Raw genomic sequence first — 56877 nt, 5'->3', positions numbered from 1 at the left:
CACGCGTACTGTCGAGGCGTTGCGCGCCGCGGACGCGGGCGACATCGCGGTGGTCGTCGGCGGCACCATCCCGCAGGGCGACGTACCCAAGCTGCTGGAGGCCGGCGCCGCCGCGGTGTTCCCGACCGGCACGCCGCTGGACGTGCTGGTCGACGAGGTTCGCAAGTTGACATCCGAGCGGGTAGGGGACTGATATGCGGCTGGGCGTGATGATCGGCGCCGAGCGCGGCGACATGGCCCGCAAGGTCAAGAAGCTTCTCGACGACATCGAATGGGCGGAGTCCGCCGGTCTGGACACCGCGTGGATGCCGCAGGTGCCCAACGACTTCGACTGCCTGACCATGGTCAGCTTGATGGGGGCGCGCACCAACCGGATCGAACTGGGTACGGCCGTGGTGCCGCTGCAAACGCAGCACCCAATCGCGTTGGCCCGGCAGGCGTTGTCCATTCACGCCGGGACCGGCAACCGGCTGGCGCTGGGCGTCGGCCCGTCACATCACTGGATCGTCCGCGACATGCTCGGCATCGCCTACGAGAAGCCGGCGGCCTACACCCGCGACTACCTCGAGGTGCTCAACAGGGCACTTGCGGGCCCCGGCGACGTCGACGTGGAGAACGCCAGCTTCACCGTGCACAACCCGACCGTGCTCGGCGCCGAAGCGCCGATGCCGGTGCTCGTCGCGGCCCTCGGGCCGGTGATGCTGCAGATCGCAGGCGAACTCGCCGACGGCACGGTGTTGTGGATGGCAGACGAGCGGGCGATCGGGGAGCACATCGCGCCGCGAATCACCAAGGCCGCCGACAACGCGGGGCGGCCGGCGCCGCGGATTGTCGCGGGCATCCCGGTGTGTTTGTGCGCCAACTCCGAGATCGACGCCGCCAAAGACCGCGCGAATCGCATTCTGGCCGAGGCGGAGACGTCGCCGAACTACCAGCGCCTGCTCGACCGCGGCGACGCCCGTAACGTCGGTGACCTCTGCGCGGCGGGTGACGAGGAGGCGATCCTGCGGCGGTTCCGTCAGTTCGCCGACGCCGGTGTCACCGACCTGTCCGTCCGTCTGTTGCCGATCGGCGAGACGCGCGACGAACTGATCGCGTCGAAGTACCGCACGCGAGAGGTGATTTCGCAGCTCGCCGCGGAGGTGCGGTGACCCCAGGGCCGTTGGCGGGCATCCGCATCATCGAGGTCGGCGTCATGCTTGCCGGCCCCTACGCGACGATGCTGCTCGCCGACCTCGGCGCCGAGGTGATCAAGGTCGAGCCGCCGGGCGGCGAGATCTCCCGCCAGGTCAGCGACAGCTACTTCGCCAGCCTCAACCGCAACAAGCAGAGCGTCGTCCTGGACCTGCGGTCGGAGGCCGGTCAGCGGCGGCTGGGTGAGTTGGTCGCCGATTCACATGCGCTGCTGGTGAACATGAAACCGTCGGCCATCAAACGGCTGGGCCTGACGTATGACTCGCTGCGCCGGTTCAACGAGCGGATCGTCTGTGTGGCGATGACCGGCTTCGGCCTCGAGGGCGGCGACGATCCCGCGTTCGATTACGTCATCCAAGCCGCGACGGGCGTCGCGGCGATGACCGGCGACCCCGACGGGCCGCCCACGCTGCCGGGCTATTCGTCGGCCGACAACTCCACCGGTCTGGCCGCCGCGCTGGGGCTGGTGGCCCAGATCGTGTCGGGCCGCGGTGGCCAGGTCGACGTGTCGCTGCGCGACGTGATGTTCTCGCAGCTGAACTACCGTGCATCGGCTTACCTGAACGACGGCGCCGCACCGCTGCGTTACCCGTACGGCGCGCACTCGTATTACGTGCCGGCGCAACTGTTCTCGACGGCCGACGGATTCCTGGCGCTGTTCGTCACCCATGACGCGTTCTGGCGGGCGTTCGCCGCCGAGGCCAAGATCGAGGGCTTCCCGACGATGGCCGAGCGGGCGGCCAGGCGCGACGAGGTGCTGGCCGTGGTGGCCGAGGCGTTGGCCACCGACACCGCTGTGAGTTGGGAGTCGCGGTTGCGTCCGCTCGGGATACCCGTGGCCGCGGTGCGGACGCTGCCAGAAGCCCTCGAGGCGACGCCGGAGGTGGTGGTGCGGGCGGGCGATTTCCGGCTGGTGGCCAGCCCGATCCGCATCACCGGGTACGAACCGCAATACCGCCCGCCGCCGGGCATCGACGAGCACGGCGCCTCGTCTCAATCGTCTCAATCGTCGTAGGTGACGCTGATCGACTCCGTGTCCGGAACCGCCTGGCAGGTCAGGATGTATCCGTCGTCGAGCTCGTCCTGTTCGAGGGCGTCGTTGACCCGCATGGTGGCCTTGCCCTCGAGGATCCGGCCCATGCAGGTTCCGCAGTTGCCCGCTTCGCAGGAGAACGGCGGAGACAACCCCGCCCGCCGCGCGCTTTCCAGAAGCGTCTCGTTGGCCATTCGGGCTACCGACACCTTCTTGCGGTCCTGCACGATCGTCACCTGTCCGGCGTCGTCGGCCGGGGACGCGTGCGGTGCCGGTTCTGCAGTCATCGGTGCCTCTCCTGGCATATCGATTCTGATAGAAAGAGAATATCATTCTCTTTAAGTGATACGCTATTCTCTACTGCATCGGGATCTGTGTGCGACCCTACGACGGCGAGTGAGGGCAGCTGTGAGTGAGGCGATCGCGCTCGCCTTCGAGGAGCGTGAGTACACGCTGCCCCAACTCGACGCACTGGCCGGCGGCATGGCGGCCGTCCTTGAGCAGCGTGGGGTGCGTCGGGGTGACCGGGTGGCGCTGATGTCGTCGAACCGACCGGAGTTCGTCGTCGCGCTGCGGGCGATCTGGCAGTCCGGTGCGTCCGCGGTCCTGCTGAGCCCGGCCTGGAAGCGGGCCGAGGTCGAACATGCGCTCGCGCTCACCGACCCGGCCCACGCCGTCGGCGATCACCCGGTTTTGGCCGATGTCATGCCGATGCTGGAGTTGGACGAACCGGTCTCGCCGGGACCGCGCCGCGTCGCCGCCTCCGACCCAGCCCGTGATGCCGTGTTCGTGTTCAGTTCCGGTACCACCGGCATGCCCAAGGCGGTCCGCCACACCCACGGTTCGCTGGCCGTGGCGGTGCGGCACTGGCGTGATGCGTTGCAGCTGACCGCGGCCGACCGCATGCAGATCATGACGCCTCCGTCGCACATCCTCGGGCTGCTCAACATCGTGATGGCGCTGGAGACCGGTGCCTGGATCCGGCTGCACCGACGGTTCGACATCGACCAGATGCTGCGCCACATCGAACGCGACCGGATCACCATCGAAATGGCGGTCGCGCCAATTGCGTTGGCGCTGGCCTCGCACCCCGACCTCGAAAGCCACGACCTGTCCTCACTGCGGTACGTGATGTGGTGTGCCACCCCGGTGACCGAGAGCGTCGCGGAGACCGTCACGCGCAGGGCGGGTGTGAACTGGGTGACCGCGTACGGCGCCAGTGAATTGCCCGTGATCTCGTGTAACGAGATCGAGAGCGCGAGGTTGGACACCGTCGGCCGGCCGGTGGCCGGGGTGGAGGTGCGCATCGTGTCGCTGGACACCGGCGAGCCGGTGGGCCCGGGGCAGCTCGGGGAGATCCAGGTTCGCTCGGGTTCGGCGATGGCCGGATATCTGCCGGATTCGGCGACCGTTGAGGCGTTCTCGGATGGGTGGTATCGCACGGGTGATGTCGGGCACCTCGACGCGCAGGGCTGGTTGCGCATCACCGACCGGTCCAAGGAGATGATCAAGGTGCGCGGCTTTCAGGTCGCGCCGGCCGAGATCGAGGCCGTCCTGCACGGCCATCCTGCGGTGGAGGACTGTGCCGTGTTCGGTGTCCCCGACGCGTCCGACGGCGAGCGGGTGATCGCCGCCGTCAAGACCGCCGCGGCCGTCGATGCCGCCGACCTGATCGCATTGGTGGGGGAGCGGCTCGCGTCCTACAAGCGCCCGAGTCACGTGGCTTTCGTATCGGAGATACCCCGTCTGCCATCCGGAAAGGTGTTGCGCCGAGTGTTGAAGGAGCGTCAGTGGACGTCCGTCTGACAAGTGAACAGCGGCAGTTGCGGGACGCCGCGGCCAAGCTGGCCGACGATCTCGGGCCGGGCTCGGTCGCAGACCTCGAGGATGCGGGCCGGATCGCCAAACTCGAGAAGGCTGTGGCCGCCACCGGCTTTCGCACCTTGCGATCCGACGGCGCCTCCGGCGTCGAGGTGGCCATCGTCGCCGAGGAGTTCGCCCGCGGGCTGGTCGACGTGCCTTTCGTCGGCCCGATCCTGGCCGACGACCTGCGACGCGCTCTCGGTCGCGAACCGTCGGCGGCTGACGCGGACCCGCCGTCGGTCGACCTGACCAACAGCGTTGCCGGAGTTGTCGAGTCGCCACCCGAACTCGGTGAGCTCTCCGAGGCCGACGTGGGCAGGTGGCGCGCGCTGGCCCTCGCGGTCAGCTGCGCCGACCTCGTCGGCGCGGCGCGCGGCACGCACACACTGGCCTGTGAGTACGCCAAGGTCCGTGAGCAGTACGGCGCGACCATCGGGTCCTATCAGGCCGTCGGGCACCTGCTCGCCGAGAGCCTCGCGTTGCTCGAGGGTTCGACCAGTGTGTTACGCCACGCCGCATGGGCCGTCGACGAGCTGCCGGCCGCCGAAGCCATCGAGGCCGGGCGGGTGGCCAAGATCTACTGTGCGCGTGCGGCATTGACTGTGTGCGAAACCTCGATCCAGGTGCACGGCGGTATCGGGAACACCTGGGAATGCCTGGCGCACGTGTATCTGCGTCGGGTGCTGACGGCCACCGAGTTGTGGCCGGTGAAGCTGGAGGAGCTGACCATTGGACTTTCGTGATTCCCCCGAGGAAGCGGCCTTTCGCGACCGGTTGCGCGGCTGGCTGACCGAGCAACGGGGCAAGTTTCCCACTTCGGGTGACGAGTACTGGGCTGCGCAAGGCGCCTGGCATCGGGCGCTGTATCAGGCGGGGTTCTTCGGCACGTCGTGGCCCGCGAAGTACGGCGGCCAGGACCTTCCCCCGGTCTACGACGTCATCGTCGACGAGGAGATCGCCAAGGCGGGCGCGCCGGCCAGGCCCAGCCTCGGCTATCTGGTCGTCGGACTGTCCCACCACGGCGATGAGGAACTGCGACAACGGTTTCTGCCCGGCATGATCAACGGCACCGAACGCTGGTGCCAGGGGTTCTCCGAGCCGGGAGCGGGCTCAGACCTGGCGTCGCTGAGCACCACCGCCACCCGGTGTGAGCACGATCCAGACACGTACGTCATCCATGGACACAAGATCTGGACCAGCTACTCCGACGTGGCGGACTGGTGTCTGGTGCTGGCGCGAACGGACAAGGACGTGCCCAAGCACAAGGGCATCTCGGCGTTCATCGTCTCGATGCATCAGCCCGGTATCGAACAGCGACCGTTGAAGATGATCAGCGGTGTCACCAAGGAGTTCGGCCAGGTGCTGTTCGACGGGGCGAGGGTGCCCGCACAGAACATGGTCGGCGCACCGGGTGACGGCTGGAAGTTGGCAATGACGGTGGTCAGCCACGAGCGCGAACCGTCGACGCTGGGGTTCTCGGCTCGGTACGGGAAGCTGGTGCGTCAGTTGGCGTCTCGGTCACAAGACACCCCGACCGAGGAACTGGCGTGGGCCTGGGTGCAGACCGAGATGCTGCGCCTGCACGTGCGCAGGCGGCTCTCCGAACAACTCGACGGCATCACCCACGGCCCGCAGGGGTCGCTCGACAAGCTGTTGATGACCTGGGTGGAGCAGTCGGTCGGCCATGCCGCACTCGCGACCGTCGGCACCGGCGACCCCGAACTGTTCGGCGCCTACATGTACAGCCGCGCGCAGAGTGTGATGGGCGGTACCTCACAGATTCAGAAGAACATCATCGCGTCTCGAATTTTGGGATTGGGAGTGTGATGAGCGCTCGCGCGAATTACGAAGGGAACTGATTTGTACGACATGCCAGCGGAAATCGACGTCCAGGCGGACGGCGCCTTGCGCATCATCACGCTGAACCGGCCGGACGCGCTCAACGCGGTCAACGACGACCTGCACACCGGGCTGTCGAAAATCTGGGCGCAACTGGCCGAAGACCAGCAGGCGCGTGCGGCGGTCATCACCGGCGCCGGCCGGGCGTTCTCGGCGGGCGGTGACTTCTCGTATCTGGAGAATCTGCGCCAGGACGCCGACCTGCGCGACAAAAGCCTGCGCCATGGCCGCGACATCGTGTTGGGCATGGTCCGCTGCCGCATCCCGGTGGTGGCTGCGGTCAACGGCCCGGCCGTCGGGCTGGGCTGCAGCCTCGTCGCGCTGTCAGACATCGTGTACATGAAAAGTGATGCCTACCTTGCTGATCCGCATGTGCAGGTCGGGTTGGTCGCCGCCGACGGTGGGCCGCTGGTGTGGCCGCTGCAGATGAGTCTGCTGCACACCAAGGAGTTCGCGTTGACCGGCGCCCGTATCCCGGCGCAGCGGGCCGCCGAGCTTGGGCTGGCCAACCACGTCGTCGAGGATCCGCTGGCCGAGGCGATCGCCTGTGCGAAGAAGATGGCCGAACTGCCACGGCAGGCCGTCGAGAGCACCAAGCGTCTGCTCAACATTCACCTCGAGCGTGCCGTGATGGCCGTGCTCGACTACGCCAACACCGCCGAGCAGCAGTCGTTTCAGACCGACGACTTCCGCGAGATCGTCGCCCGCCTCAACAAGAAGAAGTAGCCCGCGCGAACTACTTGGGCGGGAAGCGCAGTGCTCCGTCGAGGCGAATGATCTCGCCGTTGAGATAGTCGTTTTCGATGATGCTCTGCGCCAGCTGCGCGTACTCCGTCGAGCGGCCCATCCGCTTGGGGAACGGCACCTGCGGGCCCCAGTACTGTTCGAGTTGGTTGGCGGCCTGCCCGTATGCCGGGGTGTTGATGGTGCCGGGTGCGATGGTGACCACACGGATTCCGAGCGGCGACAGGTCGCGCGCGGCGACGAGCGTCATGCCCAGCACGCCGCCCTTGGCCGCTGAGTAGGGCAGCTGGCCGATCTGGCCCTCGATGCCGGCGATCGATGCGGTGTTGACGATCACCCCGCGCGCGCCCTCTTCGAGCGGCTCCGATTTGGCGATCTCGGCGGCCGACAGCCGCATCACGTTGAACACGGCGGTCAGGTAGAACTCGATCGTCTTCTTGAAACCGTCGAGGTCCAGCGGCGAGCCGCCCTTACCGATGAGGCGTCCGCCGCTGGCCGGGCCACCGTGGGTGTCGACGGAGATGCGCAACGGTGCGAGCGCGGCCGCCTCGGCGATCGCGGCGTTGACCGACTCCTCGGAGGTCGCGTCGGTGCGCACATAGCGCACGCCGAGTTCGGTCTCCAGCGCCTTGCCCTTGTCGTCGGCGAGATCGGCGACCACCACTTTCGCGCCTGCGCCGTGGAGACGCCGCACGGTGGCCTCGCCCAGTCCACCCGCACCGCCGACGACGATCGCCGAGCTACCCGCGATTTGCATCTGATCCCCTTCGTGCAATCCATACTCTCGGAATGAGAGAATAGCATTCTCATACCGGTGCAGCCACGCTGCCGGCACTCCTTAGGCTGGGGCAATGACCATCGACGAGCTCATCGAGGCGGCGCGCACGGGATCGACCCGGGCCGCGGGCCGATTGTTGAGCCTGATTGAGGGACCTCGGCGCGACGACGTTCTGGCGGCGCTGGGGGAGGTGTCCACGCCGCAGGTCGTCGGCGTGACGGGACCGCCCGGCGCGGGCAAGTCGACGACGGTCGGCGTCCTGGTGGGCGCCTACCGCGAGCAGGGGCTGCGGGTGGCGGTGCTCGCCGTCGACCCGTCGTCGCCGTACAGCGGCGGTGCGCTGCTGGGCGACCGGATTCGAATGGCCGCCCACATCAACGATTCCGACGTGCTGATCCGGTCGGTGGCCGCGCGCGGCCATCTGGGCGGACTGGCCGCGGCGGTGCCGGCGGCCATCAAGCTGCTCGCGGCGCTGTCCTACGACCGGATCGTGCTGGAGACCGTCGGTGTCGGGCAGTCCGAGATCGAGATCGCCGCGATCGCCGACCCGACGGTGGTGATCCTCAATCCCGGTGCGGGAGACGCGGTTCAGGCGGCCAAGGCGGGTCTGCTGGAGGTCGCGGACCTCGTGGTGGTGAACAAGGCCGACCGTGAAGGTGCCGATCAGACGGTGCGCGATCTGCGGGGTGAGACCCGGGTGCCGATCCTGAAGATCGTTGCCGCAGAAGGCCGTGGCATCGCGGAGTTGGTCGAGGCCATCGAGGCCCACCGCCGCGCCGACAGCCCGGAACGCCGCAGGGCGCGCGCACGCGCGCAGATCCTGTCGCTGGCGCAGACCCGGCTTCGCGGCCATCCCGATCTGGACCGCCTGGCCGAGATGGTTGCCGACGGACGCTTCGACCCCTACGCCGCCGCCGAGCAGATGTTCGTCAGCCCTGGCGAGCCTTAGCGGCTCGGGAGGCGTCATCATTTGATGACGGCGTTTGATCGGACGGGGTGGGTCAGGGGCCGTGGTGGTTCGACAAGCGTCAGCCGGTCAGGCCGAGCATCGCGCGAGTCATTGTCTTGAGTTGTGTACGCAGCGTGTTGTCGTCGATGTCGGCCACCAGTGGATGCATGACGGCGACGCTGATCGCGCTGGAGAGCACCGCGGCGTGCAATCGCGACTCGACGCCGGCCTCCGTGTCGAGCAGCGCGGCGTAGAGGCGTTCGATGAACCTCTCGAACGGCTCGTATTCGGCTTGCAACCGAAGGATGACCGGATCGAACTGCAGCGCGCTGACCGCGCCGCGCCGATCGACGGCCTGGTCGATCATGCGGTCGAGCAACACATCTCGTGCGCGCGGTCCGTGGCCCTCGGCTTCGGCGGCCTCCAGCGCGTCTTCCAACCGGCCCAATTCGCGCTCGGTGATCGCGATGACGATCTCTTCCTTGGTCTTGAACTGCCGGTACACCGCGGCCTTCGTCACTCCGATGGCGTCGGCGATCATCTGCAGCGAGGTTCCGCTGACCCCGTGTTCGGCAACGAGTTTCAGCGCCGCGTCGAGCACCCGGGTCTGCGCCGCGGTGCGGTTGATCTCGCGGAACCGCTGAGCCGGTCGAGTGGACGTCACGAACCCGAGGGTAGCCCACCATTGACCGCCAGGTTGCCGATCGGCTACCGTCCAGTAGCCGATCGGCAACCGGGAGGGCCCGACGATGAGACGTGCAGATGGCGAGCTGATCCTGTTCTGGACGCTGCCCGCGTTGGCCGTCATCTGGGTGTCGGCGTTCTTCCTGTTCCCCGGGTTCCTGCACCCGATGTCGCCGACGATGTCGGCCGAGGAAGTCGCAACCTTCTATCGCGATGACACCGCTCGGATCCGGTACAGCATGATCCTGTTCAACTGGTTCGGCGTGGGCTTGATCCCCACCGTCATGCTGCTGGCGATGCAGGTACGCCGGATGGCGCATTGCACGCCGATACTGTCCTACAGCCTGCTGGCCTGCGCGGGCGGCCCGCCGTGTCTTTTCCTGATCGCCAACATGTTCTGGCTTCTGGGTGCGTTCCGCCCGGAACGCTCTGCGGAGTTGACCCAGTTGCTCAACGATCTCGCCTGGGTGACGTTCACCATCCTGGTTCCGTACCTGATCGCCCAATGTCTGCTCCTGGCGCTGGCGATCTACTGGGACAACCAGCGGCGACCGGTGTTCAAGCCATGGGTGGCGCACTTCAACCTGCTGACCGCGGCCGCCCTGGCGCCTGCCGCGTTCGGTGCGGTGACGTTCAGTGGACCGATCGCCTGGGACGGCGTGTTGTCCTACTGGGTGAAGAACATCGCCATCGCGGTGTGGATCGTCGTCATGGCATCCGTTCTGGCGCAGAATATTCGCCGTCAACGGGTCGAGGATGCGGTCGCCGCGTGAGCATGCCACCTCGTAGCGCGGCGCGACGGCTGGCGTGGAACTTCCGGCACCATCCCAAGCGCGAATTGTGGTTCGCGTGGTGGGTGATGGTCGTCTTCTACCAGCTCTACGGCGTGCTGTTCTTCCTGGTCACCCGCGTCCAGCCGCCGCCGAGCCCGGCCTGGGAGACACCGGCGGTGGTCGAGTGGCTCAGCGAACGCCACCTCGGAATCCTCACCGGGTTCGGCGTCGTGTTTCTCATCACGGGCATGTGCGCGCCGATGAACGCGCTGCTCGCGTACTCGATGCGACGGATGTCGGTGAGCCGGATCTTCGGCTATTCGTACCTGGTGATGTACGCGCTCAGCGCCATTCCCGGGATGCTGGTGATGGCCATCGCGATGACGGTCGCCGCCCTTCGCCCGGAACGGGATCCCGAACTGATCCAATGGCTCTACGACTTCGCATTCCTGTCCTTCAGCGGAACCATGGGGGTATTTCTCGTCGGATCTGTGGTCTGGCTCGTCGCCATCCTCCTCGACAAGAACAAGGTGCTGCCGAAATGGTTCGCCTACCTCGGTCTGTGCAATGCGCTGACCGAAGTGGTCGTCGCGCCGGCCTGGATCTTCCAACGAGGCGTGTTCGCATGGAACGGTGCGATCGCGTGGTGGATCAACATGGTGGTCTTCGTCACCTATACCGCCGCGTTCATCGTGTTGCTCAGGAAGATGATCGAGCGGGAGGATTTCGGCACCGGCCCCCTGCCCGACCTTCCCTCCCAGCAACCGCACTCCACGATGCCCGCGGTTCGATGACGAATCACATTGGGGCCGACACGATATCGCCCTCCGGTCACGACGGGCACAGACGAGTGCCCGGCCAGCCCGACATGTGGCTGTTCGTCCTCTTCGAGACCTTGTTGTTCACCGGATACTTCTCGGTCTACCTCGTGTCCCGCACCCAGAACCACGACTCGTACCTGCAGTCCCAGGCCGACCTGGATCTGCGGATCGGTGTGTTCAACACCGTTGTCTTGCTGCTGAGTTCGTGGGCGATCGCACGATGCGTGCAAGCCTCCCGTGCGCGCGCTCACCGAGCTGCGTTGTCCTACGCCTTCGTGACGATCTCGTTAGGGCTGGTGTTCCTGGTCGCCAAGGTGGCGGAATGGGTCATCGAGATCCGGATGGGCAACACGTTCACCAGCGACGAGTTCTTCCAGCACTACATCTTCCTGACGTCGCTGCACTGCATCCACGTGCTGATCGGATTCGTCGTGCTCGGTGTGGTCGTCTACCAGTTGTGGAATCCCGCCCGGCGATCGCAGCAGCTGGTGGAGACGGGCGCGACGTACTGGCACACAGTGGATCTGCTGTGGGTGTTGATCTTCGCGATGCTCTATGTGGTGAGGTGATCGGTGTGACGTCCACGTTCGGCAGGCGGCTGTGGATCGCCTGGGCGGTGCTGACGGCGATGACGTTGATCTACGTCTGGATGGACAGCACCACCGATCGAAACGGAACGCCGGTGGCGAGCACGGCGGTCACGGTGAGCGCCATTGCGATCGCGCTCCTCAAGGTGCGGATCATTTTCCGCGAGTTCATGGAGGTGCGTCACGCCCCGGTGTGGCTGTGCCGGCTGACCGACGGTTGGGTCGTGCTCGTCGCGGTAAGCCTGGTGAGCAGTTATCTGATCGGGTCGGCCGTCGCCGGCGGTTAGGACCGCGCGGATACCGCCAGACCCGCTCGGTAGCCGAACACCATTGCCGGGCCGATCGTTCCGCCCGCACCGCCGTACGCTTTGCCGGTCGGGCCCGCCATCGCGTTGCCGGCCGCGTAGAGCCCCGGGATCGCCGACCCGTTGACGTGCAGTACGCGCCCGTCGCCGTCGGTGCGTGGGCCGCCCTTGGTGCCCATCGCGCCGATGGCCACGGGAACGGCGTAGTAGGGCGGGGTGTCGATGGGGCCCAGTGTCTTGCCCGCCGTGGTGGCGGCCTTGTCGTCGCCCCAGTAACCGTCGTAAGCACTTGACCCGCGGCCGAAGTCGGGATCCTGCTCGCGCGCCACGTTGTCGTTCCACGCCGCCAGGGTGCGGGCCAGGCCGTCGGGGTCGATGCCGGTCTTCTCGCTCAGTTCGGCCAGATCCGCCGACGGCGAGAACCAGTCGGGGGCGTGCTCTCCGGGAAGCACCCCGAGGAAGCCGTAGCGCTCGAGGTGCCCTGCGTCGAACACGATCCACGCCGGATCGTTCGCGTACCCCTCGCGCGGGTCCAGGAAATGGAAGGGGCCCGCCATCGAGTTGTATTCGCCCGCCTCGTTGAGGAACCGACGCCCCGCTCGGTTGACGATGATGCTTCTGGGCCGGGTGCGTTCCAGTCGCACGCTTCGACTGCGCGGATGGCCCTCGAAGGTGTCACCGGGCAACCGAACGATCGGCACCCACCACGCCTCGCCCATGTTGGCCAGGTCCGCGCCGTGTGCCATGGCCATCCGCAGGCCGTCGCCGGTGTTGTTCGGTGGTGACACCGGCCCGTGCATCGGACCGCGCAGATAGGCCTCCACCAGTGTGGAGTCCCACTCGAAGCCGCCGGTGGCCAGTACGACGCCGCGGCGGGCCCGGACATCGAACTCATTGCCGTCACGGATGATTCGCACACCGGTGATCCCCAGCGCATCGGCGCAGAGTTCAACGGCTCGCGACTTCGTCTGCGGTGTCACCCCCATATCCAGCAACGCCTTGAGCAGCCCGGCGATCAGCGCCGCGCCCGCCACGCAGTAGTCACCGGACTCGTCGTCGAGCGACGCGTGGATGCGCGCACGGGTCTCGGCGTCGATGCCGACGTTGCTGAAGTCGGGCGGGAACGACGTGATGCGCTCGCGCCAGTCCCCGAGACGCGACAGGTCGAACGGCTTGGCGTTCAACGAACGTCCGCCGCCCGGCCGGCCGCCGGGCAACTCCGGCTTGTAGTCCGGAAACCCCTCGGCGACCTCGAACCGTAACTCGCTGTGCGCCTCGACGTAATCCAGCATCTCGGGCCCGGTGCGGACGAACGTCTCCACCAGGTCCTCGTCCATGTACCCCAGAGACTGCGCCCGCAGGTAGCGCATCGCGTCGTCGACCGGCAACTCGCCGTCGGCGGATCTGTCGTGGGCCGGAATCCACAGGATCCCACCGGAAACCGCGGTCGTGCCGCCCACCGTGGCGGCCTTCTCGTACACCTCCACCGAGGCGCCGTTGGCCGCGGCGGCCAGCGCGGACGTCAGGCCGGCGCCGCCGCTGCCCAGCACGACCACATCGACTTCATGATCCCGGTCGGTCACTGCTTGTCCTTTCGGCGCTGTCGATCCTCAGCTGAGAATCTCGGAGAGTTCGTCGGCCGCCTTGATGACCGTGTCCTTACCGCGCAGCACGACGTCTTCACGGTGGGAGATGAGGTTGATGCACGTCGGGGGAGAGGGCGGACGGCGACACACCGGCACGGCCAGCCCGTAGGTGTTGGGTTCGATCTCGCCGTGGGTGATCACCCAACCCTGCTGCCGCGCCTGCCCGACGAGATCGCGCTCGGCGGGACGCGGCGGCATGCTCGCCAGCAGCGCGATGCCGGCTGCGCCGCGGTCCAGCGGATACCGACTGCCTTCGTGAAAGGACAGTTGGTAATAGACGTTGGTCGGCACGATCACCGCGATCGCCACCTGCTGGTCGCCCTCGGCGACGAGCAACGAGACCGTGCTGCCGAGGTCGTCGGCCAGGGTGCGCAGCGTCGGCAGGCTCAACTGGCGCACGTTGTTGTCGAACGACGCGCCGAGCACGGCCAGCGCGGCCGCCGCGCGGTACCGGCCGTCCTCGCCCTTGGCCACCAGCCGGAATTGCGACAGCGTCGACAACAGGCGATACGCGATGGTTCGGTGTACGCCGATGTCGTCGGCCACCTGCTGAGCGGTCAGCCCCGATCGCGCTGTCGCCACCATCTGCAGTGCGGCCAGCCCCCTGGCCAACGTCTGCGAGCCCGGCGCACCGCTGGGCCGCGGATTCGGACCCGTACCGCCGTCCGCCGGAGTCATGGTGCCCCTTCCTCGACATCTCTTGACAGCAAGGCCTCGCGAGAGTGATGCTCTGACTATAGTGCACGTATATGTGCGATAAATGAGCAAACCGCTTACAAATTACGAGAATTGAGTTCTCGTCGTCAGAGAGGGTGCCGAGTGGTGGAGTCGCCGGCGACCGACACGTCTGCGGTGTTCGAGAGTGTCTGGAGCGACCTGCAGGGCGTCCCGTTCTCGCAGGGTTACCTCGACGCTAACGCGGTGCGCACCCGCTACCTTCATGCCGGCGACACCGACAAACCGGTGCTGGTCCTGCTGCACGGTTCGGGCGGGCACGCCGAGGCCTACGTCCGCAACATGGCGGCGCACGCCGAGCACTTCTCCACCTGGTCGATCGACATGCTCGGCCACGGCTACACCGACAAACCCGGACACCCGCTCGAGGTGGACCACTATGTGGCACACCTGATGGCTTTCCTCGACGCGATCGCAGCCGACCGGGCGCACATCAGCGGCGAATCGCTGGGCGGCTGGGTGGCGGCGCGCGCCGCGGTCGATCACCCGGATCGGATCGACCGACTGGTGCTCAACACCGCAGGCGGTTCGCAGGCCGACCCCGAGGTGATGAAGCGCATCATCACGCTGTCAATGGCGGCCGCCGAAAACCCGAGCTGGGAGACGGTGCAGGCGCGCATCAAGTGGCTGATGGCCGACAAGTCCAAGGACTACGACGACATTGTCGCCAGCCGCCAGCGCATCTACCGGCAACCCGGCTTCGTCTCGGCGATGAGCGATATCATGGCGCTGCAGGACCCGCAGATCCGTGCACGAAACCTGCTGGGTCCCAAGGAGTACGGCGCGATCGCCGCACCCACGCTGGTGGTGTGGACCAGCGACGACCCGACCGCCGACGTCACCGAGGGCCGCCGGATCGCCTCGATGATCCCCGGCGCGCGCTTCGAAGTGATGCCCGGCTGTGGGCACTGGCCGCAGTACGAGGATCCCGAGACGTTCAACCGGTTGCACATCGATTTCCTGCTGGGGCGGCAATGAGTGCCGAAGTCGACGTCGACGTCGTCATCGTCGGAGCCGGGCCCTCCGGCCTGACGTTGGCCAACATTCTGGGCCTGCAGGGCGTTTCGACCTTGGTGGCCGACGAGCGGGACAGCCTCATCGACTATCCCCGCGGAGTCGGACTCGACGACGAGGCGCTACGCACCTTCCAGTCGATCGGGTTGGTGGAGCACATCCTGCCGCACACCGTGCCCAACCAGATCCTGCGGTTCTTCGACGCCAAGCGGCAACTGCTCGCCGAGATGGCGCCGCCGGACGCCCGATTCGGCTGGCCCAAGCGCAACGGGTTCGTGCAGCCGATGGTCGACGCCGAGTTGCGCCGCGGTCTGGACCGATTCGCCCATGTCGAGGTGCGCTGGAAACACCGGATGCAGAACTGCACGGAGACCGCCGACTCCGTCACCGTCGAGTTCGCCGACGGGCAGCACCCGGTGCGGGCGCGCTACGTGGTGGGCTGCGACGGTGGCCGCAGCGCCACCCGTCGGTTGATGGGTGTGTCGTTCGACGGCACCACCTCCTCGACGCGGTGGCTGGTGGTCGACGTCGCCAACGATCCGCTCGGACATCCCAACAGTGAGGTCGGCGCCGACCCCGAACGTCCGTATGTCTCGATCTCGATCGCCCACGGCATCCGGCGTTTCGAGTTCCTGATCCACCCGGACGAATCCGACGAGATGGCCGCCGACCCTGTGTTCGTCAGACGCATGCTGGCGCAACGTGTTCCGTATCCGGAGCGCGTCGACATCATTCGTCATCGGGTGTACACCCACCACTCCCGCATCGCGAGCTCCTTCCGCAAGGGGCGGTTGATGCTGGCCGGCGACGCCGCACACCTGATGCCGGTGTGGCAAGGGCAGGGTTACAACAGCGGCATCAGGGACGCCGGAAACCTCGGATGGAAACTGGCCGCAGTGGTGACGGGCCAGGCCGAAGACTCCCTTCTGGACACCTACGACGTGGAGCGTCGTAAGCACGCCCGAGCGATGATCGACCTGTCCACCCTGGTCGGGCGCGTCATCTCGCCGACCAACCGGCGGGTGGCCGCGCTGCGCGACCGGCTGATCCACGCCGCATCGGTGGTGCCGACACTCAAGCGCTACGTGTTGGAGATGCGGTTCAAACCGATGCCGCGATACCAGCAGGGTGCGGTCGTGCACCCGGCGGCCGGTGCCGGACCGACCGCGTCGGCTTCGCCGACGGGAACGCTGTTCATCCAGCCCCGCGTCGACACTCGCGAGCAGTCCGACCTGTTGCTCGACGACGTGCTGGGACCCGGGTTCGCGGTGCTGTGCTGGAGCAACAATCTGCCTGCGATCCTCGGCGAGGAGGCTTTCGGTCGTTGGAAGAGGCTGGGAGCCAGGTTCGTCGAGGCGCGGCCCATGACGCAGTTGCGCTGGGACGGCCACGACCATCCCGACGTGGTGGTCGTCGGAGACCGTAGCGGCGCGTTGAAGTCCTGGTTCGACGTCTACACCGATTCGGTGCTGTTCCTGCGACCCGACCGGTGCATCGCCGCCGCCTGCATCGCGCAACGCGCTCCGGAAGTGAGCGCCTCGCTGTTCGACGTTCTCTGCCTCACCCAGGGAGGAGGTTTAGGTTCTCATGGCGACGCTGGCCCTCTGCTGCATGTCACACAGCCCGCTGCTGAATCTTCCGGGACCGCCGCAGGATCTGCTTGACGACATCGAGTCCGCCTTGGCCCAAGCGCGGGAATTCGTCGCGGCCTACGACCCGGACCTCGTCGTCATCTTCGCCCCGGACCACTACAACGGGTTCTTCTACCGGACGATGCCGCCGTTCTGCATCGGCACCGCGGCGCAGGGCATCGGCGACTACGGCACCCACGTCGGCCCACTCGACGTGCCCACCGACATCGCCACCGACTGCGCGCGGGCCGTCCTCGAATCCGGTATCGACATTGCGATCTCGGCCAGCATGGACGTCGACCACGGCACGGTCCAGCCCCTGCAGAAGTTGTTCGGCGAGGCCGCGGCGCGGCCAGTGATCCCGATCTTCATCAACTCGGTCGCCACGCCGCTGGGGCCGATGCGCCGGGTGCGCGCGCTCGGCGCGGTGGTGGGCACCCATCTGGCCAAGTTGGGCAGACGCGTGCTTGTGGTGGGATCCGGTGGGCTGTCGCACGATCCACCGGTGCCGACACTGGCCACCGCTGCGCCCACGGCCCTGCAGCGCATCGTGCACGGCGAACCGATGACGCCCGAGCAAAGGCAGGCGAGGCAGGCGGCGGTGCTGGAGGCGGCGCAGGGGTACGCCCGCGGTGACGGCCCGCTTCGGCCGCTCAACCCCGATTGGGACCGCGCGTTCCTCGACATGGTCGACGACAACCGACTGACCGAGGTGGATGGCTGGTCGAACTCGTGGATAGAGCAGCAAGGCGGTCATTCGGCACACGAAATCCGGACCTGGGTGGCCGCGTTCGCAGCACTCACCGCGCACGGCCGTTATGAGACAGTGCACCGGTTCTACCGCGCCGCACCCGAGTTGATCGCCGGCTTCGCGATCAGGACGGCGGTGCCCAACCCGTGACCACCGTGACTTTCGACCACACCGTCGACGTGCTCGTCGTCGGCTCCGGCGGCGGCGGTATGACCGCGGCGCTGACCGCCGACGCGTTCGGCCTCGACACGCTGGTGGTGGAGAAGTCGGCGCACTTCGGCGGGTCCACGGCGCTGTCCGGCGGCGGCATCTGGGTGCCGGGTGCGCCCGCGCAACGCAAGGAGGGCTACGTCCCCGACCCCGACGGGGTCTATGAGTATCTGCGCCATATCACAGGCGGCCTGGTCAGTGACGCGCGGCTGCGGCAGTACGTGGAGACCGCGCCGGAGATGATGGAGTTCCTCGAGAACCTCAGCGACTGGTTCGAATTCGTCTGGAAGCCCGGCTACGCCGACTATTACCCGGAGTTGCCGGGGGGCTCCGAGCTGGGCAGCACGATCAACGTACCCGCGATCGATCTGCGCCGGCTGGGCGACGAGGAGCAGCACCTGCTGGCGCCGCTGGCGCTGGCCCCGAAGGGTATCTGGTTCGCCCCCAAGGATCTTCGGCTCTTCTACCAGGTCCGCCAGAACTGGCGCGGCAAAGCCGTCCTGGTCAAGCTCATCTGGCGAATGGTCCGGGCCCGGGTGTTCGGCGACCGAATGGCCGCCATCGGCCAGTCGCTGGCGGCGAGGATGCGGCTGGCGCTCAAACAGCAGAACATCCCGCTGTGGCTGAATTCGCCGATGACCGAGTTGATCACCGACGTCGACGGCGCCGTGACGGGTGCGGTGATCGACCGCGACGGCCATCCGCAGCGCATCGGCGCCCGGCACGGGGTGATCCTGGCCGCCGGCGGCTTCGACCACGACATGGAATGGCGCAGACAGCACCTGCCGGTGCTCGAGAAGGACTGGAGTTTCGGCAACGCGGCCGCGGTGGGCGACGGGATCCGGGCAGGGGAGAAGGTCGGCGGCTCCACCGATCTGCTCGACGAGGCCTGGTGGTTCCCGGCGATCTGCTGGCCCGACGGACGACTGCAGTTCATGCTCAACGAACGCATGATGCCGTCGCAGTTCGTCGTCAACGGAGAAGGCAGACGCTTCATCAACGAGGCCGCGCCCTACATGGACTTCGCGCACGCGATGATCGAGGGCCAGAACTCCGGTGTCACCCACATCCCGTGCTGGCTGGTCACCGACATCCGGTCGTTTCACCGCTACGTGGTCGCGGGTCACCTGCCGATCCCCAAGGTGCCGTTCGCGCCGGTGCCCACCGGCCGGAAAGTGCCCAAGGCGTGGTTGGAATCGGGCGTCGTGGTTGAAGGCGACAGTTTCGAGGAGCTCGCCACCAAGATCGGTGTCCCGCCCGCACAGTTGCGGCAGACCGCCGAACGGTTCAACGAGTTGGCGCGCAAGGGCCACGACGACGACTTCAACCGCGGCGACTCCGCGTACGACAACTATTACGGTGACCCGACGCTGCCCAACCCGAACCTTCACCCGCTGGGTAAACCGCCGTACTACGCGTTCCAGATCATCCTCGGCGACCTCGGAACCTCCGGGGGCCTGCGCACCGACGAACACGCCCGGGTACTGCGCGACGACGACTCCGTCGTCGCGAACCTGTACGCGGTCGGCAACAACTCCGCGGCGGTGATGGGCCGCAGCTACGCCGGCGCGGGCGCGACCATCGGACCCGCGATGACGTTCGGCTACGTGGCGGCCAGACACATCGCCGGACAGACACCGGACCGTCCCAAACGCTCCGGCTCCCAGACCGATTCGACACCGATTCACACCGAAAGGTAATGAAATGAAGATCTCGCTGTTCTACGAATTCCCGCTTCCGCGGCCGTGGAGTGACGACGACGAACACAAGCTTTTCCAGGACGGTCTCGACGAGGTGGAGGCCGCCGACAAGGCGGGGTTCTCCACGGTGTGGCTGACCGAGCACCACTTCCTCGAGGAGTACTGCCACTCGACGGCGCCCGAGATCTTTCTCGCCGCGGCCAGCCAGCGCACCGAGAACATCCGGTTGGGCTTTGGCATCATGCACCTGCCCCCGGCCGTCAACCATCCCGCCCGTGTCGCCGAGCGGGTCTCGACGCTGGACCTGATCTCCAACGGGCGGGTGGAGTTCGGCACCGGCGAGTCGTCGTCGGTCGGCGAACTCGGCGGTTTCGGAATCGACCCCGCCGACAAGCGCAAGATGTGGGAGGAGGCGCTGGAGGTCTCGATCCGCTGCATGATCGAGGAGCCGTTCACCGGCTTCAAGGGCGAGCACATCGAAATGCCCCCGCGCAACGTGGTTCCCAAGCCGATGCAGAAGCCGCACCCGCCGGTGTGGGTGGCTTGCACCCGTCCGGCCTCGGTGCAGATGGCCGCGCAACGCGGCCTCGGCGCGCTCAGTTTCGCCTACACCGGACCCGGCCCGCTCACCGAGCGAGTCAACGGCTACTACAAGGAGTTCGAGGAGAACGGGGTACCGGTCACGCCGCAGGTGAACCCCAACATCCTCGCCATCGGCGGCGATCTGTCGATGATGGTCGCCCCGACCGACGAGCAGGCCATCGACCGACTCGGCAAGGGCGGCGGCTTCTTCGCGTTCGGCATCATGCACTACTACATGACCGGAATGCACACGCCGGGCCGGACCGGGGTGTGGCAGCGGCATCTCGAGGAGATCGAGAAGGATCCCAGCATCGTCTACGGCCCGGACCGCGGCCCCATCGGCAGCCCGGCGACGGTGCGCGAGTTCCTGCGCGGCTACGAGGAGAGCGGCGTGGACGAGCTGATTCTGCTGCTGACCCCGCGCCGCCACGAGGAGACGATGGAGTCGATCGAGCTGATGGGCAAGGAGGTGCTGCCGGAGTTCATCGAGCGCGACGAGAAGGCCAGGGCCGACAAGGTCAAGCGGCTGGCACCGGTCCTGGAGAAGGTGGAGGCCCGCAGGCCGGCCTCGACCGCGCCGGAGTTCGACGAGACCTACGCGTTCGGTGGCCTGCCGACCGGCCGCGAGAACTACACCGCCAACGAGGTGTCGCTGGCGATGGAGGAGATGAACGCGGGTATCGAGGCGGCTGCCGCCAAGCTCAAGTCGGGCGAAGGATGGCAGAGCAGGAATCCATCCGCGGATGCCAACGGATAAGAATTTCAGCGATGGGCCGCATTGACGAGCGGTGGCGCTATGACGGCCGCCGCGCGGTCGTCACCGGATGCGCGTCGGGCATCGGCGCCGAAGTGGCGGGCCAGCTGGCCGAACTCGGTGCCGAGGTGATCGGACTCGACGTCCGGGAACCCGAGACGCCGGTGGGTGAGTTCATCGCCTTGGACCTGTCGGACCCCGCCTCGATCGATGCGGCCGCGGCAAAGGTGGACGGCGACGTCGATGCGCTCTTCAACGTCGCCGGGGTGTCCTCGGGCATCGGGGACCCGCTACAGGTGGTGAGGATCAACTTCCTGGGCACCCGCCGCTTCACCGAGGCGATCGTGCCCTCGATGCCGTCGGGCTCGGCCATCGCCAACGTGTCCTCGCTTGCGGCCTCGGCATACCGGCAGAACGCCGCGGTGACCGTGGGCCTGGTCAACACCGCGTCAGTCGACGACGGAATCGAGTGGTGTCGGCGTAATCCGGAGGCACTGGCCGACGGCGGCGGTTACCGGCTGTCCAAGGAGGCCATCATCCTCTACGGCATGACGAAGGTGTCCGCGTTGGGCGCCAGGGGCATTCGCATCAACTGCACCGCACCCGGCGTCACCGACACCCCGATCCTCGACCAGTTGCGTCGCGCCTACGGACAGGAGTTCCTGGACTCCTTTCACACCCCGCTGGGCCGCGCCGCCGAACCCGACGAGCAGGCGGCCGTTCTGGTGTTCTTGAACAGTCGCGCAGCGAGCTACCTGACGGGGCAGGTCATCTGGGTGGACGGCGGCTCGATCGGTGAAACTGATCTCGCGGACGCGGTGACTCGACAATGACGGAAAGAGGCGAGTGATGGCCGGCATGAAGGACTTTCGTCGGGTCGCCGACGAGGTGCGTAACTGGGGCCGGTGGGGCGACGCCGACGAGTTGGGCACGCTCAACTTCATCACCCCCGAGAAGGTCACCGAAGCCGCCGGCCTGGTCAGGCAGGGCAAGGTGCTCTCTCTCGGTGGCGACTTCAGCGCCGGAGGCCCGCAGGGGGCGTTTCAGTTCCGCCAGAACCCCACCCACGTGATGACGGTGGACGGCGGTGATGCGCACACGCTGGTCGAATACGGCCCGCAGTGGCTGCGGAACTCGGTGGCACAACAGCTCAGTGAGTTCTTCGTGGACAACCCGTTTCGGTTCAACGACGACATGATCGTGATGCCGCTGCAGGCGGCCACGCAATGGGACGCGCTGTCTCACGTGTACTACGAGGACAAACTCTACAACGGCTTTCCCGCCGATTCGGTGACCAGCTTCGGTGCCTACCACTGCGGTATCGACAAGGTCGACGGCAAGGGGATCAACTCGCGCGGCGTGCTGCTCGACGTCGTGGCCCACCGCGGTGCCGACGTGTTCCTCGAGCCCGGAAACCCGATCACCCCATCGGAACTCGACGACGTCGCCAAGGCACAAGGCGTCGTCATCGGAGCCGGTGACATCGTCGTGGTGCACACCGGGTGGTGGACCCGGTTCCTGGCCACCGGTGACGGCGCCGAACCGGGGTCCGGCCTGCACTGGACATGCGCATCGTGGCTGCACGACCTCGACGTCGCGGCGGTCGCCGCCGACAATCTCATGGTCGAGGACCCCGACCCGGCCAACGGTGTCGAGGGCACCTTCCTGCCGATGCACATGCTGTGCCTACGTGACATGGGGCTGATGCTCGGCGAGTACTGGGATCTCACCGCGCTCGCCGCCGACTGCGCGGCCGACGGTGTCTACGAGTTCCAACTGGTCGCCCCGCCGCTGAAGGTCGTCGGCGCCGTCGGCGCGCCGGTCAGCCCGATCGCCATCAAATAGGCCCGCCTGCCGGGCGGCATGGATCTGCTGCCCGAATACGAGGTCGACCACCCCAACCTGCGACTGGTCGCGATGACGAGCGTGGCCCGGGTTTGCCAACGTTCCGGTGTACGCCGCCGAGCGCCGGTAGCAATTAAGCACTTTGGACAAACTGCCACTGGGTGGATGGAGTTCACCGGGCGTGCAACTCCAAGTATCGTAGGCGCCCGTGGAGTTCGAACGAAGGTCCGTCCTGGTCGACGGACTGGTCACCGGTTATCTCGAAGCCGGACAGGGCGATCCGGTGGTTCTGCTGCATGGCGGCGAGTTCGGCGCCTGCGCGGAACTGTGCTGGGAGCGCAATATCGCGGCGCTGGCCCGCACGCACCGGGTGCTGGCCCTGGACATGTTGGGCTTCGGCGGGTCGGCCAAGGTGATCGACTTCAACGACGGCCGCGGGATGCGGATCCGCCACATCGCGCGATTCTGCGAAACGCTCGGCGTCGCCTCGGCGCATTTCGTCGGAAACTCGATGGGCGCGGTCAACCTGTTCGTCGACGCCACCTCGGATGCGCCGAAACTGCCCGTCCGCAGCATGGTGACGATCTGCGGGGGAGGTGAGATCCAGCGCAACGAACACTCCGCGGCGCTCTACGACTACGACGCGACGCTGCAGGGCATGCGCCGCATTGTGACCGCGCTGTTCTACGACGCGGCCTATCCCGCCGACGAGGCATATGTGCAGCGGCGATACGAGTCCAGTATCGCGCCGGGTGCGTGGGAGGCGCTGGCGGCCGCGAGGTTTCGTCGTCCCGGGCTGGAGCCCCCGGCCTTACCCTCGAGCGCGCGACCATACGGACGCATCGGCGTGCCGGTGCTCGTCGTCGAGGGCGGCGGCGACAAACTGCTGCCCAAGGGGTGGGCCGCCGAGATCGCGGGCCAGATCCCGGCGGGGCGGTCCGCGGTGATCTCCGACGCGGGACACTGTCCACAGATCGAACAACCCGACGCGGTGAACGAACTGCTGGTGAATTTCTGGACATCTGACGGCGAGGGGACGGCGCAATGACGGACGAACTGGTCGGCAAGGTCGCGGTCGTCACCGGCGGCGCATCGGGTCTCGGCGAGGGGTTGGCGCGCCGCTTCGCCGCCGAGGGCGCCAAGGTGCTGATCGGCGATGTCGACCGGGACGGCGGCGATGCGCTGGCGGAGGAACTGGGCGCCGACGTTCACTTCGTCGCGGCCGACGTCGCCGACATCGAACAAGTCAGCGGCCTCGTCGACACCGCGATCGAACGGTTCGGCGGCCTGCACGTGATGGTGAACAACGCGGGCATCTCGGGGACCATGCACCGGCGGTTTCTCGACGACGACCTCGCGGACTTCGACAAGGTGATGCGCATCAACGTGCGGGCGGTGATGGCCGGCACCCGCGACGCGGCCCGGCACATGTCGCAGCACGGGGGCGGGTCGATCATCAACCTGACCTCGATCGGCGGCATCCAGGCCGGCGGCGGGGTGATGACGTATCGGGCGTCGAAGGCGGCGGTCATCCAATTCACCAAGTCGGCCGCGATCGAGTTGGCGCACTACGAAATTCGCGTCAACGCCATCGCCCCGGGAAATATCCGGACCGCGATCGTCCGCAAATCGGCGGCCGGGGAGGATCTGGACAAGCTCGAGCAGTTCGAGGCGAAGATCCGTGAGCAGATGCGTAACGACCGCCCGCTCAAGCGGGAGGGCACGATGGAGGATGTCGCCGAGGCGGCGCTGTATTTCGCCACCGACCGTTCACGGTATGTCACCGGTACGGTGCTGCCGATCGACGGCGGCACCGTGGCGGGCAAGGTGATCGCGCGCAAGCCGAAAACCGGCTAGCCCGCGGCGGTGGGCGCGGCCGACGGCCCGTCGACGGCCTCGTCGGCGCGGTCGACGTGCTGGCGGACGAGGCGGGGGTAGCGCTCGCGGTCGGGCCGGAAGATGTCGTGGGGCGAGTCGGGGAATTCGACTAGTCGCGCCTCGGGGAACATCCGCCGGTAGCGCGACCATTCGTCCTCACTGATCAGCACGCCGTCTCCGCTGCGCACCACCAGGAGCGGGAACCGTTGTCGGGCAAGCGGCTCCCAGTACGAGCGATCGCGGGCCGTCCGGAAGGTGTCGAGCGCGGCGGTCACGTCCAGTCGGTCCGACACCCGGGTACCTCGCCACCGCCCCTCGACCAGTCGGCGTGAGACGTCGTCGGGCAGCGCGCGTTCCTCCGGCGTGTAGTCACCGATCGACAGGGACCGGACACGATGCGCGTTTCCCAGCGCCCACATCAGCGCATACGTGGTGCCCCGCGAAAATGTCACGAGGTGAACGGGTCCGGTGGTGACGTCGTCCACCACCGCCGCAACGTCGGCGCTCAGGGTGGCGGCGTCGTACCCGCGTGCGGGCGCGCCACTCTTGCCGTGTCCGCGCAACTCCATCACGGCAGTCCTGCGCTCGAACGTCGGGAGCACGTCGACGTAGTCCTCGGCCACGTCGGTCATACCCGGCACGAAGAGAACGGGAGCGCGAGTGTCGTTCGCGCGGGACTCGAGGTAGTGCAAGCGAACGTCGCCGTTGCGGGTGAAGCGCGATCTGACCATCGCAGCGGACCATATGCGCCTGCCTGTGGGCGCGTCGAGTGCAGCCGATTTTAAATCAGTCGCTTGACTTAACTGATGTGACGGGGTTCACTGATCAGCGTGACGACAGCCAGCAGGACCGTTCGCACCGAGCGGGCCAGCAGCACACGCGAAGCGATCCTGGCCGCGGCGGAGCGGTTGTTCGCCGAGCACGGTGTTTACGCGGTATCGAACAGGCAGGTCAGCGAGGCCGCCGGGCAGGGCAACAACGCCGCGGTCGGCTACCACTTCGGCACCAAGGCCGATCTGGTCCGTGCGATCGAACAGAAGCACCGGGTGTCGATCGAGCGGTTGCTCGCCCGCATGGTTGCCGAGATCGGCGACTCCACGGAGTTGCGCGACTGGATCGCCTGTATGGTCTGCTCGCTGACCGAGCATCTGGACAAACTGGGCAACCCGACGTGGTACGCCCGCTTCGCCGCGCAGGCGTTGGCGGACCCGGCATATCAGAAGATCGTCGTCAAGGACGCGCTCGGCTCACCGTCGTTGCTGTTGGTTGTCGACGGCATCACCCGCTGTTTGCCCGACCTGCCGATGGCCGTCGTCACCGAGCGCAACGTCATGGTGCGCAACCTGCTGATGCACACGTGCGCGGACTTCGAACGCGCCTTCGCCGAGGGCGACACCGTGCCCCGGACAAGCTGGAGTGCGGTGGCATCCGGCCTCATCGACGCGATCGTGGGGTTGTGGCGGGCGCCGGTCACGGAGCGGCCCTGACATGAAAATCACTGTGGATCAGGATAAGTGCATCTCGTCGGGCCAGTGCGTGCTCAACGCCGGCGAGATCTTCGACCAACGCGATGAGGACGGCGTCGTCGTCGTGCTCAACGACCACCCGTCGACCGACCAGGCCGAAAGCGTCCGCAACGCCGCCGAGGCGTGCCCGGCACAAGCAATCGACATCGAGGAATGACGAAACACCAATGTCTGACACCCTGACGACCAGCGCCGCCGAGAAGGCAGGCGACGTCCCCGAGTACCCGATGGAGCGCGACGGCCGGTGCCCGTTCGCGCCGCCTCCGCAGATCCTCGAGATGGGCCGGGCCAAACCCCTTTCCCGGGTGCGGATCTGGAACGGCACCACCCCGTGGTTGATCACCGGTCACGAGGTGGCGCGCGAACTGTTCGCGGACCCGCGCGTCAGCGTCGACGACCGCCACGAGGGCTTCCCGCACTGGAACGAACACATGCTGTCCACCGTGTACAAGCGGCCCCGGTCGGTTTTCACCTCCGACGCCGAGGAGCACACCCGATTCCGCCGGATGCTGTCGAAGCCGTTCACGTTCAAGCGGGTCGAGGGCCTGCGGCCGGCGATCCAACAGGTCACCGACGAGAGCATCGACGCGATTCTGGCCGGGCCGCAGCCCGCCGACATCGTCGCCAAACTCGCCCTGCCGGTCCCCACCCGGGTGATCAGCGAGATGCTCGGCGTGCCCTACGAAGACCATGAGTTCTTCCAACATCACGCCAACGTCGGCCTCGCCCGGTACGCCAGTGCGGAAGAGGGGCAGAAGGGGGCGATGAGCCTCGCCAAGTACCTAAGCGACCTCGTCAAGACCAAGATGGAGAACCCGTCCGAGGATGCGGTGTCCGACCTCGCCGAACGGGTCAACGCCGGTGAGATCAGCGTCAAGGAGGCCGCCCAACTCGGCACCGGGCTGCTCATCGCCGGACACGAGACCACCGCCAACATGATCGGCATCGGTGTGCTGGCGCTGCTGGAGAACCCCGAACAGGCCGCGCTGCTACGGGATTCCGACGATCCCAAGTTCATCGCCAACGCCGTCGAGGAGTTGATGCGATACCTGTCCATCATCCAGAACGGCCAGCGCCGGGTCGCCATCGAGGACATCGAGATCGCCGGCGAGACCATTCGTGCGGGTGAGGGCATCATCTTGGACCTCGCCCCGGCGAACTGGGATCCCGCGACGTACCCCGAGCCGGACAAGCTCGACCTCGCCCGCGACGCCGGGCAGCAACTCGGCTTCGGCTACGGCCGCCATCAGTGCGTCGGACAGCAGCTTGCCCGTGCCGAGTTGCAGATCGTGTTCCACACCCTGCTGCGGCGCATCCCCACGCTACGACTCGCCGTCCCGTTCGACGAGATCCCGTTCAAGCACGACCGTCTCGCATACGGCGTCTACGAACTCCCGGTGGCCTGGTAACCACAGGCCCCGTCGCACAGCCCGATTGGAGTATCACCGATGTCAGCACCAACAGCGCAACCGCCCACCCATCGTCGTAGCGATCTGTATCCCGCCGAAGGATGGGGTGCGCCGAAGGACCGCCGCGGCCAGGTAACCGCCAACTTCAAGGAATCCATCGGTCTGCCCGCCGACACCGTGATCTTCTCGGCCGACAACCACATCTCGGTGGCCGAGGACATCTTCTTCGAACGCTTCCCGGACGACCTGAAAGGCCAGGCGCCGCGCATCTGGTACGAGGACGGCGCGTACATGGTCGGTATGAAGGGCAAGACCTGGGTGGGCGGCGATTTCGGCAAGGTACTGATGCAGTACGACGATCTGGCCGGCGCCGCGTCGAACAACATCGAGGCACGCATCCGCGAACTCGCCGAAGACGGTGTCGACAAGGAACTGGTGTTTCCCAACGCCGTGCTCGCGCTGTTCCACTACCCGGACAAGTCACTGCGTGAGCGCGTGTTCCGCATCTACAACGAACACATCGCCGAACTGCAGGAGCGGGCCGACGGCCACTTCTACGGTGTCGGACTGATCAACTGGTGGGACCCCAAGGGCACCCGCAGCACGCTCGAGGAACTGAAGTCACTGGGCCTCAAGACGTTCCTGCTGCCGCTGAATCCGGGCAAGGACGACGAGGGCAACATCTACGACTACGGCAGCGCGACGATGGACGCGGTGTGGGACGAGATCGAGGCGGCCGGCCTGCCGGTGACCCACCACATCGGCGAGACCCCGCCGAAGACGCCGTGCGAACACAACAGCACGGTCGTCGGCATGATGGTCAACGTCGACTCGTTCCGCGAACAGTTCGCCAAATACGTGTTCTCCGGAATCCTGGACCGGCACCCGTCGCTGAAGGTCGGCTGGTTCGAGGGCGGGATCGCCTGGGTGCCAACGGCGTTACAAGACGCCGAGCACATGTTCGCCTCCTACCGGCACATGTTCAACCATCAGCTCGAACATGACGTGCGCCACTACTGGGACAACCACATGAGCGCGTCGTTCATGGTGGATCCGCTGGGCCTGCGGCTGATCGACCAGATCGGTGTGGACAACGTCTACTGGTCGACGGACTATCCGCACAACGAGTCGACGTTCGGCTATTCGGAGAAGTCGCTGGCCGCCGTCGTGGACGCGGTCGGCGTCGACAATGCCGTGAAGATCGTCAGCACCAACATCACCAAGTTCTTGGACGTATAAATGACAACTGTTGCGACGGCGGAATCCACCGCCTTCGAGATACCCGATGTGCCCGACGCCGGCCGGATGTACCGCGAAAGCGGGGCGCGCCTGCGCTCGGCCATGAAGGACAACGGCGTCGACGCGCTGATCCTGCTCGGCAACGGAAACGTCGTGTATGCGACGGGCGCCAGTTGGCCACTGCTCGACGCGGGTCTGTCCCATGTGGAGCGTCCGGTGGCGATCGTGCTGGCCGACGACGAACACCCCCACCTGTTCATGCCGTTCCGGGAGGGCGCCTCGTCGGAGTCACACATTCCGGCCGACCATGTCCACCCGCCGCTGTACCTCGAATTCGACGAGGGCGTCGAACATTTCGGACGTGTCATCGCTGATCTGATCCCCGCCGGGGCGACGGTGGCCGTCGACGAGTTGACCGGCGCGATGCGCCGCGCCGGGGGCAGGCTGTTCCCCGCCGGACCGCCGTCGGACGCCGCGCCCGTGGTCGGCGCCGCGAAGTTGGTGAAGACACCCGACCAGGTGGCCTGTGTCCGCAAGGCCTGCCGGATCACCGAGGAAGCCGTCGTCGACGTCCAGAAGGCGTTGGCACCCGGTGTCCGACAGATCGACCTGTCCGCGCAGTTCGTCCGGCGCGCCTTCGAACTCGGCGCCACCGCCAACATGCTGGAGGCGATCTGGCAGGTGATGCCCGCGACCAAGGCCGAGGGCACCTGGACCACCCACGGCGACCTCGCTCTGCCGCTGTTGACCACCGAACGCGAGTTGGCCAAGGGGGACGTGCTGTGGACCGACGTCAGCATCACCTACCGCGGCTACTGTTCGGACTTCGGCCGCACGTGGCTCGTCGGTGAACCCCCCACCGCGCGACAGCACGACCAGTTCCACCAGTGGCGCGCCATCATCGACGCGGTGCTCAAGGTCACCAAGGCCGGTGCGACGTCCGGTGACCTGGCCCGGGCGGCCATCGCCGCCAACGGTGGCAAGAAGCCGTGGCTGCCACACTTCTATCTCGGGCATGGCATCGGCACGAACGCGGCCGAAATGCCGATGATCGGAACGGATCTCGGTGAGGAGTTCGACGACAATTTTGTCTTCCCGGCCGGGATGCTGCTCGTGCTCGAGCCCGTGGTCTGGGAGGACGGCACCGGCGGCTATCGAAGCGAGGAGATCGTGGTTATCACCGAGGACGGGTTCACGTCGCTGACCGACTACCCCTACGAGCCCTACGGCCTGCACAGCGGCGGCTCAGATGGCAACTGAAATCCTGCCCGACGAACGGGCACTGCGAAGCGGCCGTCGCGAACGCGCGCTGGCACAGATGGCGGCGTACGACCTCGACGTGCTCGTGCTGGGCCGGCAGGCCAACGTGCGGTATTTCTCGGGTGCACCGCAACTGTGGGTGGCGGGAACCCGGCCGTTCGGCCCGATCTGCACGATCGTGCGGTCGACCGGCGAGATCCACCTCAACAGCACGTGGGACGAGGGAATCCCCGACGACATCCCCCACGAGCGGCTCTACGGGCTGGCGTGGAACCCGATGACGTTCATCGAGGTGTTGAAGAGAATCGAGGGCACGGCCGGCGCCCGGCGCGTCGGAACCGATGCCCTCACACCGTCCTTCGCCAAGCTGCTTCCGCTGGCATTTCCGGACGCGGAGTTGGTGGACGGTGAAGCGGCGATGCGCGCAGCCAGGCGCGTCAAGACCGCGCAGGAGGTGGCGGCGCTGCGCGGCGCGGTACGAGTGGCCGAGCAGTCCCTGACGGCCGCGGTCGCCGAACTGCGCGAGGGTGTTACCGAGCGTGAACTCACCGCGGTGATGCTCGAGGCCCAGGCGGCCGGCGGGGTGAGCACGCCGGCGACCCAGGACGGCGCCTGGGTGACCGCCAAGGACCACCCGTGGCGGCGGGCCCGCAGCGACGGGCGGATCGAACGCGGTGACCTGGTGGCGTTCGCGGCCGGCGTGCTGGCCGACGGGTACGTCGGGGAGGTCGGCCGGACGTGGCCCGTCGGCGAGGTCGACTGCACGGCGCTGTACGACCGGTCGAACGCGTTGTGGGACAGGCTTGTCGACGCATGCCGGCCCGGCAAGGCGGCCAGCGACCTGTTGTCGGCCTACGAGGCCGCGGGCGAACCGCTGCCGCCGATGCCCGTCGCGCACGGCCTGGGGTTGGGGTTTGACTCTCCGGTGGTCACACCGCAGTTGCGGGCCACCGCCGAGCGGGAGGCCCTCGAGCCCGGAATGGTGCTCGCGGTCACCGGTTACGTCTGGCAGCAGGACCTCGGCGCGGTCTTTAACCGCGAGGCCGTGCTCATCACGTCCGAAGGACCGGAGGTGCTGACGTCGAGCCCGTCGGCCAGTCATGCCAGCGTCGGTATCGGCTGAAGGAGCCCCCATGTCCAGTAACGGAAGTCGGCCCAAGCCCGAGGAGATCATCCTCTACGACAAGGATCCGAAGACCAAGATCGCCACCATCACCTTCAACCGGCCGGAGTTCCTCAACGCCCCGACCTCGGGCGCGCGACTGCGGTATGCGGACCTGTTGCGGGCGGCCAGCGTCGACAACGACGTCAAGGTCGTCGTGATCCGCGGTGTCGGAGACAATCTCGGCAGCGGCGCGGATCTACCCGAGTTCATGGAGGGCAACGACAACCCCGACCTGCGCCTGGCCGAACTCCGGTTGGAAGACGACGGCGTCGGCGAGGTCACCTATCCGCCCAAGGGCACGTTCCGTCACGGCGCGACGATCAGCGCCTGGTATGCGAACGTGCAGGCAGGCAACCGGCCGTTGCAGGAACTCAAGAAGATCAGCATCGTGGAGGCCAAGGGTTACTGCTACGGCTGGCACTTCTACCAGTGCGCCGACGCCGACCTCGTCATCAGCAGCGACGACGCGTTGTTCGGCCACCCCTCGTTCCGCTACTACGGGTGGGGTCCGCGGATGTGGACGTGGGTACAGATGATGGGCCTGCGCAAATTCCAGGAGATGGTCTTCACCGGCCGGCCGTTCACCGCCGAGGAGATGGCTCAGTGCAACTTCCTCAACAAGGTGGTGTCCCGCGATCAGCTCGAGGCCGAGGTCGACAAGTACGCGCGGGCGTGTGCGCGAAACCGTCCCGTCGACACCGTGTTTCAGCAGAAGATCTTCTTCGAGATCTTCAAGCAGCACCAGGGCGAGTACATGGGCAGCCTGCTGTCGGCGTTCTTCGAGTCGATGGGCAGCGGCGTGGCCAACGACGACACCGATGACCTGGACATGATGGATGCCATCGACAGCGGCCTGGCCGATGCCGTCAACGACAACGACAACAAGTTCCCACCGGATTTCCGGTTGAGCAAGTCCAATCGCAAGAAGGGGAATTGAGCCAGGGAGTCGGTGCGCTGGACGGGTATGTCGTCGTCGACCTGTCCAGCGGAATCGCCGGGGCCTACTGCACGAAGCTGCTGGCCGATGCCGGGGCGCGGGTGATCAAAGTGGAGCCGCCGGAAGGTGATCCGCTGCGGCGATGGTCGGCTTCGGGCGCCGACATCGCGGATTCCGACGGTGCGCTGTTCAGCTACCTGGCGTGCTCGAAGCACAGTGTGATCGCCGACCCCGACACCGACCTGAACTTCGTCAACAGCCTCCTCACCGACGCCCACGCCGTGGTGTGGAGCGGGGGATCGACGGTGGCCGAGCACGTCGTGTTCACACCGGCGGCGATCCGGTCGGCGCACCCCCACCTGACCGTCACGTCCATCACACCGTTCGGGTTGACCGGTCCATGGCGAGACCGCCCCGCCACCGAGTTCACACTGCAGGCGTGGTCGGGCGGCATCGTCGGACTGGGCCGTGGCTCGGCCGACCGGGCGCCGGTGTACGTTGGCGGGCAGGTCGGCGAGTATCTCGCCGGGGCGTACGCGAGCGCGGCGACGTTGGCCTCGCGGCGGCGGGGCGGCGCGGAACTGGTCGACGTGTCGATGCTGGAGACTCAAATCCTCGGTCTCACCTACTATCCCGTGACGTACTACGAGATGCTGGGCAGGCCGTGGCGGGATGCGCGGCGGCTGACCGTACCCGGGATCGCACGCGCCAAGGACGGGTTGATCGACATCGGTTGCGGCACCGCGCAGCAGTGGTTCGACCTGTGCGCGATGACCGGACACGAAGACTGGATCGACGAGGACTCGCCGCTGTCGATCACCGAACAGGCCAACGAGAAGGCCGACGAACTGTATGCCTGGGTCGAAAGTCACACCGTCGAGGACATCCGCGAGCTGGCGACGGCGTTTCGCATCCCCAACGCCCCGGTGGCCAACGGCGCCAACATCGTCGGCCTGGACCACTTCCGAGAGCGGGGCAGTTTCACGCCCAATCCGCGTGACGGCTTCGACCAGCCGCGTGCCCCGTACCGGACGCAGCCCCCCGTGCTGGCGGAACCGCAGGCCGCGCCGCGGCTGGGCGAACACACCGACTGGTATCGCGGAAACGGACAAACCGGTCGAAAAAGGCCCCCAATTAGCGCCCAAACGTCCGTTTCGGCGGGACGGGGGTTGCCGTGTGAGGGGCTGCGGATACTGGACATGACGACGTTCTGGGCCGGGCCGTCGTGCACGCACATGCTCGCGATGCTCGGCGCCGACGTCATCCACGTCGAGTCCACCAGACGCCCCGACGGCACGCGGCTGATCGCGGGCATCCCGGTGTCCGAGGACCAGTGGTGGGAGAAGTCACCGATCTTCTCCGGACTCAACACCAACAAGCGGGGACTCACCCTGGATCTGCAGACGGCGGCGGGTCGCGAAGTGCTCGACCGCCTCATCGCCACCTGCGACGTGGTCGTCGAGAACTTCACCCCGCGGGTGCTCGACCAGATCGGACTGGATTTCGCTGCCGTGCAGGCGGTCCGGCCCGACGCGATCATGCTGCGGATGCCGGGATTCGGCCTGGACGGTCCGTGGCGGGACAACCCGGCGTTCGCCTACGTCATCGAGGCGGCCTCGGGGATCAGCTGGCTGACCGGCTACCCGGACCGCAACCCCTACGAGCCCTACTCGGTCGGCGACCCGAACGCCGGCATCCACGCCGTCAACGCCTTGCTGGTGGCCTTGGAGCAACGCAACCGCACCGGCCAGGGTGTGCTGGTGGAGGCGGCGATGGTGGACGCGGCACTGGCCGTCGCGGCCGAACAGGTGGTCGAGTACTCCGCCTACGGCGCACTGTTGGGACGCGACGGCAACCGCGGTCCGATCGCCGCGCCGCAGAACCTCTACCGCTGCAACGAGATCGACGAGTTCGGCCGGCCCGACTGTTGGGTGGCGGTTGCCGTGGCGACCGACGAACAGTGGACGGGGCTGTGCGCTGCCCTCGGTCGCGACGACTGGACGGATGACTCCGAGTTGAGCACCGCGGCCGGCCGGCGCGCACACCACGACGCGATCGACGAGCACCTGGCCGCCTGGTGCGAACAGCGCACCGGCGACGAGATCGTCGACACGCTGTGGGCACACGGGGTTCCGGTGGGCAAGGTGATGCAGCCGCACCGGCAGACCGAACTGCCGCAACTGGTGGCGCGCGGGTTCTTCGAAGACGTCGGGCATCCGGTCAGCTCCCGCACCCCGCACAGCACCTTGCCGTTCAAGCTTTCCCGCGGTCCGGAACGCGTTCACGTGCGGTCCGCGCCGTTGCTCGGACAGCACAATCGCGAACTGCTCGCCGAAGTGGGCCTGACCGACGAACAGATCAGCGACCTGGAGGCCCAGGGCGTGATCGGCAACGCACCCGCGATGGGCAGCAAGGCCAAGGCCTCACGAGGCTAGTCTGCACCCGTGACCATCGATCCGTCCGACATCCTGCTCACCGGCCGCGTCGCGGTGGTGACCGGCGGGGGCGAGGGTATCGGGCGAGGCGTGGCCGAAGGGTTGGCGGCCTTCGGCGCCTCGGTGGCGATCTGGGAGCGCAACCCCGAGACATGCGCGTCCACGGCAGACACGGTCGGCGCGCTGGGCATCGTCGCCGACGTGCGTGAAAGCGCGCAGGTCGACGACGCGCTGCGCCGTACGGTCGACGCACTCGGCGAGGTCTCGATCCTGGTCAACAACGCCGGTGGGACGTTCAAGTCGCCGCTGCTCGACACCTCCGAGAACGGCTGGGATGCGCTGTACCGCAGCAACCTTCGTCATGTGCTGTTGTGCACCCAGCGGGTGGCGCGCCGCCTGGTGGACAACGGGCAGCCCGGCAGCGTGATCAACGTGACCTCCATCGAGGGGGTGCGTGCCGCGCCGGGTTACGCGGCGTATGCGGCGGCCAAGGCCGGCGTCGTCAACTACACCAAGACTGCCGCGCTCGAGTTGGCGCCGCACGGCATCCGGGTCAACGCGCTGGCTCCCGACCTGACGATGACCGAGGGGCTGCAGCGGCTCTCGTCGGAGACCAGGTCCGCTGCGGCCGGGATGATCCCGATGGGGCGGGTCGGTCACGTCGACGAGATCGCGGGCGCGGCAGTGTTCCTGGCATCCGGCATGTCGAGCTACATCACCGGTCAGACCATTCACGTCGACGGCGGAACCCAGGCGTCCAGCGGTTGGTACCGCGACCCGCAGACCGGCGAGTACGAGTTGGGCCGCGGTTAGCCGGTCAGTGGGTCCAGCCCTCGGCGGCCTGTTCGTCGAAGGTGCGGTCGATGCGATCGAACCTGCGCCTGATCGAACCGCGCGCGGCGCTGTGCGGTATGACGTAGAGCCGGTTGGCCAGGATCGCGTCGGCCATCAGGCGCGCGACGTCGTCGGCGGTCACCTCGGGATCGGTCGGGGACATCAACGCCTGTGCGGTGTCGACATCCAACGCCGCGGACCCGTAGTCCACGCCCCGCGCGTGTTCACTGTTGGGGACCAGATTGGTTTCCACGATCATCGGGCACAGCACCGAGACGCCGATGCCGTTGGCGCGCACCTCGCGCGACAACGTCTCGGCGAGCGCGACGACGCCGTACTTCGCCACGCAGTACGGCCCCAGGCCGACGTTCGGAATGAGGCCCGCAAACGACGCCGTGAACACCACATGGCTGTCATCGGCCTGCGTGATCAGCCTGGGCAGGAACGCCTCGACACCGTGGATCGGCCCCCACAGGTCGACGTCGATGACGAACCGCCAGTCGTCGTGGCTGGTCTCGGCAAGGGATCCGGCATGGGCGATACCCGCGTTGTTGAACACGACGTGCACGTCGCCGAACACACCGAACGCCTCGTCGGCCAGCGCGGCCACGTCGTCGCGTCGGCGGACGTCGCAGACGACGCCGTGCGCGTCGACCCCGCCTGCGCGCAGGTCGGTCACGGCCCCGTCCAGGGCGGCCTCGTCGATGTCGGCCAACATCAGGCGCGCGCCGCGACGCGCGAACTCCCTGGCGGTGGCCAAGCCGATCCCGCTGGCGCCCCCGGTGATCACTGCCGCGCGTCCTGCGAAACTGTCCACGGCGCGACCCTATGTCCTCAGCCGGTGTCTTCGGGCCGATCCCATGCGGGATCACCCAATTTGTCGCGGATCGCGCCCCACGGATCGGCGTATCGGCCCGGCGCGTGGCGATACGCGCTGCGGCGCTTCATGAAGGTCCGCACGACCGGACTCAACAGCCGTGCCGGATGGCGTTTCCATCCGAACCGGGCGCGCAACTCCGACATCATGTCGGGCCACGAATAGTGCTGGAACTGCAGTGCTTCCTGGGCGCGGGTGGTGTCCATCCAGTCGGTGACGAACCAGTCGGTGTCGCTGTCGGGATCGCCGGGCCGTCCCGGCGGGATCACCCCGGGCATGCCCAACGCCGCCACCACCGCCGGTGTCAGGTCGCCGTAGCAGCGGCGGTGGGACTCGTCGCCCGCGATCAGCAGGATTTCGCCTGCGACGTCGGCGGTGGTGGCCGCCGCGCACGCGCACGCGACATCACGGACGTCGACGGTCTGCACCCGGTTGTCGCTGGGCAGCGCGCTCTCGAAGAACATCGCGTCGGTGGACAGCGGCAGCGCCGACAAGTCGGTGCTGAGCACCCCGCCGAAGCGCAGCACCACCCACTCCAGGGCCGAACCGCGCACGATCTGCTCGGCCTCGGCCTTCTGGCCGCTGTAGACATCGCAGGGCCGCATCGGGTCGTCGGCGGTGAGCGGTCGGCCGGTGCGGTGGGGATTGCGGGCGCCGAACACCGCATTGCTCGACGCGTGCACGAACCGCGGCGGGTCGGGTTGGGCCTCGGCGATGCGCACCAGGGTGGCCGTCGCATCGACGTTGACCCGGCGCGCAAGTGCGGCGTGGCGATAGATGGCGGGCGCGATGATCGCGGCGAGGTGGATGATCGCGCCGGGCGCGGCATCGCTCACCAGCGCGTCGGTCTGCTCGGGATCGGTCAGGTCGGCCCACCGAACCGCGACTCCGGCGGGAAGTTCGGTGGCCGCCTTACGGTTGGCCGCGGTGTCGAGGTCGGCGGCCACCACCCGGCGACCGTCGGCGGCCAGCCGCCGTACGGTCGCCGAACCGACCAGGCCGAGGCCGCCGGTCACCAGCACAGATCCCACCATAAAAGTTTCCTACCTGCGGATATGTTATTCTCTTTTTCGGAAAGTAGCATACTCATGCGACGTTGGTGGGCGGGGGGCGAGAAGTGGGAACAGATACGGCATGAGTGGCGGGGCGAAGAAGTCAGAACTGACCAAATGGGATCCCGGCTTCACCCGGCAGATCACCAACTGGGTCGGCCCGATCATCAAGCGCTACTTCCGCGCCGAGGTGCGCGATCTCGACCAGGTGCCGTCGGCGGGTGGCGCGCTGGTGGTGTCCAACCACTCCGGCGGCATGTTCACTCCGGATGTGCTGATCTTCGCGCCCGCGTTCTACGAGAAGTTCGGCTTCGACCGCCCGGTGTACACGCTGGCGCACTACGGCGTGTTCCTCGGCAACATCGGGGACTGGTTGCGCCGATCCGGCGTCATCGAGGCCAGCCGCGACAACGCCGCGCAGGCGCTGCGCGACGGCGCGGTGGTGCTGGTCTTTCCCGGCGGCGACTACGACTCCTACCGTCCCACGGTCACCGGCAACGTGATCGACTTCAACGGCAGGACCGGCTATGTGCGCACGGCGGTCGAGACCGGCGTGCCGATCGTGCCGATGGTGTCGATCGGCGGGCAGGAAACCCAGTTGTTCCTCGCCCGCGGCGACTCGATCGCCCGACGCCTCGGCCTGACCCGGGCGCGGATGGAGATCCTGCCGCTGAGTTTCGGGGTGCCGTTCGGCCTGTCGGCGATCTTCCCGCCGAACCTGCCGCTGCCCGCCAAGATCGTCACCCGGGTACTCGAACCCATCGACGTGGTCGCCGAGTTCGGCGAGGACCCCGACATCGAGGCCGTCGACCTGCATGTGCGGGCCGTGATGCAGCAGGCGCTTGACGAACTTGCCCGCGAGCGCCGCTTCCCTGTGCTTGGCTGACGGGGATGGCTGACACTGTGGGATTGCTTCAAACTCTCTGGCGGGCACGGCTGATCGCGCCGATGCGGCCGGACCGCTACCTGCGGATGGGCGCGGCGATGCGCCGGGTGGGCGTGACGGCGACGGTGGGCTTCGCCACCGCCGCCCAACGCTGTCCCGACCGCACCGGGCTGGTCGACGAACGGGGCAGCCTCACCTGGAAGCAACTCGACGACCGCTGCGACGCGCTGGCCGCGGCACTGCAGAACCTCGGCCGGACGCCCAAAACCGTTGCGGTGATGTGCCGCAACCACCGCGGTTTCATCGAGGCGCTGGTGGCGTCGAACCGGGTCGGCGCCGATGTGCTGCTGCTGAACACGTCGTTTTCCGGGCCCGCGCTGGCCGAGGTCGTCGAGCGTGAGGGCGCCGACGTGGTCATCTACGACGAGGAGTTCACCGGCATCGTCGACCGGGCGTTGGAAGGCCACCCGGACGCCACCCGGATCCTGGGCTGGACCGACGGGCCCGGTGACGCAGCGGTCACCGCAGACCAGATGATCGAGGCGCACGCGGGCGACCGGCCGAAGCCCGCCGAGCGCACCAGTGACATCATCCTGCTGACCTCGGGCACCACGGGAACACCCAAGGGCGCCAGACGTTCCGAAGGCAGCGGGGGAGCGGGTGACCTCAAGGCGGTGCTGGACCGCACCCCCTGGCGCGCGGAGGAGCCGATCGTCATCGCGGCGCCGATGTTCCACGCGTGGGGCTTCTCCCAACTGCTGTTCGCCGCGCTTCTGGCGTGCCCGATCGTCACCCGGCGCAAGTTCGATCCCGAGGTCACACTGGAGTTGATCGATCGGCACCAGGCCACCGGACTGGCGGTCGTCCCGGTCATGTTCGACAGGATCATGGAGCTGCCCGACGAAGTCCGGAACCGCTACCGTGCAACGTCACTGCGCTTTGCCACCGCGTCCGGGTCCCGGATGCGTCCCGATGTGGTGATCAAGTTCATGGACCAGTTCGGCGACGTCATCTACAACAACTACAACGCCACCGAGGCGGGCATGATCGCCACCGCGACTCCGGAGGATCTGCGGGTGGCTCCCGACACCGCGGGAAAACCCGCCGACGGCACGCAGATCCGCATCCTCGACGAGCAGTTCAGTGAGGTACCGACCGGTGAGGTGGGCCAGATCTTCGTCCGGAGCGGCACGCTGTTCGACGGCTACACATCGGGCACCACCAAGGACTTCCACGACGGCTTCATGGCGTCGGGCGACATGGGTTACCTCGACGAGGCCGGCCGGTTGTTCGTCGTCGGCCGCGACGACGAGATGATCGTGTCGGGTGGTGAGAACGTCTACCCGATCGAAGTCGAGAAGACGTTGGTGGCCCACGCCGACGTGGCCGAGGCCGCGGTGCTCGGCGTCGACGACGAGCAGTACGGCCAACGACTCGTCGCGTTCGTGGTGCTCGAGCCGAACGCCACGGCCACCACGGATGCGCTGAAGCAACACGTGCGCGACAACCTCGCCAATTATAAAGTGCCCCGGTCGATCACGATCCTGGACGAACTGCCGCGCGGCAGCACCGGAAAGATCCTGCGCAACGAGTTGCGGGACCGGACCGCCTAACCCTTGGCGGTGGCGGGCGCCATGGCGCTGTCCACCACCGTCAGTGGCGGTAACCCGGCGGCAAGGCGGATCTCGTTGAGGCCGTGCGTCATCGCGTCGGTGGCCTCGTGGACGTCGACGAAGGTCTGGTCGTCGGACAGCACCGAGATGTCGACCTGATCGACGTAGCTCCAGACCGTCATGTTGAACGCGCTGCCGGCGGAAAGCACCCCGACCGAGTAGATCTCGCTGACCGGGGCGTGACCGAGATGGCCCCGCTGTCGCGGTCCTGGCACGGTGGACACCGCGACGTTCATCAACCGGTTGTGAGCGGCGCGCCGGGACTGCCACCGCAACAGGACCGGCGTCAGCGGCGGCGGCAAGTACTCCATGAACTGGCCCTGCAATTTCGGGCCGAGCAGGTCGTGGTTCTCCTTGGCACGCGCGGTGGCGACCGAGGTCAACCGCACCCGTTCGAGTGGATCGTCGACGTGAACGGGCAATGACACTGACAGCCCGCTGATTTCATTGCCGGTGACGCGGTCGGGGGAGGTCTCGGTGCTGACCGGCACCGACGCCAGAAGCGGGCGGTCAGCCCGGCCGTCGTAGCGCAACAACAGCTCGCGAAGCCCGCCGGCCGCCATCGCCAGCACGATGTCGTTGAACGTCACCCCGAGGTGCTTGGCGGTGCCCTTGACCTCGGCCAGCGACAGCGACGCCGTGGCGAACGTGCGGCCCGGGGACACCACGTGGTTGAGGAATGTCGGTGGGGTGCGAAACAGCTTGGCCATATCGGTCTGCTCGCTACGATTTTTCGCGCGCCGCCGCACCCGCGCGATGCCGCCTGCGGTGTCCTTCCACAGCCCCGGCAGCGCCGCGATGTGCTGGACGTGGTCGCGGGCCGCCGCGCGCAGCAGTTCGGCGTTCGACGGAGGTTCGCAGGGTCGGTACTCGGCGTCGTCTGTGTCCGCGGCGCCCGCGAGGTCCATCAGGCGGGCGAGCAGGTTCGCCGAGGCGACGCCGTCGGCCAGCGTGTGGTGCACCTTGCCGATCAGGGCGAAGCGGTCGTCGGCCATGCCCTCGGCAAAGTGGAACTCCCACAGCGGACGCGTGCGGTCGAGGGGGGTGCTGGCGATCCGGCCGATCACCGCGTCGAGTTCACGGCGTCCGCCCGGGGCGGGCACCTCGACGCGGCGCAGGTGATAGTCGAGGTCGACGGGGCAGTCCTCCAGCCACATCGGGTGGTGCAGTTTCCAGGGGATGTCCACGAGTTGGTAGCGCAGCGGGTCGAGCAGGTGCAGCCTGCGCGCGACGGTCTGGCGGAACACGTCGAAGCTGAACTCGCCGCGGTGGTCGGCGGCGTGAATGATCGCGACCTTCAGCGTGTGGGTGTGCAGATTGGGCGTTTCGCTGTAGAGCAGCATGGCGTCCATGCCGTTGAGTCGCTTCACATCCCACCCCTCGCAGAGGGTTCTATGCAAGCACTCGAATACCCACTGGACCGTCACTTTGCACAAATGGACTGTGGCGGGCCGGGAGGCAGCCGGTTGGGTGGTGTCAGCCGATGGCCTCGATGGCTGCGCGGGTCTCCAGATCGACGAACGCCGCCGAGTAACGCTGGGCGAATGTCAGGCAGATGTCGGGCCGCTGCCACGCGTCGCCTCCGGACAGGGTCGCCATCCAGATCGCCAGGCCATGCGCCACCGACGCCCGGTAGCGCAACCAGATCTCGTCGGCCGACGGCAGTTCGTCGGCGGGCAGGCCCAGCGCGTCGCGGTACTCCGTGAGCAGGTCACGCTCGGCGTTTCGGCGGTCCTCGATGGTCAGCGCGCCCTGTAGGAAATAGCCCACATCCAGCGACCAGTTTCCGCGGCGGGCCATCTGCCAGTCCAAGAAGCCGACAACGTTGTCGGGCAGCACGTAGGTGTTGCCGATGTGCGGGTCGCCGTGCAACAGGGTCTCGGGCGCCGTCCCGGTCAGCGTGCCGATGTAGCGCGCCCAGATGTCGACGAACAACTCGGTGCCGCTCAGCGCCGGGATCTCGGCGGGCACCGTGTCACCCAGCCGCTCGTGGGCGATGTGCAGCGGCGCGTACTCCAGCCCCTGGAACGCGACGAACGGTTCCAGCCAGTCGAGCGCCGTATGGTCGGACAGCCGCCGGCCCCAGAACCGGCCGTGCATGCGCGCCAGGCCACGCACGCCGTTGGCGACCTGGTCGATCGACATCGGCCGGGTCGAATCCCGGGGGTCGGCGCCGCGCGCGACGACGTCCTCCATGACCATGACGAAGTCCGAGCGGTCCTCGTCGATCAGCGCCGTGTAGACGGTCGGGTGGTCGAGCGGCAGCTCGACACCGCAGGTGAACAGCCGGGGCTCGTGATAGAGCCCGCTGGTCAGCGCGACCAGCTCGGCGTGGTCAGGGTCGACGGCCTTGGCGAACACCGTCGCAGGCCCCGACCCCGCCGAGTACGTCAACGCCAACCGCGCCCGCCGGTTGGTGCCGTCGTCGCGCAACACGACCTCGACGGAGTCGACCGTCGCGCCTGGATGGTGTGATGCGAGCGCGACGGTCATCCAATCGGCGGTGATGTCCTCCCAGCTGGGTGGCAGCGACAACTCTGCGGCGGTCACGGCTATTTCAGGCAGCTACCGCCGTCGACCGGGAGGGTGACCCCGGTGATGTAGCGCGCCTCGTCGGAGGCCAGGAACAGCACGGCGTTGGCGATGTCCTCCGGTTCGACCCACCCGATCGGCAGCGTGTGCATCAGCTGTGCGACGACCTTCATATCGTCGGCGTTCGGGTTCTCCAGGTCGGGGCGGAACAGCTTCATCGTGCCCTCGTTGAGGAACAGCGGAGTGTTGACGTTGGTCGGGTGCACGGAGTTGACCCTGATGTTCTGCGCACCGAGTTCCACAGCGAAGGTCCGCATCAAGCCCACCACACCGTGTTTGGCCGCGACGTAGTGTCCGGTGTGCGGGTAGGCCTTCAGGCCGCCGACCGAACTCGTCAGGATGATCGATCCGCCGCGGCCGCCCGCGATGATGTGCGGCACACCTGCCTTGACCGTCTTCCACACGCCACCGAGGTTGACGTCGATCATGTCGGTCCAGTCTTCGTCGCTGGTCTTGTCCAGCGTCGCACCGCCGTTGCCGATGCCGGCGTTCGCGACGATGATGTCGAGCCGGCCGAGTTGGTCCACCCCGGCGTCGACGGCGGCCTTGAGCGCGTCGAAGTCGCGGACGTCGACTTCGGCGGTGTAGATGCGGCGGTCGTGGCCCTTGACCAAATCGGCGGTCTCGGCCAGATCCTCAGGCCTCGACAACGGAATCTGGACGCTGTCGATCTGTTTACAGATGTCGACGGCGATGATGTCAGCGCCCTCCTGTGCCATCCGCACCGCGTGCGCACGGCCCTGTCCGCGCGCCGCACCGCTGATGAATGCGACCTTGCCTTCAAGGCGTCCAGTCATTACAACCTCAATTCGTTGTTGGCAGAAGGGTTTACGGATATCACGGAATCACAGCCGGCATCGACTCCCAGCCACGGACAGTCGATGTCGGCGAGAGCGACGCAGCGCTCATGTCGACATCCCACTCGGGGAACCGTTTGAGAATCTCCTCGAGCGCGACGCGGGCCTCCAGCCTTGCCAGCGCCGAGCCCAGGCAGTAGTGCGTGCCCACACTGAACGCCAGGTGCTGCCGCTGTTCGCGGTGGATGTCGAAAACGTCACCGTCCGGAGGGAATTGGCGGTGGTCGCGGACGGCGGCGCCGATCAGCATCATCATCACGCTGCCTTCGGGCACCACCTGGTCGTAGAGTTCGACATCGCGCGTCACATACCGGGCGACGTGGGGGGCGGGCGGTTCGAAGCGCAGCAGCTCCTCGACCGCCTGCGGGATCAGCGCCGGGTTCTCGACGAGTTCGCGGCGTTGATCGGGGTGGTCGGCCAGCACCTTGCCCGCCCAACCGATCAATCGGGTGGTGGTCTCGTTGCCCGCGCCGGCGACCACGTTCAGGTACGTCAGCAGCTCCTGGCGCGTCAACCGGCGGGTGGTCCCCGTTTCGTCGACGAACTCGGCGTTGAGCAGTTCGGTCATGATGTCGTCGGACGGGTGGTCGACCCGCCAGTCGATATAGGTCTCGAACAGCTCGCCGCTGACGAAGCTGTCCGTCTTCATCGGCTTGCCCGCCTCGGTGCGCATCTGGGCGTTGGTGTGGTCGCGGATCATCTCTTGGTCGTCCTCGGGGATGCCCAGCAGCGCGCTGATGACCCGCATCGGCATCTGGGCGCCGAGGTCGGCGACGAAGTCGAATCGCTTCGCTCCCACCAATGGATCGAGGCTTTGCGCGCAGTAATCGCGGATGACCGGCTCCAGCGCGTTGATCTTGCGCGGGGTGAACATCCGGGCCAACAGCTTGCGATGAATGTCGTGAATCGGGGGATCCTCGAAAATGACTGTGCCGGGCGGCAGGTCGATGTTGGCCTTGATCAGCTCCACGATCGCGCCGCGCGCCGAGCTGAAGGTCTCCCAATCCACCAGCGCCTTGTTGACATCGGAGAACCGGCTCACGGCGTAGAAGTCGTGCTGCTCGTTGTAGTACAGCGGCCGTTCGTCGCGCAGCCTGCGGAACATCGGGTACGGGTCGGCGTTGAGTTCGACGTCGTAAGGGTCGAAGTAGACGTCGGCGACGGCCGAGTTCTCTGCACTGATCGTCACGGGGAGCCTCTCGCTGGACCAGGTGGGGATAAGACAGGCGGCTGGAATTTGTCTCACACTCTGGCACTGGCGGCCGGTGGGTGTCAATACCAAAACCGTTTAGGGCTAATCCGATTCTCGGATATGCAGAATTGGGTTCTCGCAGAGTGGTGTCGAAGGCTGGGTCGCATTGCGGTCGTACGGCCGAATGGGCTCCTGACCGGTCGAAGGCGGCGACACGAAAGGGCAGGTCGCGGGGATCTGCGGGAATTCGGCGGCGCGATGTCCGGATGTTTCGGGGTAGCGCATTCGCCGGGCGCCAGCCGAGTTCTCGGGTTCGAGAACATGGTTCTTGACGCTAGCTGGTAGCTAGCTGGTGGCCACGAAACCGTTGGCGCAGAAATCCCATACCTCATCGGCGGTGATGGGGTTCGCGGTGCCGTCGCCGGCATCGCCGCTGGACTGTGCGACGAACATCACGGTCTGCATGGTCATCGCCGCCATCCGCTTGGGGTTGATACCCGACCGCAGCTGACCTGCGGCGGCGGCCTCTTCCATCAGCTCGGTCAGCAGGGCGAGCAGTGGCGCATGGGCCACCTTCACCTCGGATGGGTGCGATACCAGCAGCCGGGGGGCGAAGTCGGTGAACAGCGGCCGTTTGGCCGTGGGATCGGGGCGGGAGGACTCGAACAGCAGCTGCACGGCGACCTTGAGCCGCTCGATGGGCTCGTCCTCCCCGGCCGTCGCCGCGCGGATCTGGTCCGCGGACCGCGACAACGCATCCTCGAACAGCGCCAACAACAGCTCATGTTTACCGTCGAACTGCAGGTAGAAGCTGCGCAACGATTGCCGCGAGCGGTCGACGACCTCTTGAACCGTGAAGTCGGTGCTGCCCTTCTCGATGATGATCGCCTGCGCAGCGTCCAGGAATCGCTGCACGCGCTGCGCGGCCCGCAGCTTGGCGGTTTTGATCGATCGCTCGACCGCTCGCTGCTTCCAGGCGGGTTCTTCGCTGGGGCTGGTCACCGCGGGCTCGGATGCGGTCCGAGTGTGGAGAACATGAACTGACTGTACCGGAGAGCGCCTTGCCATTGCGGTCCTCGACCCCCTCGCGGCCAACGTGTCAGAGATTGTAACTTTCTCACGACGAGAATAGTATTCTCATTTTGGTGCCAACAGAAGTCCTTACCAAAAATTTGATCCGGGAGTGCCGGTGCAGCTGACGTTCGACGCTGACGTGGAGGCCTTCCGGGCGGAGTTCGTCGCCTTCCTCGACGACAACCTGCCCTCCGAAAAGGAGGCGCTGCAGCGGTCGCATTCCAGCAGCGACGTCCCCGACTGGGCGCGACGTTGGCAGCGCTCGATGTTCGACCACGGCTGGCTGATGCCCGGTTATCCGCCGGAATTCGGCGGGCGTAACGCCACCATCCTGCAGCAGTACGTCCACCAGCAGGAACTGGCCAGGCGCAGGGTGTATCTGACCTTCAACCCCCAGGGTGTGGGCATCATCTCGGCCTCGCTGATCACCTTCGGCACCCCCGAACAGCAGCGGCGCTGGGCCGTGCCGATCCTGCGCGCGGAGATCACCGCGTCGCTGGGCATGAGCGAACCGGGGGCGGGGTCCGACCTGGCCGCCTTGCGCACCGCGGCCGTACTGGAGGGCGACCATTTCGTGGTCAACGGCCAGAAGGTCTGGACGTCGGGTGCCCACGACGCCGACGTACTGCTGACTTTCGTTCGCACCGATCCGAACGCCCCCAAACACAAGGGCATCAGCGTGCTGTTGATCCCGACCGACCTTCCCGGCGTGGTGCGCCGGCCGTTCGCATCGATCTGCGACCAGCAGGATCTGGACTTCAACGAGGTGTTCTTCAACGACGTCCGGGTGCCCGTCGAGAACCTGGTGGGGCCGCTGAACGAAGGCTGGTCAGTCGCCAACGGCTCGCTGGGCCATGAACGAAACATGTTGTGGCTCAGCTACGCCGACCGGCTGGCCGAACTCGTCGAGGATTTCCACCCCTCCTCGCCCCTGGACTGTGACCGCTACGCCAGGCTGGTGATGGACAACACGGCACTGCGGCTGCTCGGCTCCGTCGCGCTGGCCCGCGCCGCCCGTGGTGAGGAGGATGTGTCCGCCCTGTCGGTGCTCAAACTCCTCGGTTCAGAGGCGTCGCAGGCGGCGACCGAGGACGCCCTGGCGGCGGCCGGCGCAGCCGCGCTGGCACATCCGGACTTCTCCGGTGCATACAGCGCCCATCACCTCGACCTGTACCGGTCCGGCTGGTTCGACCGATATGTCCGTACCTTCGGCGGGACCATCGCCGGCGGCACTTCCGAGATCCAACGCAACATCGTCGCCCAGCGACTGCTGGGTCTACCCCGTAACTAGACCGGAACTGAGGTCCCTGAGGTGTACATCGAATACGACGTCGTCGACAAGATCGCGACGATCACACTGAACCGTCCCGAGGCGGCCAACGCGCAGAACCCCGAACTGCTCGACGAACTCGACGCCGCATGGACGCGCGCCGCCGAGGATCCCGAGGTCGCGGTGATCGTGTTGCGCGCCAACGGTAAACACTTCTCGGCGGGACACGATCTGCGTGGCGGCGGGCCCGTGCCGGACAAGATCACCCTCGAGTTCGTCATCCAGAACGAGGCCAAGCGCTTCCTGGAGTACACCCTGCGGTGGCGCAACGTGCCCAAGCCGTCGATCGCCGCGGTGCAGGGGCGGTGCATCTCCGGTGGGCTGTTGTTGTGTTGGCCGTGTGACCTGATCATCGCCGCCGACGACGCGCTGTTCTCCGACCCGGTGGTGCTGATGGGTATCGGCGGCGTGGAGTACCACGGCCACACATGGGAACTCGGTCCGCGTAAGGCCAAGGAGATTTTGTTCACCGGCCGCGCGATGACCGCCGAGGAGGTCGCGGCCACCGGGATGGTCAACCGGGTGGTGCCCCGCGACCAACTCGACAGCGAGACCAGGGAGCTGGCCGAGCAGATCGCCAAGATGCCGCCGTTCGCGCTGCGGCAGGCCAAGCGGGCCGTCAACCAGACCCTCGACGTGCAGGGGTTCTATGCGGCTATCCAGTCGGTGTTCGACATCCACCAGACCGGCCACGGCAACGCGCTCAGTGTCGGCGGATGGCCGGTGCTGGTGAACCTCGACGATATGAAGGCCAACATCAAGTAGGTAGGTGTCCCTCTTCTTCTGGCGCGAGCGTGCGTGTCGGCCTCAGACACGCACGCTCGCGGATAGAAGGGGTGGGGCTAGAGGTTCGCCAGGCGCGGGGCCGAGCCTCGGGCCCGCAGGCCCGCGCCTGCCCGTTTCGTCAATTCCCTTGCGCTGCCAAGCAATCCGTCGAGCACCAGCACCCGCTCGATGTGGCGGTGCAGGTCGTGCTCGGCGGTGAAGCCGATGCCGCCGAGCACCTGCTGGCAGTGTTTGGCCGCGGTCAGCGCGGCCTTGCCCGCGGCGGCCTTGGCCAGCAGTGCGGTCAGGTCGGGGTTGTCCGTCCCGGGCAGGCCAAGCGTCGCCTCCGCGCCCTCGATGGCCACCAGCGTCTCGGCGAGCCGGTGTCGAATTGCCTGGAAGGAGGCGATCGGCTTACCGAACTGGACGCGGTCCAGCGCGTGTGCGCGAGCCAACTCGAGCATCGCCCTGGCCGATCCGACCAGCCACCAGCCCAGTGCCCGTCGCGCCTCACCCATCCTCATCAGTTCGCCCTCGGGCACGCGGCGCAGCGGCAGCCCGCCCAGCGTCGATTCGGTGGTGGGGGTGCGTTCCCACACCACCCAGCCGCCGCCGGCGTAGGGCAGCGGTGGCGTGCCACCGGGTAGTCCGCCGATGGTCTGCAGCATCACGTCGTTGAGCACCGAGGCGTGCGAACCGGTCTCGCCCAGCAGCCGGAAGACCAGCGGGATCGCGAGATCGGGTATGTCGGCAAGCATGTCGGCCCAGCCCAGCGAGGCCAGTTCGGTGTCGAGGTCGGCGCCGGAGGCCGACAGCATCGCCTTTCTCAGCCCCGCTTCGAGCAGTTCCAGTGATGCGGTGTCCGGGCTGTCCACGCCTACTCCTTCCCCAGGTCCAGCAGGCGACGGGCGACGATGTTGCGCTGCACCTCGGCGGTGCCCCCGTAGATGGTGGCCGCCCGCGAGTACAAGAACTCGGTGCGCCAGGGGCTGTCGTCGAGTTCGACGGCGCCTGGCAACAGATCGCGCGCGGTGTCATAGAGGGTCTGCTCGGCGCCGGCCAACAACACCTTGTCGATCGAGGTGTCGGCGCCGAGCTTGTGCCCGTCGGCGAGCCGGTATTGGGTCGCCCGCGACCGGCAGCGCAGCGTGTGCAACGCCAGATACGCGTCGCCGAGATCGGAATCCGCCGCTGCGCCAAGTCCTTTGACCTCGGTGATGAGCGCGTCGAACCGGGCGTAGAGATATGCGATCCGCTGCCAGAAGCAGGTCGAGCGTTCGAACGGCAGGAGATCCATCGCGAGCCGCCACCCGTCGCCGGGGCGGCCGAGCATTCGGTCCGCGGGGACGACCACGTCGTCGAAGTAGACCTCGCAGAATTCGTCGACCCCGTGCATGGTGCGCAGCGGGCGCACCGTGATGCCGGGGGTGTCCATGTCGACGAAGAAGGCGGTGATGGCCTCGTGGTTGGGCGTGCCCGGGGCACCCGTGCGGGTCAGCAGCACGCACCGCGACGCGTACTGCGCGAAGCTGGTCCACACCTTCTGCCCGTTGACGACCCAGTCGTCGTTGTCGCGTTGGGCGGCGCGTGTGGTCAGCGACGCCAGGTCACTGCCGGAACCGGGTTCAGAGAACCCCTGACACCACATCTCGCGGCCCGACAACAGCTTCGGCACCATCTCGGCGGCCAGTTCCGGTCGCGCGTAGTCGATCATCGTCGGGGTCAGCACTTCCAGCATCGAGTAGAAGCCGGGATGGTCGAGTCGGCGCCCGACGATCTCCTCGCCGACGACGGCCCGCAGGATGGCCGGACCGCCCAGCCCACCGGCCGATTCCGGCCAGCCCCAACGCATCCAGTCCGCGTCGTAGAGCGCGCCGCGCACCCGCGAGTGCTGGGCGTGATGGGCGTCGAGCGAGTCGTCGCCCGGTGGCGGGGTCAGATCGTTGTCGTCGAGCCAGGCCACCAACTGCGTGCGGAACTCGGCGGTCGTCGGGATGCCGGTGGCTTCGGGCGACGCGGCAGTCATCCCGCCTCCGGCCGCCCGATCGCGTGGGGACGCCCGGAATCGTGCTCGCCGCTGCGCCGGATGAAGGTCATGGCGCGGGTTTTCAGGCGCCAACCGTCCGCGGTGCGCACATAGACGTCGTTGTAGTAGCCGATGCGCATGTCGTGCTTGGAGTGCTCGATGAAGCACACCGGCTGGGTGCCGGTCGCCTTGTCCGGGTCGGCGTCGTCGAAGGTGACCATCGACGTGCCCAACATGAACAGACCCTTGGGCGCGGCCGCCACGAGGTCGGGAAACCGGGCCAGGGTGTAAGTCGAACCGAACGCGCTGTAGGTGCCGTCCGGGGTGAACACCGAGACCAGCGCGTCGATGTCGCCCTGGGTGATGGTGACGGCGTACTTTGCGAGCAGTTGCTCGATCTCGACGAGGTCCTCAACTCTTGTTGACATAGATTCTGCCGCCCTTCATGACGAAGTTCACGTTACGGGTGACGGTGATATCGGCCAGCGGATCACCCGGTACGGCAACGATATCGGCGAGGTGGCCCTCGGCGATACGGCCCAGGTCGGGTTTGTCGATCAGGTCGGCGGCGACGACGGTCGCCGCCCGCAGCACCGCGGCGGGCGGTATTCCCCACTCGGCCAGGGTGACAAGCTCGTCGGCGTTGCGACCGTGCGGGATCGCCGGCGCGTCGGTGCCGACAGCGATCTTGGCTCCTGCCTCGTAGGCCGCCTTGATCGACGTGCGTGCCTTCGGGAACATCTCGGCGGCCTTGTCCTGCAATTCCTTCGGGGCCCGCGACACGTCCATCGCCTCGGCCAGCCTGCGGGTGCTGACCAGGAACCGGTCGTTGTCGACCAGCATCCGGATGGCCTCGTCGTCCATCAGGAAGCCGTGTTCGATGCAGTCGATGCCGCATGCGATCGCGTGCTTGACCGCTTCGGCTCCGTGCGTGTGGGCGGCCACGCGCAACCCGCGTCGGTGCGCCTCGTCGACGATGGCGCGCAACTCGTCGTCGGAATAGTGTTGTGCGCCGGCCTCTCCGGTCAGCGACATGACGCCGCCCGAACAGCAGACCTTGATCAACTGGGCACCGTGCTTGATCTGGTAGCGCACCGCCTTGCGGATCTCGTCGATGCCGTTGGCGATGCCCTCCTCGACGGTCAACTCCAGTGCGCCGGGCATGAACCCGGCGAACATCGTCGGGTCCAGATGCCCACCGGTCGGGGTGATCGCATGTCCCGCCGGAATCACGCGCGGGCCCTCGATCCAGCCCGCGTCGATGGCCCGTCCGAGTGCGACGTCGAGCAGGTAGCCGCCCGTTTTCACGAACAGCCCGAGGTTGCGCACGGTGGTGAAACCCGCACGCAGGGTGCGCCTGGCGTTGCCCACCGCGCGCAGCACCCGCGTCGCGGGGTCGTCCTGGACCTGGGACAGTCCCGGGTTCTCCCCGCGCCCGCCCATCAGGAGGTTGACCTCCATGTCCATCAGCCCGGGCAGCAGGATCGAATCCCCGAGGTCGATGACCTCGCTTCCGGCGTCGCCGCCTGCCGAGCCGCCGACGCCGACGATGCGGTCGTCCTCGATCCGGACCAGCCCCGGACGCACGATCTCACCGGCGTCGACGTCGAGCACGCCGGCCGCCTTGAGCGTCAGCATCGGTGGGCCGCTTGCGCGTGGGGCGTGGGCACCGTCAGACCACCGGCTCCTTGATGAGTTCGATGTAGGTGGCGCCGCTGTCGAGCACCCGCGGTTGCTTCCACACCTCGATCGGGAACGACACGTTGACCAGTGATTGCATCATGTGCATCAACGCCTTTGCATCCTCGGGCATGTCGTGCAGCGGGAAGCGGGCGTCGAGGTATTCCATCACCTCCTCGAGGCGGGGGAACGCGACGTCGTAGAACTCCTGCATCTCGGCCATCGTGGAGTTCAGTCGCTTGGTGTAGCGCTCCTGTTCGGTCGGCAGGCACCAGTCGCTGAACCGTTCGAGGTCGGCGAACTCAGACGGTAACTTCGGCATTGACACTCCCGTTCGTGTGCTGCTTGGACGCCAGGTACTTCTGGACGTGGTCGTCGGCGGTCTTGTGCAGGTGTCGCAGCAGGATCTCCTGGTCGCACAGTGGGAAGTCGGTGACCACCTTGGTGCCGATCATGGTCTGCGTGGCTTCCAGCGTGTTGGCGTCCTGCAATGCGTATTCCTTGAACGTCACCGCCGCCAGTTCCTGTGCGAGTCGTTCGCGGGTGTTCTTCGGTGGCACGAAGTACAGGGTGCACTCGAAGATGTGCTTGTCGACCTCGGTCGGCCAGTAGTGGTAGGTCAGATACCAACCCGGCGCCCAGATCAGCAGCGTGAAGTTGGGGAAGAACTCGAACGAGTCCTGACCCCAGTACGGCTGCCGCGACGGGTTGATGGCCGGCGGTAGCTCGTCGGGTTGGATGCCGTCGATGTCGGGCCGGTCCCACGGACCGAACAGTCCGCTGTGCAGCACCCGTTCGATCGGCTTGACCATGTTCAGGTCCTTCGGCGGGCTCATCCCGCCCCAGGACGAGATCATCGAATGGCGGCCCTTGATGTCGTAATGCAACGCCTCGAAGCCGTAACCGGCGAGCTTTTCGGCTTCTTCCTTCACCGCCTGCTTCATGTGCAGGACCGGTGCGTGATAGAACTCGACGAACGCGTCGATGAACAGCTTCCAGTTGGCGTTGACCTCGGCCCGGTAGGTGTAGGTCTCGGTCATCTCACCGAAGGGGTAGCCCGTCAAGCCCTTTGCGAAGTCGCCGAGGTAGTCGGCCAGCGGTTCGGCGTCATCGTCGAAGTTGATGAAGATGAACCCCTCCCATACCTCGCAGCGCACCGACACCAGGCCGTAGTCCTTCTTGTCGATGTCGAAGAACTCGCCCTCCTGCTGGATGAAGGTCAAATCGCCCTTGAGGCTGTAGCGCCAGGCGTGATACTTGCAGGTGAACTGCCGGCAGGTGCCCGACACCTCTTCACCGGGATAGTCGTTCCACACCAACTTGTTTCCGCGGTGGCGGCACATGTTGTAGAACGCGCGCACCTCGGGCTCACCGGCATCGTCGGTGTCCCTGACGATGATGACCGAGGTGCCCTTGCCGACGGACGGCATCTCCCTGGTGAAGTAGCTGCCCTTGCGGGGGAGCCGTTCGATCCGCCCGACATTGAGCCAGCACTTCTTGAAGATGGCCTCTTGTTCGAGCTTGAAGCGTTCGGGGTCGATCGAGTCGGTGTAGTCGACCGGCGCGGTGCCCAGCTCTGGCCAGTTCTCTGTCCAGCTGCCGACTGCCGGCTTCGGGAAATGTGCCACTCTTTCTTACCTCTCCTGGTCGGGTTCTACGCCAAAGGTGTTGATGGCCATGGCGAGTGCGCCATAGCAGCCGATCGTGAAGACGAGATCCATGCGCTGGCGCTCGTCGAGGTGCTCGCACAGCGTCGCCCACGTCTGGTCGGAGACGTTCGATTTCTCCTCGAGCTCGTCGACGGCGTGCAACACCGCGCGGTCGAGGTCGTCGGTGGCCTCGCCGCGCTGGACACCGGAGATGACGTCGTCGGTCAGCCCGGCCTCGCGACCCATCCGCACGTGGTGATTCCACTCGTAGGTGCAGCCGCGGCGATGTGCGACGCGCAGCACGGCCAATTCCCGCAGCCGGACCGGCAGCCGCGAGCTGAACAGCAAGTGGCCGTTGAAACGCAGGAAAGACCGGGTGAGCTTGGGGTGGCGCACAAGGGTCGCCAGCAGGTTGCCCGCCTTCTCCGGCGTCCGGCGCTCGGGGGGCAGCATGCCGGACAACGCGTGGTCGACGGCGTCGTCCCACAGGTCGGCCGGCAGCGGTGGAACCCGCACGGGCAGTTTCCTCTCACTCACGAGAATCAGGTTCTCATATTTCGCCAATAGATTTCCACTTTTCCAGAGAAAGGTCAACGCCGCCGGCCCGGGGCCGACGGTCACCACCGGCGGGCCGCGGTGGCAACGGTGCTGCCAGGAGCACTCAGGCTAGGAATCGGACACCGGTTCTCGTACTATGAGAAGACAGTTTCCCTTGATCGAGAACCCTGCTGGCCTAGTGTGGTAAACACAGGCCGAGCATCGTCGGAAGGACCGGGTTGTGAATAAGGACGAGATGATTTTGATCAGTGTGGATGATCACATTGTCGAGCCGCCGGATATGTTTCGGAATCATCTGCCGAAGAAGTATTTGGATGAGGCGCCGCGGTTGGTGCATAACCCGGATGGTTCGGATACCTGGCAGTTTCGTGATGTGGTGATTCCGAATGTGGCGCTCAATGCGGTGGCGGGTCGGCCGAAGGAGGAGTACGGGCTCGAGCCGCAGGGTTTGGATGAGATTCGGCCGGGGTGTTGGCAGGTTGATGAGCGGGTCAAGGATATGAACGCCGGCGGGATTTTGGGCTCGATCTGTTTTCCGTCGTTTCCGGGGTTTGCGGGTCGGTTGTTTGCCACCGAGGATCCCGAATTTTCGTTGGCGTTGCTGCAGGCTTACAACGATTGGCATGTCGAGGAGTGGTGTGGGGCCTATCCGGCGCGGTTCATTCCGATGTGTCTGCCGGTGATCTGGGATGCCGAGGCGTGCGCCAAGGAGGTGCGCCGCAACGCCGCGCGTGGGGTGCATGCGTTGACGTTCACCGAGAATCCGGCCGCGATGGGGTATCCGTCGTTTCATGACGAGTACTGGACGCCGTTGTGGGAGGCGTTGGTCGATACCGACACGGTGATGAATGTGCATATCGGCTCGTCGGGGCGGTTGGCGATCACCGCGCCGGATGCGCCGATGGATGTGATGATCACGTTGCAGCCGATGAACATCGTGCAGGCTGCGGCGGATCTGTTGTGGTCGGCGCCGATCAAGAAGTACCCCGGTCTCAAGATCGCGCTCTCAGAAGGTGGGACGGGTTGGATTCCGTATTTCTTGGAGCGCGCCGATCGTACCTATGAGATGCATTCGACCTGGACGGGTCAGGACTTCGGCGGTAAACGGCCCTCGGAGGTGTTTCGGGAGCACTTTTTGACCTGTTTCATCTCGGATCCGGTCGGGGTGAAGTTGCGCCACGACATCGGGGTGGACAACATCTGCTGGGAGGCCGACTATCCGCATTCGGACTCGATGTGGCCCGGGGCGCCCGAACAACTCCACGAGGTCCTGTCCGACAACAACGTCCCCGACGACGAGATCGACAAGATGACCTACCAAAACGCCATGCGCTGGTACAACTGGGACCCCTTCACCCACATCTCCAAAGACCAAGCCACCGTCGGCGCACTACGCAAAGCCGCCGAAGGCCACGACGTCTCCATCCAGGCGCTGTCCAACAAGGAGAAGACCGGCGCGACCTTCGCCGACTTCGCCGCCAGCGCCAAGGAGTTGACCGGTAACAGAGAGTGATGCCGGACTGACGCCGCCGGCGGTCCGGGCCGGAACCGAAGGGACAGTGCGCCGGTGCGAAAATCAACTCACGCGCCGGCGCACTGCCTTGTGCCGATAGACCCAGAGGAGAACCCATGTCCGGGGGTATGAGCTTCGAACTGACCGAGGATCAGCAACTGATCCGCAAGTCCGTCGCCGAGTTGGCGGGCAAGTTCGACGACCACTATTGGATGGAGAAGGACCAGAACCACGAGTTCCCCCGGGAGTTCTACGACGCCATCGCCAAGGGCGGCTGGCTCGGCATGACGATCCCGGAGCAGTACGGCGGCCACGGCCTCGGTATCACCGAGGCCACTCTTCTGCTCGAGGAGATCTCGCGGTCGGGGGCGGCGATGAACGGGGCCAGCGCGATTCACCTGTCGATCTTCGGCATGCAACCGGTGGTCAAGCACGGCTCGGAGGAACTCAAGGCCCGCACGCTGCCGCGCATTGTCGACGGGGACCTGCACGTGTGCTTCGGCGTCACCGAACCCGGTGCCGGCCTGGACACTTCGCGGATCACGACGTTCGCCAAGCGCGAGGGCGACCACTACCGCGTCAACGGACGCAAGGTGTGGATCTCCAAGGCGTTGGAGTCCGAGAAGATCCTGCTGCTCACCAGGACCACTCCCTACGACGAGGTCACCAAAAAGACCGACGGCATGACGCTGTTTCTGACCGACCTCGACCGCGATCGCGTCGATATCCGGCCGATCAACAAGATGGGCCGAAACGCGGTCAGTTCCAACGAGGTGTTCATCGACGACCTTATGGTGCCGGTCGAAGACCGCGTCGGTGAGGAGGGCAAGGGGTTCAAGTACATCCTCGACGGACTGAACCCCGAGCGGATGCTGATCGCCGCGGAGGCGCTGGGCATCGGCCGGGTGGCACTGGAAAAGGCGGTCAAGTACGGCAACGAGCGCGTCGTGTTCAACAGGCCGATCGGCATGAACCAGGGTCTTCAGTTCCCGCTTGCGGATTCACTGGCCCGCCTTGACGCCGCCGAACTGGTGCTGCGCAAGGCGACCTGGCTCTACGACAACGGCAAACCGTGTGGGCGGGAGGCCAACACCGCCAAATACCTGTGCGCCGATGCGGGTTTCGGTGCGGCCGACCGGGCGCTGCAGTTGCACGGCGGGATGGGCTACTCCGAGGAATACCATGTGTCGCGGTACTTCCGCGAGTCACGACTGATGAAGATCGCCCCGGTCAGCCAGGAGATGATTCTGAACTTCCTCGGCGAACACGTCCTGGGCCTGCCGAGGAGCTACTGATGAACTACTTCGACCTCACCGGGCGCTCCGCGCTGGTCACCGGAGCGGCGGGAGGCATCGGCGCGGCAGTCTGTCACGCGCTGGCCGACGCGGGTGCGGCGGTCCTGGTCACCGACGTGGACAAGGACGCGGCAGCCGCTGTCGCCGAACGAATTTCGGCTACCGGCGGCCGGGCGCAGTCTGCGGCGCTGGATGTGTCCGACCGCGGGTCCGCCGACGCCGCGGCGGCGCAGGCGGCGGCGCTGACCGACGACAAACTGCACATCGTGGTCAACAACGCCGGTGTCACCAGACCCGCGATGTTCGACAAGACCACGCAGGACTCGTTTCGGCTGCTGTTCGACATCCATGTGATGGGTGCGTTCAACGTCACCCAGGCGGCGCTGCCGCACATCCCGACCGACGGGACCGGACGCATCGTCAACGTGACTTCGGCGGCCGGCCTGACCGGAACGCTCGGCCAGGTCAACTACTCCGCGGCCAAGGCCGGCATCATCGGCTTCACCAAATCGCTTGCGCGTGAACTGGCCACCAAGAAGATCGCCGTCAACGCGCTCGCTCCGCTGGCGGCCACCCCGATGACCGAAACCATCCGCACCAACGAGAAGTTCGCGGCCAACATGATGAACCGCATCCCGATGAAGCGGTGGGCCGAACCGGCCGAGGTGGCGGGCGCG

The 56877-nt window shown here is 66.7% G+C and carries 57 protein-coding genes (2 of these 57 cut by a window edge); 37 read left to right on the top strand and 20 right to left on the bottom strand.

Going from position 1 to position 56877, the window contains the following annotated elements:
- The 3 genes in view from ABQE89_RS21300 to ABQE89_RS21290 are tightly spaced (at most 1 nt apart) and all read left to right on the top strand, a layout consistent with a single transcriptional unit that may run on beyond the window.
- On the top strand, positions 1-193 hold the 3' portion of the coding sequence (locus ABQE89_RS21300) for a cobalamin B12-binding domain-containing protein (protein ID WP_448420283.1). It extends 221 nt beyond the left edge of the window; only the last 193 of its 414 coding nucleotides appear in the window; the start codon falls outside the window, past its left edge; it ends in the stop codon at positions 191-193.
- A 1-nt stretch (position 194) separates the two neighbouring features.
- Positions 195-1151 carry an LLM class F420-dependent oxidoreductase gene (locus ABQE89_RS21295; RefSeq protein ID WP_448420281.1) on the top strand — a complete coding sequence of 319 codons (957 nt, stop codon included), beginning with the start codon at positions 195-197 and terminating at the stop codon, positions 1149-1151.
- Positions 1148-2209 (top strand): CaiB/BaiF CoA transferase family protein, encoded by a 1062-nt coding sequence (locus ABQE89_RS21290; RefSeq protein ID WP_448420279.1) that lies wholly within the window; start codon positions 1148-1150, stop codon positions 2207-2209. Before ABQE89_RS21295 ends, ABQE89_RS21290 begins: the two co-directional genes overlap by 4 nt.
- On the opposite strand, the gene ABQE89_RS21285 is transcribed toward ABQE89_RS21290, so the two are convergent.
- Complete coding sequence (locus ABQE89_RS21285; protein WP_448420277.1) at positions 2197-2514, bottom strand: 2Fe-2S iron-sulfur cluster-binding protein; 318 nt, start codon at positions 2512-2514, stop codon at positions 2197-2199. The two genes, ABQE89_RS21290 and ABQE89_RS21285, sit on opposite strands and share 13 nt — an antisense overlap.
- 121 nt (positions 2515-2635) lie before the next feature.
- On the opposite strand from ABQE89_RS21285, the gene ABQE89_RS21280 reads away from it, so the two are divergent.
- From ABQE89_RS21280 to ABQE89_RS21265, 4 genes are read left to right on the top strand one after another with little or no spacing between them, the layout of a single operon-like run.
- On the top strand, positions 2636-4033 hold the full coding sequence (locus ABQE89_RS21280) for a class I adenylate-forming enzyme family protein (RefSeq protein ID WP_448420275.1): 1398 nt from the start codon (positions 2636-2638) through the stop codon (positions 4031-4033).
- Positions 4018-4833 (top strand): acyl-CoA dehydrogenase family protein, encoded by an 816-nt coding sequence (locus ABQE89_RS21275; protein ID WP_448420273.1) that lies wholly within the window; start codon positions 4018-4020, stop codon positions 4831-4833. The genes ABQE89_RS21280 and ABQE89_RS21275 overlap by 16 nt, the downstream gene beginning before the upstream one ends.
- Positions 4820-5917: an acyl-CoA dehydrogenase family protein gene (locus tag ABQE89_RS21270; protein ID WP_448420271.1), complete on the top strand. Its 1098-nt coding sequence runs from the start codon at positions 4820-4822 to the stop codon at positions 5915-5917. The genes ABQE89_RS21275 and ABQE89_RS21270 overlap by 14 nt, the downstream gene beginning before the upstream one ends.
- A gap of 33 nt (positions 5918-5950) precedes the next feature.
- Positions 5951-6715, top strand: coding sequence for an enoyl-CoA hydratase/isomerase family protein (locus tag ABQE89_RS21265; RefSeq protein WP_448420269.1), 765 nt, complete (start codon positions 5951-5953; stop codon positions 6713-6715).
- A 10-nt stretch (positions 6716-6725) separates the two neighbouring features.
- Here the strand turns inward: ABQE89_RS21265 and ABQE89_RS21260 are convergent, their stop codons facing one another.
- A complete protein-coding gene (locus ABQE89_RS21260; RefSeq protein ID WP_448420267.1) occupies positions 6726-7490 on the bottom strand; it encodes an SDR family NAD(P)-dependent oxidoreductase in 765 nt (254 codons plus the stop codon).
- 94 nt (positions 7491-7584) lie between these two features.
- Between ABQE89_RS21260 and ABQE89_RS21255 the strand changes: the two genes are divergently transcribed.
- The gene (locus ABQE89_RS21255) at positions 7585-8460 is read left to right on the top strand and encodes an ArgK/MeaB family GTPase (RefSeq protein ID WP_448420265.1); all 876 of its coding nucleotides are present in this window, start codon (positions 7585-7587) and stop codon (positions 8458-8460) included.
- 79 nt (positions 8461-8539) lie between these two features.
- Here ABQE89_RS21255 and ABQE89_RS21250 read toward each other — a convergent pair whose 3' ends face one another.
- On the bottom strand, positions 8540-9124 hold the full coding sequence (locus tag ABQE89_RS21250) for a TetR/AcrR family transcriptional regulator (RefSeq protein ID WP_448420263.1): 585 nt from the start codon (positions 9122-9124) through the stop codon (positions 8540-8542).
- 85 nt (positions 9125-9209) lie between these two features.
- On the opposite strand from ABQE89_RS21250, the gene ABQE89_RS21245 reads away from it, so the two are divergent.
- The 4 genes from ABQE89_RS21245 to ABQE89_RS21230 are packed head-to-tail and all read left to right on the top strand — an operon-like array spanning position 9210 to position 11612.
- The gene (locus ABQE89_RS21245; RefSeq protein WP_448420261.1) at positions 9210-9917 is read left to right on the top strand and encodes a hypothetical protein; all 708 of its coding nucleotides are present in this window, start codon (positions 9210-9212) and stop codon (positions 9915-9917) included.
- Between the two features lie 2 nt (positions 9918-9919).
- Complete coding sequence (locus ABQE89_RS21240; protein WP_448420311.1) at positions 9920-10711, top strand: hypothetical protein; 792 nt, start codon at positions 9920-9922, stop codon at positions 10709-10711.
- Complete coding sequence (locus ABQE89_RS21235; RefSeq protein ID WP_448420259.1) at positions 10708-11307, top strand: cytochrome c oxidase subunit 3; 600 nt, start codon at positions 10708-10710, stop codon at positions 11305-11307. Before ABQE89_RS21240 ends, ABQE89_RS21235 begins: the two co-directional genes overlap by 4 nt.
- A gap of 5 nt (positions 11308-11312) precedes the next feature.
- Positions 11313-11612: a cytochrome C oxidase subunit IV family protein gene (locus ABQE89_RS21230; RefSeq protein WP_448420257.1), complete on the top strand. Its 300-nt coding sequence runs from the start codon at positions 11313-11315 to the stop codon at positions 11610-11612.
- Here ABQE89_RS21230 and ABQE89_RS21225 read toward each other — a convergent pair.
- Positions 11609-13213, bottom strand: coding sequence for an FAD-dependent oxidoreductase (locus ABQE89_RS21225; RefSeq protein WP_448420255.1), 1605 nt, complete (start codon positions 13211-13213; stop codon positions 11609-11611). The two genes, ABQE89_RS21230 and ABQE89_RS21225, sit on opposite strands and share 4 nt — an antisense overlap.
- A gap of 27 nt (positions 13214-13240) precedes the next feature.
- Positions 13241-13954, bottom strand: coding sequence for an IclR family transcriptional regulator (locus ABQE89_RS21220; RefSeq protein WP_448420253.1), 714 nt, complete (start codon positions 13952-13954; stop codon positions 13241-13243).
- Positions 13955-14098: 144 nt separating this feature from the next.
- On the opposite strand from ABQE89_RS21220, the gene ABQE89_RS21215 reads away from it, so the two are divergent.
- The 9 genes from ABQE89_RS21215 (at position 14099) to ABQE89_RS21175 (ending at position 24355) form a co-directional block, all read left to right on the top strand.
- Entirely contained in the window at positions 14099-14989 is an 891-nt protein-coding gene (locus ABQE89_RS21215; RefSeq protein ID WP_448420251.1) for an alpha/beta fold hydrolase, read from the top strand.
- The gene (locus ABQE89_RS21210) at positions 14986-16689 is read left to right on the top strand and encodes a bifunctional 3-(3-hydroxy-phenyl)propionate/3-hydroxycinnamic acid hydroxylase (protein ID WP_448420249.1); all 1704 of its coding nucleotides are present in this window, start codon (positions 14986-14988) and stop codon (positions 16687-16689) included. Before ABQE89_RS21215 ends, ABQE89_RS21210 begins: the two co-directional genes overlap by 4 nt.
- On the top strand, positions 16637-17557 hold the full coding sequence (locus ABQE89_RS21205) for a 3-carboxyethylcatechol 2,3-dioxygenase (protein ID WP_448420248.1): 921 nt from the start codon (positions 16637-16639) through the stop codon (positions 17555-17557). Before ABQE89_RS21210 ends, ABQE89_RS21205 begins: the two co-directional genes overlap by 53 nt.
- A gap of 59 nt (positions 17558-17616) precedes the next feature.
- Positions 17617-19317: an FAD-binding protein gene (locus ABQE89_RS21200; RefSeq protein WP_448420309.1), complete on the top strand. Its 1701-nt coding sequence runs from the start codon at positions 17617-17619 to the stop codon at positions 19315-19317.
- 4 nt (positions 19318-19321) lie between these two features.
- Entirely contained in the window at positions 19322-20656 is a 1335-nt protein-coding gene (locus tag ABQE89_RS21195; RefSeq protein WP_448420246.1) for an LLM class flavin-dependent oxidoreductase, read from the top strand.
- 11 nt (positions 20657-20667) lie between these two features.
- Complete coding sequence (locus tag ABQE89_RS21190) at positions 20668-21486, top strand: coniferyl-alcohol dehydrogenase (RefSeq protein WP_448420244.1); 819 nt, start codon at positions 20668-20670, stop codon at positions 21484-21486.
- A gap of 16 nt (positions 21487-21502) precedes the next feature.
- Positions 21503-22498, top strand: coding sequence for a cyclase family protein (locus ABQE89_RS21185; RefSeq protein ID WP_448420242.1), 996 nt, complete (start codon positions 21503-21505; stop codon positions 22496-22498).
- A 208-nt stretch (positions 22499-22706) separates the two neighbouring features.
- The gene (locus ABQE89_RS21180; protein WP_448420240.1) at positions 22707-23546 is read left to right on the top strand and encodes an alpha/beta fold hydrolase; all 840 of its coding nucleotides are present in this window, start codon (positions 22707-22709) and stop codon (positions 23544-23546) included.
- Positions 23543-24355 (top strand): SDR family NAD(P)-dependent oxidoreductase, encoded by an 813-nt coding sequence (locus tag ABQE89_RS21175; RefSeq protein ID WP_448420238.1) that lies wholly within the window; start codon positions 23543-23545, stop codon positions 24353-24355. The genes ABQE89_RS21180 and ABQE89_RS21175 overlap by 4 nt, the downstream gene beginning before the upstream one ends.
- Here the strand turns inward: ABQE89_RS21175 and ABQE89_RS21170 are convergent.
- A complete protein-coding gene (locus tag ABQE89_RS21170) occupies positions 24352-25107 on the bottom strand; it encodes an alpha/beta fold hydrolase (RefSeq protein WP_448420236.1) in 756 nt (251 codons plus the stop codon). The two genes, ABQE89_RS21175 and ABQE89_RS21170, sit on opposite strands and share 4 nt — an antisense overlap.
- A gap of 99 nt (positions 25108-25206) precedes the next feature.
- Between ABQE89_RS21170 and ABQE89_RS21165 the strand changes: the two genes are divergently transcribed.
- Genes ABQE89_RS21165 through ABQE89_RS21125 form a run of 9 tightly spaced genes read left to right on the top strand, consistent with a single transcriptional unit; the run spans position 25207 to position 35160 of the window.
- Positions 25207-25863: a TetR/AcrR family transcriptional regulator gene (locus ABQE89_RS21165; protein ID WP_448420234.1), complete on the top strand. Its 657-nt coding sequence runs from the start codon at positions 25207-25209 to the stop codon at positions 25861-25863.
- 1 nt (position 25864) lies between these two features.
- Entirely contained in the window at positions 25865-26059 is a 195-nt protein-coding gene (locus ABQE89_RS21160; RefSeq protein ID WP_448420232.1) for a ferredoxin, read from the top strand.
- 10 nt (positions 26060-26069) lie between these two features.
- The gene (locus ABQE89_RS21155) at positions 26070-27311 is read left to right on the top strand and encodes a cytochrome P450 (RefSeq protein ID WP_448420230.1); all 1242 of its coding nucleotides are present in this window, start codon (positions 26070-26072) and stop codon (positions 27309-27311) included.
- A 39-nt stretch (positions 27312-27350) separates the two neighbouring features.
- Positions 27351-28550 carry an amidohydrolase family protein gene (locus ABQE89_RS21150; protein WP_448420228.1) on the top strand — a complete coding sequence of 400 codons (1200 nt, stop codon included), beginning with the start codon at positions 27351-27353 and terminating at the stop codon, positions 28548-28550.
- Positions 28551-29810, top strand: a complete 1260-nt coding sequence (locus ABQE89_RS21145) for a M24 family metallopeptidase (protein WP_448420226.1) — start codon at positions 28551-28553, stop codon at positions 29808-29810.
- Entirely contained in the window at positions 29800-30933 is a 1134-nt protein-coding gene (locus ABQE89_RS21140; RefSeq protein ID WP_448420224.1) for a M24 family metallopeptidase, read from the top strand. Before ABQE89_RS21145 ends, ABQE89_RS21140 begins: the two co-directional genes overlap by 11 nt.
- Before the next feature lie 10 nt (positions 30934-30943).
- Positions 30944-31912, top strand: coding sequence for an enoyl-CoA hydratase/isomerase family protein (locus tag ABQE89_RS21135; protein WP_448420222.1), 969 nt, complete (start codon positions 30944-30946; stop codon positions 31910-31912).
- Entirely contained in the window at positions 31909-34347 is a 2439-nt protein-coding gene (locus ABQE89_RS21130) for a CaiB/BaiF CoA-transferase family protein (protein ID WP_448420220.1), read from the top strand. Before ABQE89_RS21135 ends, ABQE89_RS21130 begins: the two co-directional genes overlap by 4 nt.
- Positions 34348-34356: 9 nt before the next feature.
- Entirely contained in the window at positions 34357-35160 is an 804-nt protein-coding gene (locus ABQE89_RS21125; RefSeq protein ID WP_448420218.1) for an SDR family NAD(P)-dependent oxidoreductase, read from the top strand.
- A gap of 4 nt (positions 35161-35164) precedes the next feature.
- Here the strand turns inward: ABQE89_RS21125 and ABQE89_RS21120 are convergent, their stop codons facing one another.
- A complete protein-coding gene (locus ABQE89_RS21120; protein WP_448420216.1) occupies positions 35165-35998 on the bottom strand; it encodes an SDR family NAD(P)-dependent oxidoreductase in 834 nt (277 codons plus the stop codon).
- 17 nt (positions 35999-36015) lie between these two features.
- Positions 36016-37092 (bottom strand): NAD-dependent epimerase/dehydratase family protein, encoded by a 1077-nt coding sequence (locus ABQE89_RS21115; RefSeq protein ID WP_448420214.1) that lies wholly within the window; start codon positions 37090-37092, stop codon positions 36016-36018.
- 100 nt (positions 37093-37192) lie between these two features.
- On the opposite strand from ABQE89_RS21115, the gene ABQE89_RS21110 reads away from it, so the two are divergent.
- Positions 37193-37996, top strand: coding sequence for a lysophospholipid acyltransferase family protein (locus ABQE89_RS21110; RefSeq protein WP_448420212.1), 804 nt, complete (start codon positions 37193-37195; stop codon positions 37994-37996).
- 5 nt (positions 37997-38001) lie between these two features.
- Entirely contained in the window at positions 38002-39609 is a 1608-nt protein-coding gene (gene fadD12, locus ABQE89_RS21105) for an acyl-CoA ligase FadD12 (protein ID WP_448420211.1), read from the top strand.
- Here fadD12 and ABQE89_RS21100 read toward each other — a convergent pair.
- The 5 genes from ABQE89_RS21100 to ABQE89_RS21080 form a co-directional block, all read right to left on the bottom strand.
- The gene (locus ABQE89_RS21100; RefSeq protein WP_448420209.1) at positions 39606-41039 is read right to left on the bottom strand and encodes a WS/DGAT/MGAT family O-acyltransferase; all 1434 of its coding nucleotides are present in this window, start codon (positions 41037-41039) and stop codon (positions 39606-39608) included. The genes fadD12 and ABQE89_RS21100 overlap by 4 nt on opposite strands.
- 106 nt (positions 41040-41145) lie before the next feature.
- Positions 41146-42219: a phosphotransferase gene (locus ABQE89_RS21095; protein WP_448420207.1), complete on the bottom strand. Its 1074-nt coding sequence runs from the start codon at positions 42217-42219 to the stop codon at positions 41146-41148.
- Between the two features lie 2 nt (positions 42220-42221).
- On the bottom strand, positions 42222-43058 hold the full coding sequence (locus ABQE89_RS21090; protein ID WP_448420205.1) for a mycofactocin-coupled SDR family oxidoreductase: 837 nt from the start codon (positions 43056-43058) through the stop codon (positions 42222-42224).
- 40 nt (positions 43059-43098) lie between these two features.
- Positions 43099-44223, bottom strand: a complete 1125-nt coding sequence (locus tag ABQE89_RS21085; RefSeq protein WP_448420307.1) for a cytochrome P450 — start codon at positions 44221-44223, stop codon at positions 43099-43101.
- Between the two features lie 432 nt (positions 44224-44655).
- Positions 44656-45378, bottom strand: coding sequence for a TetR/AcrR family transcriptional regulator (locus ABQE89_RS21080; protein WP_448420203.1), 723 nt, complete (start codon positions 45376-45378; stop codon positions 44656-44658).
- A 121-nt stretch (positions 45379-45499) separates the two neighbouring features.
- Here ABQE89_RS21080 and ABQE89_RS21075 point away from each other — a divergent pair, with 121 nt between their 5' ends.
- The gene (locus ABQE89_RS21075) at positions 45500-46675 is read left to right on the top strand and encodes an acyl-CoA dehydrogenase family protein (protein WP_448420201.1); all 1176 of its coding nucleotides are present in this window, start codon (positions 45500-45502) and stop codon (positions 46673-46675) included.
- Positions 46676-46696: 21 nt separating this feature from the next.
- On the top strand, positions 46697-47479 hold the full coding sequence (locus tag ABQE89_RS21070) for an enoyl-CoA hydratase (protein ID WP_448420199.1): 783 nt from the start codon (positions 46697-46699) through the stop codon (positions 47477-47479).
- 77 nt (positions 47480-47556) lie between these two features.
- Here the strand turns inward: ABQE89_RS21070 and ABQE89_RS21065 are convergent, their stop codons facing one another.
- The 7 genes from ABQE89_RS21065 to ABQE89_RS21035 are packed head-to-tail and all read right to left on the bottom strand — an operon-like array spanning position 47557 to position 53350.
- Entirely contained in the window at positions 47557-48297 is a 741-nt protein-coding gene (locus ABQE89_RS21065) for an acyl-CoA dehydrogenase family protein (protein ID WP_448420305.1), read from the bottom strand.
- Between the two features lie 59 nt (positions 48298-48356).
- On the bottom strand, positions 48357-49505 hold the full coding sequence (locus ABQE89_RS21060; protein WP_448420197.1) for an acyl-CoA dehydrogenase family protein: 1149 nt from the start codon (positions 49503-49505) through the stop codon (positions 48357-48359).
- Positions 49502-49933 carry a nuclear transport factor 2 family protein gene (locus tag ABQE89_RS21055; RefSeq protein WP_448420195.1) on the bottom strand — a complete coding sequence of 144 codons (432 nt, stop codon included), beginning with the start codon at positions 49931-49933 and terminating at the stop codon, positions 49502-49504. Before ABQE89_RS21055 ends, ABQE89_RS21060 begins: the two co-directional genes overlap by 4 nt.
- Entirely contained in the window at positions 49917-51143 is a 1227-nt protein-coding gene (locus ABQE89_RS21050; RefSeq protein ID WP_448420193.1) for a metal-dependent hydrolase family protein, read from the bottom strand. The genes ABQE89_RS21055 and ABQE89_RS21050 overlap by 17 nt, the downstream gene beginning before the upstream one ends.
- 34 nt (positions 51144-51177) lie before the next feature.
- Complete coding sequence (locus ABQE89_RS21045) at positions 51178-51507, bottom strand: hypothetical protein (RefSeq protein ID WP_448420191.1); 330 nt, start codon at positions 51505-51507, stop codon at positions 51178-51180.
- Positions 51488-52813 (bottom strand): aromatic ring-hydroxylating oxygenase subunit alpha, encoded by a 1326-nt coding sequence (locus tag ABQE89_RS21040; protein WP_448420189.1) that lies wholly within the window; start codon positions 52811-52813, stop codon positions 51488-51490. Before ABQE89_RS21040 ends, ABQE89_RS21045 begins: the two co-directional genes overlap by 20 nt.
- 6 nt (positions 52814-52819) lie before the next feature.
- Entirely contained in the window at positions 52820-53350 is a 531-nt protein-coding gene (locus tag ABQE89_RS21035; RefSeq protein WP_448420303.1) for a carboxymuconolactone decarboxylase family protein, read from the bottom strand.
- Between the two features lie 262 nt (positions 53351-53612).
- Here ABQE89_RS21035 and ABQE89_RS21030 point away from each other — a divergent pair, with 262 nt between their 5' ends.
- The 3 genes from ABQE89_RS21030 to ABQE89_RS21020 form a co-directional block, all read left to right on the top strand.
- The gene (locus ABQE89_RS21030; protein ID WP_448420187.1) at positions 53613-54905 is read left to right on the top strand and encodes an amidohydrolase family protein; all 1293 of its coding nucleotides are present in this window, start codon (positions 53613-53615) and stop codon (positions 54903-54905) included.
- A gap of 116 nt (positions 54906-55021) precedes the next feature.
- On the top strand, positions 55022-56200 hold the full coding sequence (locus ABQE89_RS21025; protein WP_448420185.1) for an acyl-CoA dehydrogenase family protein: 1179 nt from the start codon (positions 55022-55024) through the stop codon (positions 56198-56200).
- On the top strand, positions 56200-56877 hold the 5' portion of the coding sequence (locus ABQE89_RS21020; protein ID WP_448420183.1) for an SDR family NAD(P)-dependent oxidoreductase. The gene runs 78 nt beyond the window's last position; only the first 678 of its 756 coding nucleotides appear in the window; its start codon is at positions 56200-56202; the stop codon falls past the right edge of the window. The genes ABQE89_RS21025 and ABQE89_RS21020 overlap by 1 nt, the downstream gene beginning before the upstream one ends.

This window comes from Mycolicibacterium sp. XJ1819 (genome assembly GCF_053483675.1).
This window is presented reverse-complemented; position numbering and strand designations above follow the sequence as displayed.

Coding starts and splice junctions, on each gene's coding strand:
- ABQE89_RS21235 (WP_448420259.1), top strand. CDS start 10,708: ATGACGAATCACATTGGGGCCGACACGATATCGCCCTCCGGTCACGAC.
- ABQE89_RS21150 (WP_448420228.1), top strand. CDS start 27,351: ATGTCAGCACCAACAGCGCAACCGCCCACCCATCGTCGTAGCGATCTG.
- ABQE89_RS21050 (WP_448420193.1), bottom strand. CDS start 51,143: ATGCTGACGCTCAAGGCGGCCGGCGTGCTCGACGTCGACGCCGGTGAG.
- ABQE89_RS21085 (WP_448420307.1), bottom strand. CDS start 44,223: ATGTTCCGCAGGCTGCGCGACGAACGGCCGCTGTACTACAACGAGCAG.
- ABQE89_RS21190 (WP_448420244.1), top strand. CDS start 20,668: ATGGGCCGCATTGACGAGCGGTGGCGCTATGACGGCCGCCGCGCGGTC.
- ABQE89_RS21160 (WP_448420232.1), top strand. CDS start 25,865: ATGAAAATCACTGTGGATCAGGATAAGTGCATCTCGTCGGGCCAGTGC.
- ABQE89_RS21200 (WP_448420309.1), top strand. CDS start 17,617: ATGACCGCGGCGCTGACCGCCGACGCGTTCGGCCTCGACACGCTGGTG.
- fadD12 (WP_448420211.1), top strand. CDS start 38,002: ATGGCTGACACTGTGGGATTGCTTCAAACTCTCTGGCGGGCACGGCTG.
- ABQE89_RS21025 (WP_448420185.1), top strand. CDS start 55,022: ATGTCCGGGGGTATGAGCTTCGAACTGACCGAGGATCAGCAACTGATC.
- ABQE89_RS21205 (WP_448420248.1), top strand. CDS start 16,637: ATGTCACACAGCCCGCTGCTGAATCTTCCGGGACCGCCGCAGGATCTG.
- ABQE89_RS21145 (WP_448420226.1), top strand. CDS start 28,551: ATGACAACTGTTGCGACGGCGGAATCCACCGCCTTCGAGATACCCGAT.
- ABQE89_RS21090 (WP_448420205.1), bottom strand. CDS start 43,058: ATGACTGGACGCCTTGAAGGCAAGGTCGCATTCATCAGCGGTGCGGCG.
- ABQE89_RS21260 (WP_448420267.1), bottom strand. CDS start 7,490: ATGCAAATCGCGGGTAGCTCGGCGATCGTCGTCGGCGGTGCGGGTGGA.
- ABQE89_RS21135 (WP_448420222.1), top strand. CDS start 30,944: ATGTCCAGTAACGGAAGTCGGCCCAAGCCCGAGGAGATCATCCTCTAC.
- ABQE89_RS21220 (WP_448420253.1), bottom strand. CDS start 13,954: ATGACTCCGGCGGACGGCGGTACGGGTCCGAATCCGCGGCCCAGCGGT.
- ABQE89_RS21140 (WP_448420224.1), top strand. CDS start 29,800: ATGGCAACTGAAATCCTGCCCGACGAACGGGCACTGCGAAGCGGCCGT.
- ABQE89_RS21170 (WP_448420236.1), bottom strand. CDS start 25,107: ATGGTCAGATCGCGCTTCACCCGCAACGGCGACGTTCGCTTGCACTAC.
- ABQE89_RS21255 (WP_448420265.1), top strand. CDS start 7,585: ATGACCATCGACGAGCTCATCGAGGCGGCGCGCACGGGATCGACCCGG.
- ABQE89_RS21210 (WP_448420249.1), top strand. CDS start 14,986: ATGAGTGCCGAAGTCGACGTCGACGTCGTCATCGTCGGAGCCGGGCCC.
- ABQE89_RS21045 (WP_448420191.1), bottom strand. CDS start 51,507: ATGCCGAAGTTACCGTCTGAGTTCGCCGACCTCGAACGGTTCAGCGAC.
- ABQE89_RS21240 (WP_448420311.1), top strand. CDS start 9,920: ATGCCACCTCGTAGCGCGGCGCGACGGCTGGCGTGGAACTTCCGGCAC.
- ABQE89_RS21185 (WP_448420242.1), top strand. CDS start 21,503: ATGGCCGGCATGAAGGACTTTCGTCGGGTCGCCGACGAGGTGCGTAAC.
- ABQE89_RS21295 (WP_448420281.1), top strand. CDS start 195: ATGCGGCTGGGCGTGATGATCGGCGCCGAGCGCGGCGACATGGCCCGC.
- ABQE89_RS21055 (WP_448420195.1), bottom strand. CDS start 49,933: ATGTCAACAAGAGTTGAGGACCTCGTCGAGATCGAGCAACTGCTCGCA.
- ABQE89_RS21175 (WP_448420238.1), top strand. CDS start 23,543: ATGACGGACGAACTGGTCGGCAAGGTCGCGGTCGTCACCGGCGGCGCA.
- ABQE89_RS21110 (WP_448420212.1), top strand. CDS start 37,193: ATGAGTGGCGGGGCGAAGAAGTCAGAACTGACCAAATGGGATCCCGGC.
- ABQE89_RS21245 (WP_448420261.1), top strand. CDS start 9,210: ATGAGACGTGCAGATGGCGAGCTGATCCTGTTCTGGACGCTGCCCGCG.
- ABQE89_RS21115 (WP_448420214.1), bottom strand. CDS start 37,092: ATGGTGGGATCTGTGCTGGTGACCGGCGGCCTCGGCCTGGTCGGTTCG.
- ABQE89_RS21195 (WP_448420246.1), top strand. CDS start 19,322: ATGAAGATCTCGCTGTTCTACGAATTCCCGCTTCCGCGGCCGTGGAGT.
- ABQE89_RS21155 (WP_448420230.1), top strand. CDS start 26,070: ATGTCTGACACCCTGACGACCAGCGCCGCCGAGAAGGCAGGCGACGTC.
- ABQE89_RS21060 (WP_448420197.1), bottom strand. CDS start 49,505: ATGACTGCCGCGTCGCCCGAAGCCACCGGCATCCCGACGACCGCCGAG.
- ABQE89_RS21080 (WP_448420203.1), bottom strand. CDS start 45,378: ATGGCAAGGCGCTCTCCGGTACAGTCAGTTCATGTTCTCCACACTCGG.
- ABQE89_RS21285 (WP_448420277.1), bottom strand. CDS start 2,514: ATGACTGCAGAACCGGCACCGCACGCGTCCCCGGCCGACGACGCCGGA.
- ABQE89_RS21065 (WP_448420305.1), bottom strand. CDS start 48,297: ATGCTGTCGGCCTCCGGCGCCGACCTCGACACCGAACTGGCCTCGCTG.